The organism is Rhizobium sp. 05L419 (genome assembly GCF_056397845.1).
This window is the reverse complement of record NZ_JBFTOF010000012.1, coordinates 115344-162455: the sequence shown is the minus strand read 5'-3', so window position 1 is coordinate 162455 and position 47112 is coordinate 115344. Positions and strand designations below refer to the sequence as shown.

The following is a 47112-nucleotide window of genomic DNA, read 5'->3' as shown; positions in this document are numbered from 1 at the left end:
GCCGAGAACAATGCGGTCGGGCCGCTTGAAGTCGGTGATCGCTGCACCTTCGCGCAGGAATTCGGGATTGGAGACGACGGCGATATCCTTGTCCGGGAACTCCTCGCGGAAGATGCGTTCGATTTCGTCGCCGGTGCCAACGGGAACCGTCGACTTGGTGACGATGACGGTAAAGCCGTTTACGGCGGCAGCAATTTCGCGTGCTGCCGCATAGACATAGGTCAGATCCGCATGGCCGTCGCCACGACGCGACGGCGTGCCGACAGCGATGAAGACCACGTCGGCTGCGGCAACCGGAGCGGCGAGATCCTTGGAGAAGTCCAGTCGGCCGGCGCTTCGGTTGTGCGCGATTATCGTTTCCAGACCTGGTTCAAAAATCGGCACTTCGCCAGCTTCCAGAGCGTCGATCTTGGCGGCCGACTTGTCGACACAGGTCACGTGGTGGCCGAAATCGGCCATGCAAGCGCCGGATACGAGACCGACATATCCAGAACCAATCATCACAATGCGCATAGTACTCTCTTATCCTGAAAACGTGTTTGAACTTGCTTTCAATTCTCAATAATGCTGCACCGCAGCAAATCAATTTACTGTCAAAAGTCAAGCATACATCTCAGCTTCATTCGCGAAACAAACAACTTCCAATTCTCTGCGCTACCCGTCGTTGAACACCAATATTGAAGGCACCACTACCGTCATCCAGTTCAGGCTTTTTGCTGCGATCCATCGGTTATCTCTCGTGACGCTGGATCGCAGAGTATTCTGCGTGCCGATGACCCAAGAGAGCTGCGAGTTTCCCCAGTACTCTCGCCACAAGTCGAGCTGCTTCGAAACGCCGTGCCGGATGCCAGAAGAACAGGCCGAAGGTACCAGCGGCAAACGCCAATGTTCCCGCAATTTTCAGTACCTCGCTGCCAAAGCCGAAGCCGGGAGGACGATGTTTCAAGCTAACAAGCATATAGGTATTGCCGAACCGATAGGCGCGTTGGAGCATCCATGCAACGGAAGAGCGCGATCCAGGCATCTCCTCAAAAACCACGGCACCGGGCGCCCAGGCAAATCGTGCCCCGTGAAGTTTTAGGCCAAGGAAGAAGTCAGTATCCTCGCCCCCGAGCAGGCCAAAGGCGGGGTCGAACCATGGACTCTTTCCGCTACGAAACAGATCAGCGCTGATCAAGACATTGCATGTGCCGTCAACGATGTCGACGGGCCCGGATTTCATGCTCGCGAAATCTGCGAGATTGGCCGTCGCAAGATAGTTCGGCACTGCCTTTGCGAAGACGCGACTTACCGGACCACCAACGACGTCCGCTCCACTGCTCTGTTGAACGTCCAGGAGCGACATAAGCCAGCGGCCCTCCGGCCACTCATCATCGTCGATCATGGCGATAAACCTTATCCGCGGATCCTGTATCGCCTCTGCAACAAGGGCATTGCGCGCTTGAGATATCCCCCGTTCAGCGACCCGGACAGACGTAATCGGATAGGGATAACCCGCAGCTTCGGCCGCGCCGCAGATCGCGATCCCCGCCGCTTCGTCAGCATCGTTGTCGGCAACAATGACCCGCAAAAGCCGATCGGTATGCATGCGCGCGATGTTTTCGAGGCATCGGGAAAGTCCGGCAGGACGCCGGTACGTCGCAATGCAAACGACAGTATCTTGGTCGGGCATATCGTCTGATCCGTTTACGGTCGCTATTCCAACTCGTATCTGCTTGGCGACTGAATGTAGTCGCTTTCGCCATTAACTTTCGTTGTAGTAGGCCGAGTACCGAGACGAGTAATATTCCTCCGAACCGAAGTCCTGGTACATCTTCATCTTCTCTGTATCCACTTTACTCAAGATAACACCGGCGCACTTCTGACGCAGACGTGGCTCGTTGAAGATAGAGTCACGAACAATCTTTCTCGATGTCCCCCCCCATTCAACGACGTAAAGCACCGAGGACAAAAGGGGCATAATTGCGCGCGCATCAACCAGGGGCCGAAGCGGCGGCAGATCCAAGATGATGTAGTCGTATCGTGACCTCGCGTCGTCCAGCAGCTTTTCCATCGCCTGAGATGCCAAAAGTTCCGAAGAATGAGGAACGCGCCGCCGAAGCGCTGTTGGCAGAAACGTCAAACGCGTCTGCGGGTCGAACAGGAGCCCTTCGGCGACCGGCCGTTCGTCAAGCAGAACTTCAACCAATCCGGCCTCCGCGTGCAGGCCGATCGCACGCGTTGCCCCGCGATTGCGCAAGTCCGTGTCGATTAGAAGCGTCCTGGCGCCTTGCATCGCGAGCAGTTGCGCGAGGTTCACTGCTACGCTCGATTTACCCTCACCAGGCAAAGTCGATATCACCCCGACGATCTTCCCGGTTTTTGCGCCAGTCTGTAGATCCACCGCGATCTTGGCGCTCCGCATCGTTTCTGCGAAAGCGGAATTCGGGTGGTCGACAACATACCTTTGAAGATTGCTCATTGGCCTGATCGACCGCGGGCTGTCGTACAATCCGGCTGTGACGACGGTAGCTTCCTCGAGGATTAGCGGTATCGAGCCGAGATATTCCAGATCAAGTTTCTGACGGATTTGCTCACCAGTACGGAAATACCGATCGCGAAACTCTCGGAATGCACCAAGGCCGCTCCCGAGTGCCAGACCGAAGAACGTTGCGATCGCGACCACAAGCGGCTTCTTTGGCTTGCTTGGCTTTATCGGCGGCTTTGCCTCCGTGATGATGCGTGCTTCGACAATCGGAAACGACTGCTGCTGCGATGCTTCCTGGAAGCGCTGCATCGAGGTTTCCAGCAGTCGCCGGTAGCTTTCGCTCGTGCGTTCGAGTTCACGTAGCGGGACCTGTGTTTCGTTTGCAGCGGCCGTGACGCCGGAGGCGCGAGCAAGGCTCGCGCGCAACGAGACTTCCTTCGTCGTCGCCATCTGCAGCTCGCTCTGGTAGCTTTCGGCAATACGGCTCATTTCTTCAAGCATCAGGCGCTGATATTCGGCCATTTCCGCTTTCAGTCGAACAACCTGCGCATGATTTGGCCCAAGGCGATTGGCTAGTTCGGCGGCGGTTTTGGAAGCCGCGAGATACTTCTGGCGCAGGTCAATCGCAATTGAACTGTCGAGAATGTCGGTGACGATCGCATCTGTACGACCGCTATCGATGATCACCTTGATTCGATCATACTTGGCCTGGGCTCGTGCAGTATCCTGTTCGGCGGCAGTCAACGCCGTGCTTTGCTCCGAAAGCTGCTGGTCGCTCACAAGCACGCCGTCTTTGGCTGATATCAGATTATGCGTGGACCGGTACCTTTGAACGGCGAGGTCGGCTTCAGACGCCTTTTGCTTGAGCTCGTCGATGCGCTGCTCGAGCCAGTCGCCGGCGCGCCTTGTTGCCTCATACTTCGAATTCAGCTTGTCGACGAGATAGGCATCGGCGATTGCGTTCGCAACCTGTGACGCGAGCAGCGGATCCTGAGACGTATAGCCGATACTCAGCACGTAGGTGCGCCCGACGCGGTTTACATCCATGTTTTCGACTAATGCCGTCGTCGCAGTAGCCATCGCGTCTTCCGCAGGAGCGGAGTCCCTTGACAGAATCCCTTTGACAAGGGACCGAACCTGGCCAAGCAAGGAACCTTCGGAATTCATGAAGCTTTCATTGTTGATAAGATCAAGCTTCTTGATCACCGCCGTCGCGATCGTATCGGATGTCAGTATTTCAAGTTGACTCAGGACCGTGCCTTCATCGTCGACCGTGATGCCGGAATCCGAGAGCTGATTGACGATTCCGCTCTTGCCCTGCTCGATGAGCAAGCGGCTCTCCGCTGTAAACTTGGGCTGCACTCTAAGGGCATAGATAACGCCCAGAGCCATAAAGATCAGGCTGCAAATCGCAACCACACGCCATTGGCGCCGCGCGATTGCGATGATTCGGTCAAAATCAATGGGCTGAACAGCGCTCGTTTCCCACATATCATCGCTGGAGGAGGCCACTTTATCTGGAGACAGCATGTATGACTCTTAGTTTTAGAGGTTGGCGTGCCAAGCGGCACATCCGTCGCTCATCGTAGCGAAACTGTGCCACACCGAATACGATCGAAGTCCACCGAACGAGGAGGCCTTCACCTGTTTTACTTCATACCGCACGTCGAGCGCATAAGGCTTGCAAGATATTCAAGCCGCATGCCCCTCCTCCCTCCGCGCAGAATACCTCCCAGTCAGTAGAACCGCCTTCTCCCGCAACACGAATGGCTGGACGCCGGCGAAGGTCATTTGCCGACAGACGCTCCCTGGTTCGCAGTTGACGCTGCCAAATTGAGAACATCGAGGAACTTGGTCAGTTCCACCGAATCGGAATTGGATATGTAGACGACATCCTTGTCCTGCATCGCAAACTTCTGAGCCGTAAACAGACCCGCTGGATCACGTAGATCGGCACGGAAAACCACAGGCACTATCTCGCTTCCAAAGCGAGATACGTTGACGCCCATTCTTTCAAGCGTACGACGATCGACCTGCCGATAGACATAGACCTGCGACGGATTGGCCCGAGTATCCGAAAGCCCGCCCGCCTTGCCCAGCGCATCGCTGAGTGTCAGGTTGGCATCCGCAAAGTCGAACCGACCATTTTCCCCAGCGGCGCCGAAGATCGTATAGGTCCTGCGCTTGTGATCGGCGATAACCGTGTCACCAGCCGAGAGATAGATGTTTTCAGCAGGATTTTCCAACAGCGCACGGTAGCCGATGGTTGCCGTATGACTGCGCCTCTGCAGCGTGATGTTGGTCTCCAAGCCAGCTTCGGAAAGGCCCCCGGCCTGGGAAATTGCATCAAGAACACGCTCACCCGCAGAGCTCAGCTCAAACTTCGCCGGGCTCTTGACATCACCGAGGACCGAGAACTGGCTGGACCTGCTTGTGACGGTGGTCAACACCACCTGCGGCTCAATCGCTCTACTCTTGAGCCTGTCGACGACCGCTCGTTCGACATCCTCTTTTCTGTGACCGGCAGCAGAAATTAGGCCAGCGTAAGGAACACTTATCATCCCCGACCGATCAATGGTCTGGTTCGGAAGCGTGATGTAGTTGCCGGGCCGGCTGCCCGCATCACTTGGAATAAACAGCCCACCGGACTGCGCCTCGAAAATTGAAACCTGAACGACATCTCCATAGCCGAGGGGCACGTCGGCCGGGCCGCCTCGCCCTCCACCGAAAGTACCTTTGAAAGACCCGCTGGTGGGATTGCCGAAGTAGCCGATGGTGTCCTTGCTCAAATCGACCAAGGCGTAGTCGATGCCAACCTTTTGGTCGCGAGTCGTGACCCGAATACGGGCCTTCTGGTCGACCGCGTGTCCATCCGGGCCGGACTGAGGCAACGATGTGCAGCTCGACAGTAAAACAAGAAAGGCAATACCTAGAGCGTCTCTACCAATTTTACTCGTATTCATCGAAAGCCTATCAAAAAAGTATTTGCACAGGCATTAGCCGATGAATTTTGCAAGCGCTAGTGCACCGCAACATGTTTACAAGGATTGGCAAATTACAGGCGTCGGATGTGGCAATCAAACAACACGTAAGTGTTCACGTTAACAATATATTTTGGCACCCATTGATCTTGCTTGGAATATCAGTATTCCCCGAATAACGTCGCGCCGCTTGACTGTTCGGGGGTCGGAGCGGCGATTGTAGCTGAATCCCGGCAGGCGTTCCGGCAACCGCAAGAGCGGCGTCCCAACGAGAGAGACTTTGATAGATGTCGGGCGAGCAAGTGGCAGCCGAAATTGAGCCTGTTGACGCGCGTCCCGTCGCCGCAGTTGACCGTGGGCGCAGAATACAGCCCAGTTTGAATACCGGACCAGCTCCCGAAGGCTATCGAGCGGACATTGATGGGCTACGAGCTATCGCCGTTGCGATGGTCCTCATTTATCACACGGGCATAAGTCCGCTGCGTGGCGGCTTCATCGGCGTCGACGTTTTTTTTGTTATTTCAGGTTTTCTCATCACGCGTCTGTTGCGTTCCGATCTCGAGCGCGGATCATTCACCGTCAGCCGTTTCTACGAAAGGCGCGTGCGGCGGATATTGCCAGCTCTCACCGTTGTTTTGGCCGTCACACTTGCGATCGCACCATTCATGTTGTTTCCCTTGGAGTTAAAGCGGACGGCAATGACTGCGATCGCTACGCTGGCCTCCGCCTCCAATCTCTATCTTCTCCAATCGGCAGGTTATTTTTCCGCCGATGTGGCGTCGCAACCATTGATCCACACCTGGTCGCTTGGCGTCGAAGAGCAATTCTACCTCGGCTTTCCGCTCTTTATGCAAGCACTGTCCCGGCTGCCCGCAACGAAAACTCGTTTGGCGATTGCGGTGGTGATGATTGTCAGTCTGGGGGGTGGCGTCGTCTTGACGCAAATGAATCGAGACTTCGCATTTTACTTCCCGCTGACGCGGGCATGGGAACTTCTCCTGGGTGCACTTCTCGCCTATGTTTCCGTACCGCGGCTAAAGCCAATACTCGCTGAAACTGTCGCAGGGCTAGCGCTCGCGCTTCTGCTCACCTGTGGTTACAAACTCCATTCAGGGTTGGCGTTTCCAGGTATTTATGCCTTGGTCCCCTGTGCCGCGACCGCCATCGTTATAGCGATAGGTGCGCATAACACGTCGCTCGTCAAAAGGCTGCTTTCCAGCTCGCCATTTGTCTGGTTTGGGAAGATTTCCTACTCGGTTTACCTGTGGCATTGGCCCATTCTGATTTACTATCAACTCGGAGCTGGCCGCACACTAGACTTGCTTGAAGCGTTCGGTCTTTGCGTGGCGAGCACTCTTGCGGCGTACCTTTCGTGGCGGTACGTGGAGCAGCCTTTCCGAGATCGACGAATACTGTCTAGTCGCCGTTCGATTTGGCAGTGGGCATCGATCAGTTGCGTCGCACTTGGTGTATTTAGCTGTGGGCTATGGATATATTCCGGGTTGAATGCCCAGGCCGAGAGCAACCGACTCGCAGCCTATCTCGAATATGACGATGCGCCGGTGTATCGACGCGGCACGTGCTTCCTGTTTGGGCACCTCGATCGTCTCTCGGATTTCGATCGCGGCTCGTGCATGACGCCGTCGTCCAAGAACTCCAACCTACTTTTGGTGGGCGACAGCCATGCTGCGCACCTTTGGAGCGGTCTCCACAAGGTTCTGACGGACACCAATGTCATGCAGGCGACGTCGACGGGATGCAAGCCCGTAATCCCCTCCAAGGGTGAGCGCACCTGCACAGATTTGATAGGAATGGCGCTTGGGCCGTTTATCCAACGGAATCGGATCGATGTGCTCGTTCTATCCGCGAGATGGATTGGGTCTGATGTCCCCGACGTCGAGCGCACGATCAGGACTTTGCGTAGCAAGGTAGGAAAGATTGTCGTGTTCGGGCCTATAGTCGAGTACGATCTCGCGCTCCCAAGACTGCTTGGTCAGACCGCGTGGAGAGGAAATGGGGATCTGCTTTTGACGGGCAGAAATCCGGAGCAACTGTTGACAGATCGCCTTTTGTCTGACGCCGTGAGGTCCGGAGGCGCAGACTACGTCTCCACATATTCCTTCCTGTGCCCAGACCCGGCACTCGCCTGCGTCACCGAGGACAATGGCGTCCCAGTGCAATGGGACTACGGGCATTTGACTGCCAAGGGATCGGAGTTGATAGCGGAGCGCGCTTACGCAACAGGCGCGCTATCGAAGAAACCGTAATTGACCGAGCCATTCAGGCTGAACCTGGTCCACGCTTGGTTTCGCCACTCCAATTCTGCGCCTACAGCACTTCCAGGTGCCAGTCGCGTTTGTTGCTGCCTTTTCCGATCTTGTCTGCATGCGCTCCCTCGTCGCGCTCGCAACCACCTGCATTCCCCACTTTTTAATCGCTCCGGTCGCGTTGCTTCATACAGCCCCTAAGCACCTCGACTGCCCTCAAAGCCAAAAATTTCAAAGGCAAGGTGCTGCGAAGTTGCTATTACAGATCGCGGGCGCGCGGGCCGTCAATCGCCGCCTGCCTGGAAGGGATCGGTTCGACCTTTGGAAATGGGCGTTAGGGCAGGCAGTCTAGCTTCCGGTGCGAAGGCGCCACGTGGGGCGGCCGTTGTCTTTCACGGGCGCGCGGCAACAGAGGTACTAGCCAGCCGTCCCAAATTTGCGGTCTTATGTAGCAGACGCCACCAATTTGCTTTGGGGCAACTTTGCCCCAACACCGGAAAACGCCCGTCAATCAGTTCGCAAGCTGCAGCCCCCGCTCGTCATAGAGGTGGAGGGGCCGGCGCCTTGGTTATGCCGCGACGTCGAAGCCCAACCGATCTAAAGCAGCAACTGCCGCGTCTTGGTCCTGCTGATAACTGCCGCCGGAAATACCAATGCCACCGATCAGCTTGCCATTCTCAAGGATTGGGTAGCCACCCCCGACCGCGACCATTCGCGGGCGATAGGCGAGCGGCGCTACCTTAGGATCGCTCGTGACGTAGTCATTCCAGACGTGTGTCGCAAAGCCGAAGGACGATGCGGTCCACGCCTTGTCGATGGCAACATCCACCGTTAGGAACGGCGCGCCGTCCGTCCGCTCGAAGGCTCGCAGATTGCCAGTCGCATCGGTGACAGCAACGGCGGCTTCGAAACCGATCTCTCGCGCAGCCGCCAGTGCAGCTCCGATGAGGGCAGCGGCGGCTTCGCGGTTGATCGAGGCGGTGGCAATGGATTTTGTGGATCTGATCTCAGTGTTCACGTCAGTCTCTTTCTGAAGAAGCGATCCCATGACCGACTTTGTTGGGGTTGATTGGCTGTCCGGTTGCCGCTTCGCTCAGAAGCCTTCGAGCACGACCTTGCCAATTGCGCTCCCGCGCTCGATCAGAGCATGGGCCTTCTTAAGGTTCGCGGCGTTAATCGGAGAGAGGCGCTCAGTCAGCGTGCTGCGAATCTTTCCTTCATCGACGAGACGCGAGACTTCGTTCAGAATTCTGCCCTGCTCCCCCAGGTCGGGAGTGCCATAAATGGGACGGGTGAACATCAATTCGTGATGAATTGACGCGGCCTTCCGCTTGAAGAGCATGATATCAAACGTCTTAGGGTCATCGATCAAGGCGAATCGACCCTGTGGAGCGATCAGTTCGGCGATCTGCTCGACATGCTTCTCAGTATGGGTCGTTGAAAATACGAACGCTGGAGACCCGATCCCGAGGGCTGCCACTTCAGCAGCAAGTGGCTTGGAGTGGTCGATGACATGGTGGGCACCAAGCGATGCGACCCATTGCCTTGTCTCGGGCCGGGATGCGGTGGCGATCACTATGAGATTCGTGGTCTGACGGGCGATCTGAACCGCGATTGATCCGACGCCGCCTGCTCCCCCGATGATAAGAACTGCCGGAGCAGCGCCCGGAACGGCTTTACTTACATCGAGGCGGTCGAAGAATGCTTCCCATCCGGTGAGCGCCGTGAGTGGCAAGGCCGCGGCCTCAGCCCAGTTCAAGGATGTCGGCTTTTTTCCGACGATACGTTCGTCGACCAGATGAAATTCGGCATTCGTGCCGGAGCGCGTGATCGAGCCGGCATAGAAAACCTCGTCGCCTGGTTGAAACAGGGTTACATCGGGACCAACGGCGCTTACGATGCCGGCGGCATCCCAGCCGATCACCTTCCAGGCGTCGCCCTGAGGTGGTGTGCTGCGACGCACCTTGTAGTCGACTGGGTTGACCGACACGGCCTTCACTTCGACAAGGATGTCGTGGCCGGTCGCGGTTGGGGTCTGGAGTTCGATATCGACGAGCGAGGCCTCGTCGGTGATCGGTGATGGTATCTTGTATCCAACAGCTTTCATTCTGGTCTCTCCTGCTTGCTGGAGACACAGTTAGATCGTATCTTACAATTGTGCGATACGCACAAGCATTGCACATAGTGTCAAAAAGGATACTGTTATGGCCAAGGTCCGTCACTCGCGATTCGATTGCAATCCAGGCTGTTCGGTGGAGGCCGCCATCAGTCTGATCGACGGAAAATGGAAGTGCGTCATCCTTTTCCATCTCCTTGGCGGCACGTTGAGATTCAATGAAATTCGACGGCAAGTCGGAGGCGTTACCCAGCGCATGCTTACCAACCAGCTCCGCGAGCTGGAGGAAGACGGGTTGATCAACCGGAAGGTCTACGCCCAGGTGCCTCCCAAAGTTGAGTACAGCATCTCGGCGTTGGGACGCAGTCTCGAGCCGATTCTTGTGTCTTTGAAGAGTTGGGGCGACGAGAATATCGGACGCTTTGGAAAGGCCCTCGTTATCCCTGAGGAAGTTGCTCAAGCAGCATAGTTACGTGATCTCTGAATTGCGCGCGTAGCCGCGGAGAATTTCGCAAACTGCGACGCATATTTCTCCGGACGCGAGCCTTCATACGGACCCTCAGCTCTGTGCGTCTGCTGGTTGCTGATGACGGTCAATCGTTATCGCCTGGAAGGTCGTTGTGGGCCATGAGCTGCCGCTTGGCATAACCAGTGGCCGGTCGGTGTCCCGCCTGCGGGGGTAGAAACGACATGCTAGTGTGGGCGCTGGAGGGGAGCGGCCGCAAATTTGTGCCGGTCTGCTCGGTCAATGATGCGGCCGCAGCGTGGTTCCAACTGCAGACGCGACCTGCTGTTTTCGCGACACCACCGGGGCGCAGCCAAAGTGCCTTTTTCCATTCAGAAAATGGGTAGAGGCATCGTTGCTTTCGGCGGAGTAGAGGCATCGCACCCCAGCCTCATTCATGAACTCACGCCATTGAAGGTCTATCAGGTCATCGCAGGGTGGCGGTGGGGTGACTACTTAGAACCCCTTGCCGCCGCGCAATTCAGAAATCAACGTACCGACCAGGATCTTCACATCCAGCAATATCGAGAAGTTTTCGATGTAGTAGAGGTCGGAGGTTATACGCGCGCGCGCCTTTGCGGGTCTGTCTGTCGGACCGCGCAAACCGCGCATCTGCGCCAGCCCTGTAAGACCGGGCCGCACCGTGTGCCGCTTATGGTACTCGGGCACAAGTTCTTCATAGAGAATGCCACCTGCAAGCATTCCAACTGCGTGGCACCTTGGCCCCACGAGAGACATGTCGCCCCGCAGGACGTTCCATATCTGCGGCAACTCATCGAGATTCGTGCGACGAAGCAGTGCCCCGACTTTGGTGATACGTGGGTCGCCGCGCACGGTTTGAGCCACGCCAGTTGGATCGCCAAGTTCAGCGCGCATTGAACGAAACTTCAAAACACGAATTTTCGTACCATCGCGGCCCCAGCGGATCTGCGAGAAGAACGGCGATCCTTTGCTCTCCAATCGAATTGCGATTGCGATCACGAGGAGAACTGGCGCAAACGTTACAAGAGCTCCCGCAGACAGCACAATGTCCATCGCGCGTTTAGCCACCAAATGCCAACGCCGGACTTGAAAACCGGTTCCGATGTTTGCGGCTCCTGGTTGCACGGCTGGATGAGCGTCAAGAGACGCTGATCGCGACCGAAATCCGTCTGACCGTTCCTGATTTTGTACTGCCGTATACACTGGAAACCCCATTAAGATTCAGGTTCTAAGCCCATGTATAAATTACGAAATATTATCTTCGATGTCACCCGCAAGGTTAAAGCATAGTTAACTCTGGCGAGACCTTTTTTGGGTCAATTGCAGCCTCAGAAGTCGCTTTTATTCAACCCGTGAAAACTCCCCTGACTGCGAAAATTAACGCAACCATGCCGGTTAGCGACCTTCAATCATCTTGATGTCAGTTCGTCAGGTGGATGATTGCAATCGCCCACGTGGCTCCGCCTGTTCGGCGGTTCGCAGAATAAGGAGCACAAGCGCAATTGGCGTCGTGGAGAGATAGCGCCAGAATAGCTTTTTAGGTTGCGTCAGCATGCGGTGCAGCCACTCGGTTCCGGTCTGTTGCATCCAGCCAGGCGCACGGGCATAAGCCCCAGTGACGTAGTTGAAGCATCCACCGCAGGAAACAAGCCAGCTCGCATCAATCTTTTGGCGGTTGCGAACACAAAAAGCCTGCTCCTTCGGCTTGCCCAACCCTACCCAGACAATATCCGCGCCGGAATCGTTAATCTGCTGGCAGACATCGGCCTCTTGTGCAGGTGAGAAATAGCCATTCCTCAGTCCGGCAATTTTAAGCATGGGATAGAGCTTGCGCATCTTTTCGGCACATGCCTGCACAACCTCATCACTTCCACCGAGCAGAAAGAAACTCTTGCCCTCCCTCTGAGCTGCGGCTGCAACATCGTGGAACAAGTCAGTCGTTGCACTGCGCTCCGGGACGGGAGTACGGGTGAGAAGTCGCGAGGCTGTTACCAATGGTTGTCCATCTGCATGAACTATATCTGCGGCATTAAGGTCCGCCTGGTACTTCTTATCAAAAAGGCAAAGCGCAAGACCCTGTCCATTGATGTCAAATAGCAATTTTGCAGGAGCTTTATCGTCGTTCTTCTTCGCAAGCATGATCTCGACAAGATCGCTACGCGATACACAAGCAGTAGAGACTCCACCAACAATCACGCGCTTAAAATTCTCCGTCATCGCCGAGCCCCTAACAAAGAAAACAAAATTATGAGTGCGCCGCAGTTCGTGCATTCCTGCCGCGCATGGTTACCAATGCCTTAACCGAAGTGATTACCAATCAGCGGCTATTTCGCAAGTGCTAACAACTGGATTTTTTGCAGTGCAGCAGAAAAACAGCAATTTGGGTTAACATGTGTGTCTTTTTTCCTACGATTGGTGAACAAAATTACACCCTTGGATGAACCTGCAAGAGCAAAAAAGATGTCCGGGCAAGATAAATGATTCGTCGCCCTGGGTAATCTCTCTGGTTGTATTGTCGTTTGGAACGCCGTTGGACAGCGATAAGCTGCATTAGCAATGGCGGGACAAGTATAGCAGCCGCGGCGTTGCTGTGAGGAAACCCGATTGCTCCAAAATTGGTGCTGGGAGAGCTTGCGCTTTGAGCGTCAGTTTGGCCAGGAGCTTGTATTTTCTGCAGTCCTCGCCGTTGGCCACAATACCCCTATATCGGCCGGCGGTAGCCATCCCTCTGCTGAAAAATAGGATGCTACTTGACGCTGCATCTTCTCGTTCGGCCTAATTGTCAGAATGAAGTTGAAGCTATTTTCGTTGGACAGCTCTTTTACGAATCTCAGGTCGGAAGCAAAGCTGTTAAGATCAACTTCGCGCAATGTCCTTATTTTCGACAAGGCTGGGGAAAGATCTTCCCAGGTGGTCTCCTTCAAGGTGACTTCAAAAATATTTAATGTCGCAGAAGCAATATCGCCGCTAGGGTCAGTCTGCGGATCGACCAATTTGACCCGAACGCTGCTAAGCGTCCCGTCTCTGCGTCCCCGAACGACGATGAACAACGAGCCTTCTTGCACTTCCTGTCCAGCTTCGGCGACGCTATCGAATGTGCATTCAAAAGTTCCCTCGTCGAATGCGGATTGACGCCATTCTCCAACGTGGATGCCAGCGGAACGATATGCCGCGCACAGGTTCGGGCCTGTTACGACCCATCTGCGAACAAAGCCTGCGACCGTGGTATCGAGCGGTTGGCGGGAAACGCTAGGTGGCAACCCGACCAACACTTCCGGTTTGACGAAACCGCGACTCGGTATCAGCTCCGCCTGGCTAACCCTCGGCGTGATCAGCCCCAAACGCTCTTCAATCCGGTGCAGATGCTTCATGTCTTTGGAAAGAAGCACAATCGCTGCGATACTAGCGATCGAAAAAAAAATAGAGAACCAAAACCATTGCGGGCACGGCTTCGTTTGTTGCGATGGCTTCTTGCTTGCCGCATATACCAGGGGTTGCGGGTGGTCGCCAACGACGCGCCCTTTCCCGATTCCCTGCAGCGTTCCGCACGCGGCAAGTGAACGTACTCTCCTCACCGCGAGGGTTGCCAATTTCGGAGCAAGCTGCGCAATGTTAAAAGTTCGCGCCAACGTCGTTTAACAACCTACCCTAGCGCCTGGAACATGGCTTTGATGTGGGGCTCGACATAGGGCTTTATATCGCTTCGCTCAAGCGCAAAGGCCACGTTGGCGAGAATGAAACCATCCTTGGATCCGCAATCATAGGTGGAGCCTCGAAAATGATAAGCGGTGAACTCCTGGCGTTTAAGGAGTTGGAGCATACTGTCCGTCAGCTGTATTTCATTGCCGGCACCACGCTCTTGGGTCTCCAGGACTTTGAAAATTTCCGGCTGCAAAATGTAACGCCCGTTGATAAAGAAATTCGATGGTGCAGTGCCCACTGCCGGCTTCTCAACCATGCCTGTCATGCGATAACCGCTCTCGCCGCTTTCCTCGCCGATAGCGACTATTCCATATTTATGAACCTGGTTTGGTGCACATTCCTCAACTGAGATAACGTTGCCGCCACGCTCATCATAAAGCTCGACCATCCCCTTCATGCAACTCTTTTCACTTCGCATGATCATGTCCGGAAGCAGCAGAGCAAAAGGCTCGTCGCCTACGATTTCGCGGGCACACCAGACCGCATGCCCGAGCCCAAGAGGCTCCTGTTGACGAGTGAAGCTGACGGTACCAGCCTTTGGGAGTTGCTGGGCCAGCAGCGTCATTTCCGCTGTTTTGCTGCGCTCACGCAACGTCTGTTCGAGTTCGAAATGAACGTCGAAATAGTCTTCAATAACGTGCTTGTTGCGCCCCGTTACAAAGACGAAGTGCTCGATGCCGGCTTCAAGGGCCTCATCGACAACATACTGAATGATCGGCTTGTCAACGACAGTGAGCATCTCCTTTGGGACGGCTTTCGTCGCCGGAAGAAAACGCGTTCCGAGGCCGGCGACTGGAAAGACCGCGCGCCGAACCTTCTTATGCATGACCATGAATAACCCTCGGTAGACGAGTGGAAGCCGCACGCGACACACCAAGGTAACGGGCTCGTCACCCTCAGCATGCCCCGTATATAGTGCAAGAACTCTACTTAGAGATTTGCGGGAATGACAAGGTCTTCCGTGTAGATTCCAGCGATAAATCATCAGAATCATTCAACAATTCACGGATAACTATCACACTTGGAGTTGTGCACAGTGAACGTCGTTCGCTTGATTGGATCGATAGCAGCGAAGCGAGCTTTGGTTCCGGTTGCTGCTATCCGGCAGAAGAGCCGCACAGGGGACAGCGCGGAGGAACGCGTGTCCACTTTGGCTGGAGGCGTCTCCAACATGAACACCGGCATCAAACAATTCTGGCCGGCCATGGGAGTTTGGATTTCTGCTAGGGTCCCGCTTTTTTGGCGACCTAGTTCGTGCTGGCCGTCGTCTGAAGGTCGATGCCCGCCTGAAATTGGCTGACCATCCACTTGCCGCTGCCAATGATACCGGCCCACATCGCCATCGATACCCCGAGCGCCATCAAAAGGTGCCGTAATTTGGAACTCAACGCCGTGTCTCCTTCAGCGACTTTCCGCAGGAAGCTAGGGCCAGTTGATTACTAATGTCCTACCAATGTTCGCTGCCGCTGAAACTGGTAAACGCCGCGTTAAGGGGCGTCACATTCATCACGTAGACACAAAAAGGAAAAATCGCCCCGGCACGAAGGTGCCGGAGCGATATCGGTGGCCTCACCATGCGTTAACGTTGATCAACCGCCCGCCGTGTGGGTTGTTGTGATTGCGTGTTCGCTGTGGTCGAACAAAATCTTGATAGCCTCGCTGCCCGGCGCGTAGTTCTGCAGCGTAACAATAGCATGGGTCTCCGAACCCGTGTTGATACTGATGGTCGTTTCCGAGGTCTTGTCGTTCACAACAGCAGATAGTTTGCCAAGCGCGTCGTCTGCCGACAGGCCTGACTGGTTGATCAAGGCATTGATCAGGCCCGAGACGTCGACCTGATCGCCTTCACTCTTTGGATTAAAATCGGTGATGACGTCTGCCGGATCCAGTTTGTTGAGCGCCGCTTCGTCGATGAAGAATGTGTCCGCGCCGGTCCCGCCGGTCATCGTATTCATGCCCGCGCCACCGTACAAGAGATCAGAACCGCCACCGCCGATAAGGATGTCGTCTCCTCCGCCCCCAATCAAAATGTCTGCATAGTCGCTGCCGGTGATAAGATCGTTGAAATGCGTGCCGACAATGCCTTCGATACCGGAGTAATCAAGCCCACCGCCGGCGATGTCGAAATGCGTGAGGCTGTCACTCTGTGTCAGCACGATCTCGATACCGTGGTCGAACCGGGAAAAATCGAGGATGTCCTTCCCGTCGCCGCCGGCCACCGTGTTGAACGAGCTCTGGATCAGACGGAAAGTATCGTCGCCAGTGCCGCCTGCCATGTTGTTGACGGAGAATATACCTCCCTCAAAGACATCGTTGCCATTCCCGCCGTCCATGGTGTTCGTCGCGAAGTTTCCCCCGATCAGCGTGTCGTTGTCGCTACCCCCAAACATGTCATTGCTGGCTGAATCTGCGCCGATCAGTGTGTCGTTGCCGCTGCCGCCGTCCATGTGATTGTAGGCGTGGGTCGCGGCAATCAGAATGTCGTTTCCGCCTCCGCCATACATTAGGTTCGAAGAGTTGACACCGCCGATCAGAAGATCGCTGCCGTCATTCTTCGTCTCCGTCAGGCCGTCGCCATACAGAATGTTGTGAGCCGTGTTTGCAGATCCAATCAGAACGTCATTTCCCAGCCCTCCAGTGACGGTGAAGCCGTTGCCGCTCTGGTAGGCGATAAAGATCTCATTGGATGCCGTCCCGGTCGTATCCCAGTGATGTCCGACAGTTGCCGTTGCCGTCGAATGCAGCGTTCCATCCGTCACCGTGTAGTCGAAGCTTCCTGAGCCGGCCGAAATCTTGAAGTCGACTGCGCCATTGACAAGGGTCGCGTCCTTTCCCGACACAGCAGTAATTGCCAGAGTGTGACCATTTGGATCGAACGCCGTCCAAAGCAACGCGGCGTTCGGGATGGAGATGGTATCACCCTCGGTGGCGTTGGTTATCACCGTCCAACGCTCGATCACCGGCGGTTGTTCGGTACCGGTCACAGATACATGGAAGGTTCCGGCAACCGGAGTAGAATGATCCTCATCGCCATCTTCGACCACCACCTGGAATGAGGCGGTCTTCTCATTCGAACCATCCTGAAGGAAGCTGACCTGACCGGCAGCAAGCTGCTCGGCGGAAAACGATGTTGATGCGACGCCGTTAACATAGATAATGCCGTGAACCAGGTTTGAAACTTTGAAGGTCGCGCTTTTGTCGTCAGGATCGGTAAAATAGAGATCCGCGGTMGTAAGTGTGTAGCCCTGCCCTTTTTGAACGCTTGCCGAGAGATCACCAGTTAACGTTGGCGCATCGTTGGCGCCCTGGACGACAATGGTGAGCGTCTGCGTCGACGTCGCATTGTGTTCGTCAGTCACCGTGAACGAGAACGTTTCCTTGACCGTTTCACCGGCGGCAAGCGATTGAACGGATGCCTTCGCGTTGTCGAGCTGGTAGCTGTACGCGCCGGTAGCCGCATCCCAAGTCAAGTGACCATAGGTTCCGTCGATGCCGCCCTTTCCGTTGGTTTGTCCGGCGACGGAGGAGACCGATAGCCTTGCGCCATCGTCAACGTCAGATGCCCCTGCGAGAAAATTCCCGGCGACATCTGATTTTACCGCATCTTCTGCAACGGCTCCAGACTGCGCAACCGCTACGGGCGTATCGTTGGTTCCCTTGATTGTGATCGCAATGTCTTTGGTAACAGTGTCTCCGTCGCCGTCCCTCACTGTGTACGGGATATGGATTACGGCTGTCTCACCGATCGCGAGCGCGTCGAATGCCGTGCCGGCGATGATGGAAACCGAGTGACCGTCTTTGCCGATGACGATTTCTGGGGTTCCGAGCTTTACGCCCGGCGGTCCGTCGGAAACCCATGAACCGCCGAAGCTGATCGATCCGCGATCGGCGCCGAAAGCGTAATCAGTGCCGGCGCTCAAGACAACTGAGCCGGTCTCGTTTTCCGACATCGTGCTCGTAACGTCGTTTGCGCTCGGTACATCGTCTTGAACGTTGACGGTCAAGGCACCAGTCGCCGTATCCCCATCACCATCCGTCACAGTGTAGCCGATGCTGACGGGCAGAATGTCGCCCGTACCCGCGGCAGCATTGTGAACCAACGAGGCAGATGCGTCGAACACATAGCTTCCATCGGCTGCAACCGTCAGCGTAAAGATGACGTGGTCGCTTGTTGTTCCCAGTGCTGTCAGAATTGTGTGCCCGCTCGTATCCGTCGTCGTTGTGTAGCGCATCGTTTCCTGGACAACGACCCCAGCTTCGTTCGACGTGATTGCCTTAAGACCTTCGGGCACTGTGAAGCTGATCGATTTCACCCCGTCAGCACCTGCATGGAATAGCGATCCGGCTCCGCCACTGGCCGTCGACGAGGCAGCCTCCGAGGAACCTTCTGAAAGCTGCGCTGCATCACTGAGTGCGGTTGCAGCGTCAAGTGTCCTGGCTGTCGGTGCATCGTCGCGAATGTCGATGGAGGCCTGGCCGGTGACCGCGTCGCCATTCTTGTCGGTGACGGTGTAAGTAAATTGCAGGCGGATGACGTCGTCGGGCCCGGACTCGCCCTTGTCAGGGTGATCCAGAGGCAGGAACTGCGCATACGTAAACGCACCAGTCACCTTGTCGACAGTGAGGGTGAAGACTGGCTGCCCCCCGACGGTGCCGGTGATCGTCAAGCCACTCGTTATGATCACAACGGGCTCGCCGCCAGACGTAAGCGCCAATGTCGTGCCACCGGCGGTCGCTTCATCCACATTCAACGCGTCCTTAAACGCGATGCCGGTGATGACGCCAAGGTCCTTGCCAGCATCAAAGCCGAAAACGCCTGTCAGCGAGCCGCGCTCAAACAGCCCACCGTCTGTTCCGAGTTCGGAAAAAATACCGGTCTCGTTGGGTTGGATGAGGGGCACGCCATTGAAAGTCTGATTGGCGCCGAGCAGCGATGCGTCGGCCTGATCGGTGTTGGACAGAAGTTCGGCCAATGGACCAAGCGATGCCAGTCCTTCTGCTCCGGTGTCCTGGAACCCCCCATGCGAGCCTTGGGCAGCGCTGGTTGCCTGGTAGGACCCATCAGCACCAGCGGCAACGTTGACGCCGCTCTGCTCAAGCGCAGCGATAACAGCCTGCTGTGGCAAGGCCACTTCGCCGAGCAGGAATGTCGGGATATTCAAAGCGCCATTGACGATTGTAATCTCGGTGCCATCGGCTTGAACCAGCACGAGATTGGTGCCCTCGACGCGAATGTCATCAATGGCTGCATCTGCGGGAAGATGAGCGACATTGCTCGAATCCGGTGTGACGTCGAGATGGTGGATTGGCGTAGTCGCCGCCTGCTGTCCATTCGATTGCGCGATTTGCGACGTTTGCGGATCAGCCGCCACCTGCGCGACCTCGGTCTGCTTCTCCTCCCCAGCGGCCCCGTTCCGCTCCACATTATGGAGGCTGCTCAATGGAGCCGGGTCATTGTAAACCGTTGGAACGCGGGAAACCTCAGTCGCCATATGCTTAAAACCCCTTTAATAAACTCAAATGCTTTGAAGTACGCCGCTTCAGAAAATGCAACTCCTTCAGGCTCGCAAAGATATAGCCGGTTATGCTGCGGTGCGAAATAAATCGTACTGGAGAGTTAATTCAGCAGCTTTCCACAGGGAGTGGCTTTGGGCGACGCAAGGATCGCATCGCACGACACTAAAATCTTCGAGGCAATTAGATAACAAAATCAATTGCCAGATTAACGTGCTTCATAACTAGATAGTAAAAGAGAATATGGGAAAACATCTCTAGGAAGATTGCGCACAAAGATGCGATGCAGCATATTGGGGAAAATCGAATCGAGATTGAAACAACCTCATATTGTTTTAAACAACTTTTGCGTGAAGAATCTTCTATGGGAGGTTGGCCGAAATGTTCTCCGCGTTTTCTCTCCTCCAACAATTGAGGAAAACCGGGAGGTCAATAGATACGCGGGCCGTCCTTAACACAGTTATTGCGCACCGGCTGGAGCGTGAATGGCGGTTTTTCGATAAAGGGAGAAAGCGGCCGTTGCTAGGAACGAGTGATCTAGCGACGCTCGATCATACGCAGGTCGTAAGAAGGCTCAAGGTTGGTCGCGTCGACACTATTGTCGAGTGAAAGTGAAATACCCAAGCGGATTAACCGCGCACGGGTTCCCGATCTCACAGGTACCATTGGTCACTGCCAGGCAACGTGTGAACCAAGTTAACTTATCGCCTCAAAGACGAGGATAACACTTGAAGGATCGCGGCAAGCAATGTGATTGGCCATAAGATGTAGGCAAGGGCCATCTTGATCGGTGAAACTCGCTTTTTTTCGCCATCACTTGATTTGAACAGGAATCCCAGCAGCATCAGCACAAGGCCCGCCGCCCAGACCCAAACGACAGTAGTTAGCATGCAATCTCGCTCCTCCAATTCCAGGCCGCCCTCCCCAGGCAGCAGGTTTCTGTTCGAACAGCAGCTCGGACATTGATATAGCACCAAAGTTAATTCTCCGAGTCTTCAGGAACTTCGCCGACGGCGGCCCATTGTTTGGCCCGCAATCAGTTTGAAAAGGAGACACGTACCTTGTCCAGCGCGATACCTTTTGGGCTTTCATTCGTGTCCTTTTTGTTGGTCGCCTTTGGCGCTTTTGCTGGCTCATTCGAGCAAGTATGGCACGATGATTTTGAAGGTCAGTCGGGAAGCCAACCGGATCGCGCGAAGTGGATGTACGACATCGGCTATGGGAATGTCCTGTGGGGCAACAACGAGTGGCAGACGTACACTGACAAGACCGAGAACGTCAGGCAAGATGGAATGGGCCATCTGGTGATCAGTGCCCGAAGGGATGCAAACGGAAAATACACCTCCGGACGGCTCAAAACCAAAAGTCGCTTCGCGCAGCGATTTGGTCGCTTCGAGGCCCGAATAAAGGTCCCTCGGGGGCCGGGACTGCTACCAGCTTTTTGGATGATGGGAAACGTCGGGCAATGGCCGGCCAATGGCGAAATCGACATTATGGAGAACGTTGGCAGCTCTCCGCGAACCGTATTCAGCAATATCCATGCCCCAGGTTATGCACTCCCGTCCACCTATTCGATCGATTCTGAGCTGTCTGTTGACTTTCATGTCTACGGTATCGAATGGACGCCAGGACGCATATCTTGGTTGCTCGACGGCAAGACTTACAGGACGATGGTTGCGAACGATATCCCGACCGGTGCCCGATGGATCTTCGATGAGCAGCCGTTCTACATGCTTCTGAATGTTGCAATCGGTGGTGACTGGCCCGGCAAGCCGGTCGATGAGGTGTTGCCGCAAGACATGCTGATCGATTGGGTGCGGGTGTCTTCCTACAATCCTTGAACAACCCGTGGGGGCCACCTTGAGGCCAAGCTCCTGCATTTCGGGCGGAATAATTTGCCCGTTCGCCAGGCTATCCCACGCGTTGGTATTTGGTCCGGATGTATTCGATGTAATGATGGCCGGGTGATGCTGCGCTCACCATTGCAGCCGCGGCCTCCTGGGGTACGCCCGTGAAGAGACGCTCCTCGCCGTTCTTGAAGCGGATATAGAGGCGTCCGTCGTCCTGAGAGAAAAAGACGGACTCTATAATCCGTGATGAAACCGGAAACTCTTTCATGCCACACCTCGCATGAAGCTGGTCTACAGGCAAAACCCCAACGCCAGCTAAACTGGTATGATTAACGAAAAGTCCAGCCATACGGCGACTTATTGCTTCAATCGAATTGTCGGGGCATTTTAAACCGCTTCTTTCCTTTTCTATGCCCCTGCAACGGAATGAAAAAGATGTGCTAGTCTTGCGCGGCATAAAAGTTGCCACCCAAAATGAGGGAATCGTGTCATTGTGAGACGGTTGGTGGGAGGAACATTTAATGTATATTATTCAAACCCGTTATCGGGCGGTGAACCACAACGGAGCAGCGCCTAGCGTCGTTGCATGACGACTCGGTTGAAATATCTGCTGATTGCACTTTTTGTCGCGCTGATCATATGGGGCGGTATCATTTCCGCTGCCCGGTGGCTCACAAGCGATGGATCCCCCGTGACTGAAACCAGATAGTCTGGAAGAGGTCCATGGAACGTCGTCGGGATACATGGGTGCGCCGACCTCATCCGGCGTGGGAATTTTTCCTGCGCAGCGATATCGAACTCGTTCTGCAAATGCTCTGTTGCTTCCTCTATTTGCGCGGACCAGACAAGTGGAATACCCACTTGATCAAAGTGGCAATGGAGATCGAGCCGTTTCGAACATGGTCGTCGAAGTGTCGCCGATGGGAGCGAGCAACTTCGAGATTGGGCGGCACGGCGGGCGGCAACCGTGCTGTTAAGCTCAACTGTATCTTTTCATCCACCCGCAACACTGCGCGGCGGAAATGGAAAGGCAGAGCTGGCCGGCTATGTGTCGGTCAGGCTGCCAACATAGCAAGTGCCCGCAAGAAGTGATTGTTTTCGTCAGCGGAGCCCTCTCTAATCGGCGTGTCGAGGTCAAGCTCTCTTCGCTCGTCGCCCGCAATCGGCCCTAGCCGGGCTCTCGGAGGCGTCGGTCGCACCGTTCCACGCCCCTTATGTTTCTTTTTGCTGCCTTGCGAAGGCTCAACGCCTATTCCGGCAACGCGCAAGTGCAGCTCGCTCATTTCAAGCCCGCGCTCGATTTGGGAGGGGATGACCGCATGTCCCGGCGGTTTGACTTAAACCGATAGGATCGAAACACGGGCTCCTAAAATACCCTGCTTCGGCGGCGGTCTTCTTCGCCAATTGGCCGGACGCCAAACCGGCTCCGACATTTCTTACCTGCCCAGAGGCACGTTTTTATCGACCCATGGAAAGTCGACCATTGGGAACGCTAAGCTTTTGAAAGATTCGGGACATTTGAGAGGCGCCCATCCAACAAGCAAAGCTTAGCCTTGTTTGCAAACTTCGATGTCAGATGCGCTCACACACGGTTGCGCCAAACATGCCGCCGTCTATTGTGACTGCAAGGCGTTTCCTCCGCGGTCATCACAATGGCTCAAGGGACGCAGCGAGCACAATGTGGGGTCGTCGATTTTGAAAGCCGCTTTGCGTACGACATTAATTTCCCTGGCTGTTTTGCTGCCAACGATGGCGTCTGGCGCGTCGGACGGCTGGCGTCCCGATGGCAGGGGAACGACCACCTGGCACGTCTTGCCGTCGGAAGGCCAATGCAACATCAGTCAAGCAACAAATCGCGCCCGGCGCGCCGGGATCTACCGGACGGATGTGGTCTACCGCGATGAGAACGTGCTGACGCTAAGGGGACGAACGGGCTGGGGCGACCGCCGCGAAATAACCTTCGCCAACGTTCGAGGATGTCCCGAGGTCGGTTTCAGCGATCTTCAGCCAAGACCACGCTAAGCGGCAGGCAAGACCCCCGCTTGGCGGTCGGTCAGGCCCAGGCAAAAAGCCCCGCGGCGATGCCGCGGGGCTTCCTGAGGCGCAAGACCGGGAGAGAGTTGGTCAGGCTGCCTGAACCTTGCGGCCGGCGCGAGCCCAGGCGGGCAGCCAGTCGCCGTGAGCGGCCAGCAGTTCGTCTGTCATCGCCCAGATCTGGTCGAGATCGAGTTCGGCTGCCGTATGCGGGTCCATCATCGCGGCGTGGTAGATGTGCTCGCGGTTCTCGGTCATCAACGCCTGAACCGTCAGTTCCTGGACGTTGATGTTGGTGCGGATCAGCGCGGTGAGCTGCGGCGGCAGGTCGCCGATGAAGGTGGGCTGAATGCCCGACGCGTCGACCAGGCAGGGAACCTCGGCCGCGCAGTTGTCAGGCAGCGAGGTGATGCAGCCGTTGTTGCGAACATTGCCGTAGATGACGGAGGGCTCGCCGGTCCAGACCGAATTGATGATCGACGAGGCGTACTCCTTCGACTGCGCAACTTCGATTTTGTCGGCCGAACGGTAGGCTTCCGCCTGCCCCTTCCAGCGGGCGATCTGCTCGATGCAGCGCTTCGGATATTCGTCGAGCGGTATGCCGAACTTCTCGATCAGGTCCTCGCGGCCTTCCTTGATGAAGTAGGGCGTGTACTCGGCGAAATGCTCCGAGCTTTCGGTGACGAAGTAGCCGAGGCGGGTCAGCATCTCGTAGCGAACCTTGTTCGGGCAGCGCGGGTTCCAGCCGGGCTTCGGAGCGCGGCCTTCGTGGTAGGCACGCACCAGGTCCGGATAGAGGTTCTTGTAGGAACCGTCGGGCTGGCGATGCTCGAACTTCAGATAGAAGGCCATGTGGTTGATGCCGGCCGAACGGTAGCGGATCTCCTCGTAGGGAATGTCGAGATCGTGGGCCAGTTCCATCGCCGTGCCCTGCACCGAGTGGCAGAGGCCGACCTGCTTGATCGTGGGATACTTCTCCGAAATCGCCCAGGTGTTGATCGCCATCGGGTTGACGTATTGCAGCATGATCGCTTCCGGGCAGACTGCGAGCATGTCCTCGCAGATCTTCCACAGGTGCGGCACGGTGCGCAGGCCTCGCATGATGCCGCCGACGCCGAGCGTGTCGGCGATCGTCTGTCGCAGGCCGAACTTTTTGGGGATCTCGAAGTCGGTGACCGTGCACGGCTCGTAGCCGCCGATCTGGAAGGCGACGACGACGAAGTCCGCGCCCGCCAGCGCCTTGCGCTGGTCCGAATAGGTCTCCGCCTTGGCCTTGGCGCCGAGCGTCGAGATCAGCTTGTTGACGACGATGGCGCTTTCTTCGAGACGCTGCGGATTGATGTCCATCAGGGCGATCGTCGCACCCGACAACGCCGGGCGCTGCAGCACGTCGCCGATGATGTTCTTCATGAAAACGGTGGAGCCAGCTCCGATGAATGTGATCTTGGGATTTCTTGCCATTATAACCTCCGGCATGTGCAATCAGGCTACCTCGAAAGCGGCTTTGACGAGCCGTTCGGTGTAGGCAGTCTTGGGATGGGACAGGACTTCGTTGACGGGACCCTCTTCCATGATCTTGCCATGCTGCATGACGATCACACGGTGGCAGAGGGCACGCACGACCTTGAGATCGTGCGAAATGAAGAGGTAGCTGAGACCCCGCTCGTCCTGCAGCCTGCGCAGCAGTTCGATGATCTGCGCCTGGACAGAAAGGTCGAGAGCCGAGGTCGGTTCGTCGAGCAGGATGAATTCAGGCTCGAGCGCGATGGCGCGGGCAATGGCGATACGCTGACGCTGGCCGCCCGAGAACTCGTGCGGGAAACGCGAGAGGATATTGCCCGGCATGCCTGATGCAATCAGCGCCTCGCGGACGCGATCGAGACGTTCTGCCTTGGTCGCCCCGAGCTTGTTGACGACAAGCCCTTCCTCGATGATCTGGCCGATCGTCATGCGCGGGTTGAGCGAGGAGAACGGATCCTGGAAGACTACCTGCATGCGCGAGCGCAGCGGTCGCATTTCGGCACGAGAACGGCCGTGGATCGGCTGCCGGTCGAAATAGATCTCGCCATTGTCGGTGTCGTTGAGCCGGAGCAGAGCCTGGCCGAAGGTCGTCTTGCCTGAACCGGATTCGCCGACGAGGCCCAGCGTTTCGTGGCGGCGGAGCGTCAGATCCAGGCTGTCGACCGCAACAAGCTCCTTCATCTCCGGCTTGAAGAAAGTACCGTGGCGCAGCATGAAGGAGACGCGCACGCCCTTGGCATCGAGCAGGATGTCCGACCCCTCCGGCAGCGGATTGGCCTGACCGCGCGGCTCAGAGCCGAGCAGGTGCTTGGTATAGGCGTGCTGCGGATTGGCGAAGAGCCTCTCGGTCGTGTTGTGCTCGCGCATTTCGCCGTGCTGCATTACGTAGACGTAGTCGGAAAACTGGCGAACGACGGTGAGATCGTGCGTAATCAGGATCACCGCCATCCGCAATTCCTTCTGCAGGTTGCGGATGAGGTTGAGGATCTGCGCCTGCACAGTCACGTCGAGTGCTGTCGTCGGCTCGTCGGCAATCAGCACATCCGGGTTATTGGACAGCGCCATGGCGATCATGACGCGCTGCCGCTGGCCGCCGGACAGCTGATGCGGATACTGCTTCAGCCGCGCCTCCGGATCGGGGATCTGGACGTGCCTCAGAAGTTCCAGCGCACGGGCCTCGGCCTGCTTCCGGCTCATCTTTCGATGAACGCGGATCGCTTCGACGATCTGGCTGCCGATCGTGTAGATGGGGTTCAGCGAGCTCATCGGTTCCTGGAAGATCATAGAGATCCGATCACCGCGCAGCTTGCGGCGTTCGCGCTCTGAGAACCTGAGGATATTGGCGCCTTCGTATTCGACGGTCGATTTGGGCGCGACCACGGCGCGCTTGGACAACAGCCCCATGACGGTGCGGGCCGTCACGGATTTGCCGGAACCGGATTCGCCGACGATGGCAATCGTTTCGCCAGGATAGAGCTGAAAGGAGATATCCTTGACGGCCTCCACCATGCCATGCTCGACCTTGAAATTCACGGCGATATTGCGGGCATCGATGATTGGGTTTTCCGTACGTCCTTCGTGATCGAGACGGACGGGCGGGGCGAAGGAGTTGACGAGAGTAAGGGCCATGTTCTTCACCTCAATAGGGATCGACTGCATCGCGCAGACCGTCGCCCAGCGCATTGAAGGCAAAGACGGTGATCAGGACGAAGCCGACGGGTGCCAGGATCCAGGGATAGGTGCCGATCACGGAATAGTTCGCCGTGTCCTGCAGCATCAGACCCCAGGAGATCAGCGGTGGCTTGACCGCAAAGCCAAGGAAACCGAGGAAGGATTCGAGCAGCACCACGCTCGGAATATGCAACGTCACGGCAACGATCACGTGGCTCATCACGTTCGGAAAGATGTGCTGGAAGATGATGCGCCGATCCGTCGCGCCAACGGCCATGGCAGCGCGGACGTAATCGATGCGGGCGAGCGCCAACGTCTTGCCGCGCACTTCGCGGGACATCTGCGCCCAGCCAAGCGCCGACATGACGACAATGACGAAGCCGAGGAAGACATTGGTGGGAGCGGTCACCGGTATAAGGGATGTCAGCGCCAGATAAAGCGGCAACTGAGGAAAGGCGAGCACCACCTCGACGAAGCGCTGCACCCAGGTGTCGAATGTGCCGCCGAAATAACCGGACACCATGCCAACGGTGGTGCCGATCACCGTGACAATGAAAACGACGGTGAGCGCGATCGTCAGCGAAATCCGCGAACCGATGATGGCACGCGAAAGGACGTCACGACCGAACTTGTCGGTTCCGAGAAAATGGACGGGCTGGCCGTCGACAGAACCGAAGAAATGCCGGCTGGCCGGAATGAGACCAAAGAGCCTGTATTCGGCGCCCTTCACGAAGAAGCCGAGATTGCGCGGATTGTCGTAGTCAGGACCGACGATCGGCTGGAAGGTCACGGGGTCGAGTTCCTCGGATTCGCCGAGCGCATAGACGCGCGGCGGATAAGTGAGGTTGCCGTCCTTGTCGCGGAAGCTGATCATCTGCGGCGGCGCGAAGCCGACATCGGTTGCCTTCGGATCCATGGGAGCGACGAAGTCGGCAAAGATCGCCATCAGCAGCAACAGGCCGACGAGGATAAGGCCCATCATGCCGGTCCAAGAGCGTCTCAGCCGCCGCCAGACGAGCGCCAGGTAGCTTTCATTGCCGTGCGGCGCGTTCTTGACGGCTTGTTCGTGCGGCGGTGGGGGAGCGGAATCGAAGGCGAGCATATCAGGCTCCTCCGTACTGGCGGACGCGCGGGTCCAGCATGGCAAGCAGTATGTCGGCGATGATGTTGCCGACGATCAGCGTGGCGGAGAGCACCATCATGAAGGTAGCGGTCACGTAGACATCGCCGATCGCCATCGAGCCGACGATCGCCGGTCCGACGGTTGGAAGCGAGAAGATGATCGCAGTCTCGATCTCGCCGGTCAGCATGTATGGAAGCACGACACCCTGGTACATCACGAGGGGGTGCAAGGCGTTCGGCACCGCATGACGCATGACCACGGCCGCGCCTGTCAGCCCCTTGGCCTTTGCTGTCTCGACATATTGGGCGTTCAGCGTATCGAGCAGATTGCCGCGCATGACGCGCATGTTGTAGGCGAGCCCACCGAAGGTGGCGATGGCAACGACCGGCCAGACATGGCGGACGAGATCGACGAATTTTGCCCAGGACCACGGTGCTCCGCCATACTGCGGCGAGAAGAAGCTGCCGATCTCGGAAACGTTGAACTGGAAGACGAGGAGATAGACGATGATCAGTGCCATCAGGAAGCGCGGCACCGTCATGCCAAGGAAGGCGACGCCCGACAGAAGGCTGTCGATCCAGGAATATTGCCGCGTTGCCGCCCAGATCCCGAAACCGATGCCGAGCACGGATGCCAGGATGTGGCAAACCAGGGCAAGCGCCAGAGTGCGCGGCAGGCGCTCGGCCACCACGTCGGCCACCGGCTTGTTGTAGAACATGCTGTAACCGAAATCGCCCTGTGTGACGATGCCCTTAATCCAGTGGAAGTACTGGATGACCATTGGCTGATCGAGACCATGGGCGACGCGGTAGGCCTGGGCCTGTTCATCCGCCTGGGCGAAGGAGGCGCCGCTCTGGTTGATCAGCTGCGAACGGATGTAGTCGGCGTAGTCACCGGGCGGTGCCTGGATGATCGCGAAGGTCACGACGCTCAAGATGATGAGGACGGGAATCGCGGAGGCTATGCGCACGAGCAGGAATCGTAACATCGGACGGTTCGCTTCCCCTTGCCGCCAGTCGCGCCTGTCGGTGCGGCCAGCTTGTTGATGTTGCCCGGCCGCGCTTCACGCGCGACCGGAGTTCTTGGTTGGGAGGGAGCTCTTAGTTGATCGGGCCCTTGTCGCCGGGCTTGCCGGGCAGATTCTCGGGGAACAGCTCGTATTTGCCCTGCTTGTCGGCAGCCACCCACAGGCGTTCGCGGATGACGGAGTCTTCTGCCCAGTTGAACATGAAGATCGGAGTCCCCGCAGGCACGTTGGAGAAGCGCTTGTTGATGATCAGCGCACCCGGATATTCCGTGAGGCCGACCGTATCGACGTTCTCCGTTGCAACTTTCTGGTACTGCTTCATCAGGTCGACGCGCTCGTTGTTGTCCTGGCTGGCCTGGAACTTGGTGACGATATCCACCAGCGTCTGTTCGTAGGGCATCAGGTCAACTTTTCCGTCCTTGCCTGCGCGGTGCTGCCAGCTCGTACGCGGACCGACGGGCGCAAGCTGCTCGGTGTTCTGGACGACCGATGCGAGCTCCGGCGAGCTTCGCTGGATCAGCCAGTCGAAACGGCCACCGTAGTGGGCATCGTCACGCTTGGGACCATCCAACGCGTTGAGGATGACCTTCAGGCCAAGCTTCTCCATCTGTCCGATGACGCCTTCCGCAAGGCTCTTGTCGGTGGCGTAGGCGTTGCTGACCAGAAGCACGATCTCGACGTTCTTGCCGCCTTCCGTTCCCGCGGCGAAGTTTACGAAGCCGTCGCCGTCGGTATCCTTGAGGCCGGCCTTGGCAAGCAGCGCCTTGGCGCCCTTCAGATCGAAGGGGTAATAAACGACGGAATTGCGATCGTAGAAGCTGGTGCCCGAGGACAGACCACCGGGATAAATCGCGGTGAACGGACCCTTGACCAGGGAGTCACCGATCGCCTTGCGATCGAGACCCATGGTGACCGCCTTGCGGAAGTCTTCATTGCGGTTCAGCTCGCGGACGGCCTGGCCACGCGCATCGGGATCGCCCCAGCCGTTGGCGGAGAGGTTCATGCGCATGTTGTAGCCGATCAGGCGCGGGCCGAAGGCAAGGCGTGCCGGCGCGGTTTTCTCGGCAGCGCGCTTCAGCGACGCCACGAAGTTTTCCGGCTGTTCGAGGTTCGAAATGTCGCCGGACCCGGCCACGGCCTGCACGTCACGATCGGCCCAGGTCGAGAGCTTGTAGTGCAGCTCGTTGAGGTAAGGCAGCTGATTGCCCTTCTCGTCGACCTTCCAGTAGTAGGGGTTGCGGCGCATAACGATGATATCGTCAGGACGGTATTCGACAGGCACCCAGGCGCCCATGACCGGAATGTTCATATATTCCGGCGGAAAAGCATTCTTGAACTGGTCGTAGGTGTTCTTCGAATACTTCGGATGCTGAGGCTTGAGGATATGCGACGGACCCGGGCAGAAGCTCGGATAGGCCATCGTATAGAGATACTGCTTCGGGAAGGCATCCTTGAAGGTCCATTCGACGGTGTAATCGTCGATCTTTTTCAGTGTCGTTCCCTGACCGAAAGCTTCCGGAGATGCGCCGCCGCCGAGCGGCGAGACGTTGGGATCGATGACCTCATCGTCCCAATAGAACATGATGTCATCAGCGTTGAAGGCGACGCCATCCGACCACTTAGCGCCTTCGATCAGGTGCATGGTCAGCTTATGGCCATCCTCGGACCAGTCCCAGCTCTTGGCGAGATTGGGGAGCGGTTCGGTGTCCTTGGCCTGTACCTGGAAGAGCGGTGCGGTGCGCGTCAGGCACTCGGAAAGGCCGATGTCGATGCCGCCCCAGCCCTGGGTCTGGCCGGCGCCGTAGTTCCAGCCTTCGGGCCGACCGCCGATGACGTGCCGCAGGGTGTCACCGTAGACGCCGGGGCCGTCCACCATGTTATCCGTCTTGAAGACAAGCGGCTCCTTGGGCAGGCGATCCTTGACGGGTGGCAGCTTGCCGCTGTCGACGAAATTCTTCGTCACCCAGTCCGGTTCATGATATTCAGGCAGGGCCTTGAACTCTTCGATGGAATCTCTGGATACGTATTTGATCTTGCCCTCCGCCGGGAATTGCGGCGGAACAGGCGGAGCTGTGGGCTCGGAGGCATAGGCGCTCAAAGCCGAGACCGAGACGCTCAGCGCCAGTCCGGCAAGAATGCCAAGGTTGCGGAAATTTGTCATCGTTTCTCCCTCTTGTTGCGGAGCGCTTTTTGGGCTCCGGTTCTCCTCAAACGATCCAGGGGGACGGCTCTGTGGCGATGGCTCTCCCTCCCGGAATCCCATCGCCGCGCGTCCTCCAGGAAACTCAGACAGCCTGCTTGAGCGCCGCCTTTTCAGCGCGCAGCTCATCGATCGAGCGCACGTTGCGGCGGGCCGCACCGGCCCAGTCGCGCGTCTTCACGGTCGATTTCGCCAGCCGCTCCTTGGCTTCAGGCACGGCATGGGCGTATTGCGGCAGCCAACGGGCCTGGGCGACGACCATTTCATCGACCATCTGCCAGACCTCTTCGGGCGTCGAGACGGCGCCGACCAGGGGGTCGTGCAGGACGGCCAGCTTCAGCAGGTCGATATCGCCGCTGACGGCGGCATGGACCGACATGCGCTGAACGTTGATCGAGGCGATGCAGGTCGCCGCGCAGGCTTCCGGGATCGTGATGCCGGAGACCATGTTGATGCCGAAGCGGTCGACGAAACCGGGCGACTCGATAATAGCATCAACCGGCAGGTTTGTGATCACGCCATTGTTCTTCACGTTGAAGTGGCCGCGATAGACGCGGTTGGTTTCCAGCGCTTCGAGAATATGGCTCGCATGCTCGTTCGAGCGCTTGGAAGGATCGATCGGCTTTTCGGCCGATGCGAGGAACTGCGGGAATTCCGTTTCGAACCAGTTGCGCGTTTCCGTCGAGTGCCTGAGGTAACCGCCGGTCTCGCCGTGGATCCAGTCGGACATGTCGATCCACTTGGTAATCTCCTCCGGCCGCTTGCGGTACCAGGGCAGGTATTCCGACAGGTGGCCGTTGCTTTCCGTCGAATACACGCCGAAACGCTTCAGCACGTCAATGCGCAGCTTTTCCTGCTGCGAGAAAACCGGGTGCGCCTCGAAGGCGGCTACGAGTTCGTCCTTGCCGATCCTGCGGCCGTTGAGGCGCAGATCGATGAACCAGGTCTGATGGTTGATGCCAGAGCAGATATAGTCGAGTTCCGAGCGCGACTTTGCGCCGAGAACGTCGGCGATCTGTTCGGCGCCGTGCTGGACGCCATGGCAGAGGCCAACGGTATCGACCTTCCCGTATTCGATCGCCGCCCAGGTGTTCATCGCCATCGGGTTCGCGTAGTTCAGGAACTTCGCACCGGGTTCGGCGACGTCGCGGATGTCCTTGCAGAAATCGAGGATGACAGGGATATTGCGCTGGCCATAGAGAATGCCGCCGGCGCAGATCGTATCCCCGACGCACTGGTCGATACCGTATTTCAGCGGGATGCGGATATCGTCGGCATAGGCTTCCAGGCCACCGACGCGAACGCAGCTGATGATGTAGCGCGCGCCCGTCAGCGCCTCGCGGCGGTTGGTGGTCGCCGTCACCTTGGTCGGCAGCTTGTTGGATTCAACGATCTTGTCGAGGATCGCCTTGATCATCTGGAGGTTATGCTCGCTCACGTCGGTGAGCGCAAACTCGATATCCCTGAATTCCGGAACGCACAGGATGTCGGTGAACAGCTTTTTCGTGAAGCCGACGCTGCCTGCGCCGATGATAGCGATTTTGAAACTCATGATCCTAACCTCGATGCGATCAAAATGCCGGCGTTGGAGGATGAGAAGAAGAATAGCGCCCGGGCTTGCGTGCTGCGCCAAAAAAGGCCAGAAATCCGGCTAATTCTCCTCCCCGCCATTCCTCGGTGCTGGCGGTGTTCTCTCTCTTGGGGGCGGATTATGCGCAATTTCGGCGGGGCCGCCAGAGAAGGATTATGCTTTCATGGGTAATTCTGTGCTTCAGGAATTGATCGACCGAGGTCCCGCCATGCGGACCGTTTCGCTACCGCGGGGCCGACAGACGTTGCATACGATGCCGACCAGCACGGGCTACGAGATCCGCACCGACGCAACTTATGACTGGGACGGACGCAAGCGCGGCCAGACGCCGTTCACCGTGCTCCAGCACACGATTGGAGGGGCGGGCAACCTCAGATACGACAACCGCGAACTGCGCGTGAAGGAAGGCGAAACCCTGCTGGTCCTCGTTCCGCACAACCATCGCTATTGGTTGGAGGATGGCGGCCGATGGGAGTTCTTCTGGATCTCGATGAATGGCGACGAAGCGCTTCGCGTCCACCGCTCCATTCTCGCGGTAACAGGCCCGATCCTCAAGCTGCAGCCGCACACCATCGAACATCTGGCCGATTGCAGCCTGCGCCTCATCGATGGTGCGGAGACCCCGGGCCACGCATCGGCGATAGCCTACGAAGCGGCCATGGCGCTCTATGACGACGTCTTCGGTTCGCATCCCGTCTTCAGCGAGGAATACCGGACGATGCAGCATGTCATCGGCCACATCATGAGCAATCTCGAGCGTCCGCTGCCGGTCGAGGACCTTGCCAAGGTGGCAGGCCTCAGCCGTGCGCATTTCTCGCGCATCTTCGCCGCCAGCGAAGGCGTTCCGCCGGCCGAATTCGTCCTGCAGAAACGCCTGCAGCGCGCCGTCAAGCTTTTGACCAAGACCGACAACATGCCGGTGAAGGAGGTGGCGATCCGCTCGGGTTTCGAGGATGCCAACTACTTCTCCAAGGTCTTCCGACGTGTCTACGGCACCAACCCCACCGAATTCCGCACGACCGGCATGTATGCGAGCGTCGGCAGGGGGCGCTGACGATGCACTGCGACGGGCGCCGCCAGCCTATCTTTGCGCCTCGTAGGAAAGCTTCGGATACCAGCTGGCCGGACGCCCGTCGGGCGTCGTGTCGAGCACGGTCCACAACGGCATGAAATCCGGCGCGCCGCGCGGATCCTGGCCGGGATCGGCGGTCTCCGGTCCCATTTCCGCGCTCCAGAAGTGGCGGATCTTGCCGTCCCTGCGGGTGAAGACGTTGTAGGCCGCGTCGTCGCTGTCATCCTTGCCAAGCGCGCGGTAGTCGCGGCTGTACTCGTCGCTCAGGTCCGAATAGAGCGGCAGGTGATGCCAGCCGCGCTCCTGCTTGAAGGCGAGCAGCCGTTCGATCGGCGAACGGGCGACGACTGCGAAGGCGGTCTGTTGGCGGATGTCGGGAATTTCGCCATCAAGCGCCGACAACATGGACGTGCACATCGGGCATGGACGTTGCCGCTGCGGCCCGAACATGTAGCTGTAGATCACCAAAGTCTGCTTGTCCCCGAACAGCTCTTCGAGACTGACCGGTCCGTCCGGCCCCTCAAAGCGGTACTCCTTCGTCACCTCGCCGCCCGCCGGCAACGCTCGCCGCTGCTCGGCAACGCGCTCGATATGGCGACGCAGTTCGATCTCCTCGGCAAGCAGCGCCTGGCGCGCACGCCGATATTCGGCGCTTTCGTTCGGCTGGCGGGCGGCGTTGCCTCTTGCCAGTTCCGTTGCGGAAACAAGACTATGGGCATCCATCGCAAGGGCCTCCTTCTCGGCTCGTTTACTCGACACATCCTGCCGCGAGCGCGGATGCGCAACGGCGTGTCCTTCAAGAACGTTCGGAGAGAGGAAAAATCGACATGCCCGCACGAAAAATCTTCGCATTCGGCAGCGGAGGCCTTGGGCATCTGCTGTCATCTGGGGTCCGCAGAAAATGGTCTCCCTTCGGAGACGGCGGCGTGCTTCGCCGAGTTGAGCTCCGGACGTGCCTGTGCGGCACACAAGGTCCCCAGGGGAAGCGCAAGCTTCTCCCCAGGGGAAGCGCAAGCTTCTCCCCAGGGGAAGTTGAGAGGGGAATGCAGAGGGACCGGAGTTGCGGACAAAACCGCCGAACAGGGCGCTGGGAAGCGATATTTTATTTTTACTCCCACGCGGCAATTTTCAACGCCCCGTCCGAGTAAGCGGGCATGGTCAAACCACGGGCCGCATCGGGTCGCGTGAACGAAAAATGTGCAGCATGACAAGTTTAGGCGGAAGCCGGCGTGAACCGTGCCACGAGTGCGTGCTTGTCGCCGGGATAGGTGAAGCGGACGTGGGTGACCGGGCCGACATTGCTCCAGGTCCGGCGTTCGACGACAAGACAGGCCGTGTGGCGGGGAATGTCGAGGGCAGCCGTTTCCTCGGCCGCAGCCGAGACTGCGTGGATACGATGCTCCGCGCTGCTCCACGGAATTTGGTTGAGCAACCACGCACCCGGCGCAATATCGGAAAAGTCGGCGCCGCCTGCTTCCGGGACGGTTTCCAGGCTGATTAATCGTTCTTCAAGGCAAAAAGGCCTGCCGCCGGCGCGATGGATGCAGACCACCTCCACGACAGAGGAACCGGGCGGAACGTCGAGCCGGCGGATATCCTCCGCCTTTGCCTTGCGCACGATCCGCGCCGAAACCGCATAGGAATAGGCGAGGTTCAGCGACTGGACCTCGGCCTTGATATCGTGGATTTCAAGAACGGCCGATTGTGCCTGCGGCTGCGTAACGAAGCTGCCGGACTTCTTCCGACGCTCGATCAGGCCCGCCTTGGCGAGCTGCGTCAGCGCCTTGTTCACGGTCATCCGCGAGCAGTCGTATTCCTTGGTGAGGTCGATCTCGAACGGGATGCGATGACCCGGCGGCCACTCGCCCGAGACGATACGGCCTTCGATGTCGCTGAGGATACGCTGGTGCAAGGTTGTGTCCTTGCTCTGGTTCATCGTCACGCTCCGGTTGGCCCTCCCGCTCTAATGTGAATACGCATTCGTGGAAAGCCCCGTTAGGCCGCGAGCAGTTCTCCCATCACCTTCAGGAACCGACGATTGATCGCGTCGCGGCCGACATGGCGCCCGCCATCGACTTGCTTGCGGCCGAGCGCCCAGACGCTATCGACGCCGACGCCACCGGCAAAGACCCAGTGATCAAGCAATTGATCGCCCGAGAGATAGGGAACGGCGCTGGTATCGAGCGACACGATGTCCGCATGGTTGCCGACGGACAGGCCGGCGGGCGCCTTCAGCGCCGCGCCGCCACCTGCGATGGCGTGATCGAAGAGGCTTCGCGCCGTCGAGCCGCCGGGTGTTGCGATGACGTTGCGGGCCTTCAACGCCAGGCGCTCGGAATATTCGAGCTGCCGCAGCTCGCCGGCCAACGAGATCAGCACGTTGGAATCCGAACCGACGCCGTAGCGACCGCCCTCTTCCAGGAAGAGCGGCGCCTCAAAGGTGCCGTCGCCGAGATTGGCCTCGGTGATCGGGCAAAGGCCGGCGATCGCGCCGCGCTGCGCCATCGCCCGCGTTTCCTCATCGGTCATGTGGGTGGCGTGGATCAGGCACCAGCGGTGATCGACCGGGGCATTGGCAAGCAGCCATTCCACGGGACGCGCGCCGGACCAGGCGATGCAATCCTCGACCTCTTTCACCTGCTCGGCGACGTGGATATGGACCGGTCCCTCGCCCACCATCGGCACGACTTTCGCCAGCTCTTCGGGCGTCGCGGCGCGCAGGCTGTGCGGTGCAAGGCCGAGTTCGGCGCCCTCGATCCCGCCGGTAACCTTGCGGCAGCCATCCATCAGCCTCGCAAAGCTGTCGAGCGAGTTGATGAAACGCCGCTGACCCTCGATCGGCGCGGCACCCCCGAAGCCGGAATGCGCGTAGAACACCGGAAGTAGTGTCAGGCCGATACCGGTCGCGCTGCTTGCGGCGCCGATGCGCTCGGCAAGCTCGGCAATATTGGCATACTGCCGCCCGTCCTTGTCATGATGCAGGTAGTGGAACTCGCCGACGCGGGAAAAGCCGGCTTCCAGCATTTCCATATAGAGCTGCGCTGCAACCGCCTCGACATGCTCCGGCGTCATCGACAGGGCAAACTTGTACATGACCGTACGCCAGCTCCAGAAGCTGTCGTTGGCCGGACCCCTTACCTCGGCAAGGCCAGCCATGGCGCGCTGAAAAGCGTGACTGTGAAGGTTCCCCATCGCCGGAACGAGCGTATGATGTCGTTCGTCGGCCTGGTCGGCGGCGACGGCCGTTTCTATCTGCGAGATGCGGCCGTCCGTCAGTGTCAGGCGCACGTCCTTCTGCCACCCCTGCGGCAGGAGGGCCGCGCTCGCATGAAGTGTGGTCGCAACCGTTTGTGCCATGACCGCTTTTTCTCCTCTTTGGCGTCGCGCATCTTTCTTTTCCATGGAGACGCACAAATTTCCACTTGTCACCTGTTTATTATGTATATACATGTTTCCGCATAAGGAAAGGCGCAAAGCTGATGAATGGGAACAATTTTTCAGGCGATGAAGCATCCGGCGAGGTTCGTCCGCACCTCTGGCGCAACGCGCGCCTGGCAACCCTCGACCCGCAAAAGCAGGGTCTCGGCATCATCGAGAAAGGCGCCGTCGTCGTCGAAGGCGGCCGCATAAGCTACATCGGCCCGGAAAGCGAAGTGCCGGTTCGGGCGATCGAGCGCGCCGGGATCACCGACCTCGAAGGCCGCTGGGTCACGCCCGGCCTCGTCGACTGCCACACCCACATCGTCTACGGCGGTAATCGCGCCCGCGAATTCGAAATGCGTCTCGAAGGCGCCACCTACGAGGAGGTCGCCCGCGCCGGCGGCGGCATCGTATCCTCGGTAAAGGCCACGAACGCCCTGTCCGTCGATGGGCTCGTTCAGGCGGCCCTGCCCCGCCTCGACACGCTGCTCTTGGAAGGCATCACCACGATCGAGATCAAATCCGGTTACGGCCTCAATATCGAGGCCGAACTAAAGATGCTGCGCGCAGCCCGACAGCTGGAGCGGGTACGCCCCGTTCGCGTCGTCACATCCTATCTCGGCGCCCATGCGACGCCGGTCGAATACAAGGGCCGTAACACCGACTACATCACGGACATCGTTCTGCCCGGCCTCGAACAGGCCCATGCGGAAGGCCTCGTCGATGCGGTGGACGGCTTTTGCGAAGGCATCGCCTTCTCGGTCGCGCAGATCTCGCGGGTCTTCGACAAGGCCGAAGCACTCGGCCTGCCGGTGAAGCTGCACGCAGAACAACTCTCCAATCTGGGCGGTGCGAAGCTCGCGGCTTCCTACAAGGCACTGTCGGCCGATCACCTCGAATATCTCGATGCCGAAGGAGCCGCCGCCATGGCTGCGGCCGGAACAGTCGCCGTGCTCTTGCCTGGAGCCTTCTACGCCATCAACGAAAAGCAGAAGCCGCCGGTCGATGCGCTGCGCGAGGCCGGCGCGCACATTGCGATCGCGACCGACTGCAATCCCGGGACCTCGCCGCTGACCTCGCTGCTGCTGACGATGAACATGTCGGCGACGCTCTTCGGCCTGACCGTGGAGGAATGCATCGCCGGCACCACCCGCGAAGGCGCTCGGGCGCTCGGTCTGCTTGGCGAAACCGGCACGCTCGAGACCGCCAAGTCCGCCGACTTCGCGATCTGGGACGTCGAGAGCCTGGCCGAACTCGTCTACCGCATCGGCTTCAACCCGCTTCATGCACATGTCTTCAAGGGCGAAAGGATCGACCGTTGACCATCACTCTTCACCCTGGCTCCGTCACTCTGAACGATCTGGAAACGATTTACTGGACCGGCGCCTCGGCCAGGCTCGACCCATCTTTCGACGCCGGCATCGCCAAGGCAGCGGCCCGCATCGCGGAAATCGCTGCCGGCAACGCCCCGGTCTACGGCATCAATACCGGATTCGGAAAGCTTGCCTCGATCAAGATCGACAGCGCCGATGTGGCCACGCTTCAGCGCAATCTCATCCTGTCGCATTGCTGCGGCGTCGGCGCGCCGCTGCCCGATAATATCGTGCGTCTGATCATGGCGCTGAAGCTCGTATCACTCGGGCGCGGCGCCTCTGGCGTACGCCTGCAGTTGGTGCGCCTGATTGAAGGCATGCTGGAAAAGGGCGTCATTCCGGTCATTCCTGAGAAGGGCTCGGTCGGCGCTTCCGGCGACCTCGCCCCGCTTGCACACATGGCAGCTGTCATGATGGGCGAAGCAGAGGCCTTCTTCGCAGGCGAACGCCTCTCCGGCGCAGCCGCCCTTCGCAAGGCCGGCCTGACGCCGGTCGTCCTTGCCGCCAAGGAGGGGCTCGCGCTGATCAACGGCACGCAGACATCCACAGCACTGGCGCTTGCCGGCCTCTTCCGCGCTCATCGCGCAGCGCAGGCCGCTCTTGTCACCGGCGCCATGTCGACGGACGCCGCGATGGGCTCGTCGGCGCCGTTCCACCCCGATATCCATACCCTGCGCGGCCACAAGGGCCAGATCGATACGGCCGCCGCGCTGCGCGCCCTTCTGGACAATTCTATTATCCGCCAGAGCCATGTCGAAGGCGACGAACGCGTGCAGGATCCCTATTGCATCCGCTGCCAGCCGCAGGTCGACGGCGCTTGCCTCGATCTTCTGCGTTCGGTCGCGCGGACGCTCGAGATCGAAGCGAATGCCGTCACCGACAACCCGCTTGTGCTGTCTGACAATTCCGTCGTGTCCGGCGGCAATTTCCACGCCGAGCCGGTCGCCTTCGCCGCCGACCAGATTGCGATTGCGGTCTGCGAGATCGGCGCGATCGCCCAGCGCCGCATCGCGCTCCTGGTTGACCCCGCACTCTCCTACGGCCTGCCGGCGTTCCTTGCCAAGAAGCCCGGCCTGAACTCCGGCCTGATGATCGCGGAAGTCACGTCCGCGGCGCTGATGTCGGAAAACAAGCAGATGTCACATCCGGCATCGGTCGACTCGACGCCGACCTCCGCCAACCAGGAAGACCACGTCTCCATGGCCTGCCACGGCGCCCGCCGCCTGCTTCAAATGACCGACAATCTCTTCGCCATCATCGGTATCGAGGCGCTGACGGCGGCGCAGGGCGTCGAATTCCGCGCGCCGCTCGCCACCAGCCCGGAACTGCAAAAAGCCATTGCCGCGATCCGAACCGTCGTACCGACGCTGGAGGTCGACCGCTACATGGCAAACGATCTCAAGGCGGCAAGCGATCTCGTCGCATCCGGTGCGCTGAACGCATCGGTTTCAGGCGGCATCCTGCCGGTTCTGGAGGCTTGATGTGAAAACGATCGGAGGGATCGCCATGACCACGCCCTACGAAATCCGCCAGGGAACCTCGCCCGTGATTCTCGGCTTCCCGCATACCGGCACGGAGGTGCCGCCTGCGATATGGGAGCGTCTGAACGACAACGGCCGAATTCTCGCCGATACCGACTGGCACATCCACCAGCTCTACAACGGCCTGCTGGATGGTGCTACGAGCGTGCGCGCTACCTTCCATCGCTATGTCATCGACGCCAACCGCGATCCGGAGGGCGTCAGCCTCTATCCCGGCCAGAACACCACGGGCCTCGTTCCCGACACCGACTTTGACGGCAAGTCGATCTGGAATGATGGCGACGCGCCGAGGGATGATGACATTGCGGAGCGGCTGCGGGACTTCCATGCGCCCTATCACGCCGCCCTTGCTGCCGAGATCGAGCGCGTCAAGGCGATCCATGGCGTGGCCATTCTTTACGATTGCCATTCCATCCGTTCCCACATCCCGTTCCTTTTCGAAGGCAAGCTGCCCGACTTCAACATCGGCACCGACATGGGCAAGACCTGCGACGGCGCGATCGAGCAGGCGGCCGTCGCGGTAACTGCCGCCGCCGGTGGTTATGACAGCATCCTCAATGGCCGCTTCAAGGGCGGCTGGACGACGCGGCACTACGGCAAGCCGGAGACCGGCGTCCATGCCATCCAGATGGAGCTTGCCCAATCGACCCATCTCGCAACCGAGACGCCACCCTTTGCCTACGATCCCGCAAAGGCCGAGCGCCTGCGCGTTCACCTGAAAGACATCCTCGTGCGCATCTCTCAGACCGCGCCCGACCTGAAACGCTAAGCACCCAATACCGAACAAGGGGGAACCCGCATGACTAGCAACCCACGCCATAATATCCGTGAAATTCGCAGCCCCCGCGGCAACGAGCTCAGTGCAAAGAGCTGGATGACCGAAGCGCCGCTGCGCATGCTGATGAACAACCTCGATCCCGACGTCGCGGAGAACCCGAACGAACTCGTCGTCTACGGCGGCATCGGCCGCGCGGCCCGCACCTGGGAGGATTTCGACCGCATCGTCGCGACGCTGAAGACGCTGACCGAGGAAGAGACGCTGCTGGTGCAATCCGGCAAGCCGGTCGGTGTTTTCCGCACCCACAAGGATGCGCCGCGCGTCCTCATCGCCAACTCCAACCTGGTGCCGCACTGGGCAACCTGGGATCACTTCAACGAGCTCGATAAGAAGGGCCTTGCGATGTACGGCCAGATGACGGCCGGCTCGTGGATCTATATCGGTACGCAGGGCATCGTGCAGGGCACCTACGAGACCTTTGTCGAGGCGGGTCGCCAGCATTACGGCGGCAGCCTCAAGGGCAAATGGATCCTGACCGGCGGCCTCGGCGGCATGGGTGGCGCGCAGCCGCTCGCCGCTGTCATGGCCGGCGCCTGCTGCCTTGCCGTCGAGTGCAACCCGGACTCGATCGATTTCCGGCTGCGCACCCGCTACGTCGACGAAAAGGCGGAGACGCTGGACGAGGCGATGGAGATGATCGCCCGCTGGACGAAGAACGGCGAGGCTAAATCCGTCGGCCTGCTCGGCAACACGGCGGAGATCCTGCCGGAAATGGTTCGCCGCGGCATGCGCCCCGATATGGTGACCGACCAGACGTCGGCGCACGATCCGGTTAACGGCTACCTGCCGAAGGGCTGGACTATGGCTCAATGGAAGGAAAAGCGCGAAAGCGACCCGAAGGCAGTGGAAAAGGCCGCCCGCGCCTCGATGCGTGAACACGTCGAAGCAATGATCGCCTTCCAGGACATGGGGATCCCGACCTTCGACTACGGCAACAACATCCGCCAGGTCGCCAAGGACGAGGGCCTTGAAAACGCCTTCGCCTTCCCGGGCTTCGTCCCGGCCTATATTCGTCCGCTCTTCTGCCGCGGTATCGGCCCGTTCCGCTGGGCGGCACTCTCCGGCAATCCGGAGGATATCTACAAGACCGACGCCAAGGTAAAGGAACTCACCCCCGGCAACACCCATCTCCACAACTGGCTCGATATGGCGCGCGAGCGCATCTCCTTCCAGGGCCTGCCGGCGCGCATCTGCTGGGTCGGGCTCGGCGATCGTCACCGCCTCGGCCTCGCCTTCAACGAGATGGTCCGGACCGGCGAACTGAGTGCTCCGATCGTCATCGGCCGCGACCACCTGGATTCGGGCTCGGTCGCCTCGCCGAACCGCGAGACGGAAGCGATGAAGGACGGCTCGGATGCCGTGTCGGACTGGCCGCTGCTGAACGCCCTCCTCAACACGGCATCTGGCGCCACCTGGGTGTCGCTCCATCACGGCGGCGGCGTCGGCATGGGCTTCTCGCAGCACTCCGGCATGGTGATCTGCTGCGACGGCACCGACGATGCCGCCCGCCGCATCGAGCGCGTTCTCTGGAACGACCCCGCGACAGGCGTCATGCGCCACGCCGATGCGGGCTACGAGATCGCGATCGATTGCGCCAAGGAGCAGGGTCTGCGCCTTCCGGCGATCCTTGGGAACTGAGGGGGATTAGTCGGATAAGGCCGCCGTCTCGTGCGACGGTCTTATCCACTGTGAACCAGTCGCTTGGAGAAGGCCTGTGCGACCGCAGGCGGTCGAAAGGATCTCCGCCCTCTTTTGCAACGATGGAGATAGAATGCCCCGCCCTACCGTCCTCAAAGCCAGCACCTACCGCCGCATGCCATGGAAGAACGGTGGGGGCGAGACCGTGGAAATTGCGGTATCGCCCGAAGGAGCCGGGCTTTCGGAGTTCGACTGGCGCATCAGCATGGCGACAGTGGCGACCGATGGACCGTTTTCGATCTTTCCCGGCATTGACCGCACGCTCTCGATCCTGGATGGCAACGGCATGTCGCTTGCGATCGATGGCAGCGCGCCGGTGCTGCTCACGGCGACCAGCGAACCGCTTGCCTTTGCCGCCGATGTGCTGGTCTCGGCGTCTCTAGCAGAGGGGACGATCACCGACCTGAACGTCATGACACGCCGCGGCCGCATGAAACATCAAGTTGACCGCGTCGAGGTCGACGGAAGCGCCGGCGTTCGCGTCGATGCCCACACCTGGCTCGCGCTGTGCCACCGGGGAAGTGTCGTTCTGGAGTGGGAACGTGGGAAGGTCGAGTTGGGTCAAGGCGATTCCGTGCTGCTGGAAGGCGCCGTGAGCACCGCCGTTGCTCTGAGTGGTCAGGCACTCGTCTATCTTATTTCCATTGGCAACGCCTGAGTGTCGCAACGGCATATGATGTGTTCAGGTAGGATAGCAAAACAATATTGTCTCTAATGTCTATAAAATAGATAGTTTTATCTGTGTGCGAGCGGGTGTCCGCCGTAGTGTTTCCTTGTCGAAATAGTTCACGCGCTGATGCAGAAGCTCAGCCGCAAGGGGGCGAAACATGAATATCAAGACTCTATTTGCTGCGCTCACGCTCGGGTCCACCGTCCTGGCCGCGCCCTTCATGTCGCAGGCGGCCGACAAGAAGATAGTCGTTGCCTATCAAACCGATGCGTTGCCGTCCTCAGTGGCGATCGCCAACGGCGAATTTGCAAAGGCGACGGGCTACGACATCGATTTCCGGAAGTTCAATTCCGGTGCGGAAATCTTTGCGGCAATCGCGTCGGGGGATGTGCAGGTCGGCTATGTCGGCTCGAGCCCGTTTGCCGCAGCGACATCGCGCGGCCTTGAAGTCAAGGCGTTCTACCTCTCGTCCATTTCAGGCATCGACGAAGCGCTGGTCGTCCGCAACGGCTCAGGTATCCAGTCGCTTTCGGATTTGAAGGGCAAGAAGCTGGCTGCAGCACCCGTTTCCACCGATCACTATCAGCTTCTCGCCCTGATCAAGTCGCTCGGCCTGACCGAGAAGGACGTTCAGGTCTTCGCTATCCCGCAGCCGGAAATCGTCGCAAGTTACAATCGCGGCGATATTGACGGCGGCTTCGTCTGGGATCCGGCCCTCACAGAGCTCAAGAAGAACGGCAAGGTCCTCGTCACGTCCAAGGACGTTGCCGACAAGGGTGCGCCGACCTTCTCGGCCTGGGTCGCCGCCTCGAAGTTCGCTGACGAAAACCCGGCATTCCTCAAGAGCTTTTCCGGTGTGATCAACAAATACTACGCTTCCTTCGCAGCCGACAAGAAGGCCTGGCAGCCCGACAGCGACAACGCCAAGCTTCTGGCCAAGGCGTTGGGCGGTACCGCAGACCAGCAGGCGGCAGCATTGAAGAACCTCACCTTGCTCACGCCTGAAGTTCAGGCATCGGAGGCCTGGTTGGGCGGTGGAGAAAAGTCCGGCGCAGCCAAGATCCTCAAGGACACCGCGGCCTTCCTGAAGGAACAGGGCAAGGTGACGGAAGTGTTGCCAAGCTACGCAGCCTTCGTCACGGCAGACGCCCTCACCAACGCAAGCAACTAATCGGATCCTCCCCGGGGCACGCTGGCGCGACATCGCGCCGGCGTCCTCTTTTGAAGAGACAGCACATGCTCAAAGTCGATCACGCGAGCGTCTATTTCAGGACGCGAGATGGCCAGACGGTTCACGCCCTTGATCGTGTTTCGCTCGATATTCCGGACAACAGCTTCGTGGTAGCACTCGGCGCATCGGGTTGCGGCAAGTCCACCCTGTTGAACGCGATTGCAGGCTTCCTGCCGCTCTCCGAGGGGGCAATAACACTCGACGGGCGACAGATCGCTGGTCCCGGCGCCGATCGCGGCGTGGTCTTCCAGAAGGACACGCTGCTCACTTGGAAATCCGTCATCGACAATGTCGCGCTTGGGCTGAAATTTGCAGGACTACCAAGAGCTGCCCGGCGGACCCGCGCCGATGAACTCCTTCATCTGGTTGGCCTCAAGGACTTTGCAAACGCCTTTCCTTACGAATTGTCGGGCGGCATGCGCCAGCGTGTCGGCATTGCCCGGGCGCTCGCAACAGAGCCAGACGTGCTATTGATGGACGAGCCGTTCGGTGCCTTGGACAGCCTGACGCGCGAACAGATGCAAGAGCTTCTGGTGTCGATCTGGAAAACAACCCGCAAACGCATTTTCTTTATCACCCACTCGATCGACGAAGCCTTGTTCCTCGGCACGCAGGTGGTGGTGATGTCGCCGCGCCCTGGACGGATCGTCGCGCGCTTCGATCTCGATTTCGTTCGCCAACTCGCCGAGACCGGAGATTCGCGGTCGATAAAGACGTCGCCGGAGTTCGGCAGCCTGCGCGAAGAAATCCGCGGCATACTGCATGGTTCGAACGAATTGAGGAGTGCGGCGGAATGAGCGAATTGACACAGACCGGACACGTCCTCGTTGGCCAGACCGCCGATCAGCCTACCCCCGTGAAGATGAAGGGTTTTGGCGTCGGAGAAAGGCCAACCGTCGTCATCAGCCTTGGTACGGCCTTCGCACTTCTGGCCGCCTGGTGGCTCGTCGCGAAGCTGGCGCTGGTGCCGCATCTGTTCCTGCCGACGCCTCAAGAGGTCTGGACCCAGCTTGGTGCCGTCTATCGAGACGGCTATGCTGGTGCCTCCCTTTCCGAACACATATCCGCCAGCCTCTTCAGGATCGTCACGGCCGCGGCGATCGCGACCGTGGTCGGCATTCCCGTCGGTCTTCTTATGGGGCTCAATCGTTGGGTAAAAGGCATCCTCGACACGCCAATCGAGTTCTACTGGCCGCTGCCCCCGCTTGCTTACCTGCCGCTGATGATCATCTGGCTGGGGATCGGGGAAACATCCAAGGTGACGCTTCTGGTGCTCGCAATGTTCGCTCCCATTTGCCTGTCGGCGCAGGCCGGCGTGCGTTCGCTGCCGATCGAACGCGTGAATGCCGCAAGATCCCTCGGCGCGAAACCCTGGCAGCTTCTCGTCAGCATCGTACTGCCCTCGGCCCTGCCGGAGATCCTGACCGGCTTGAGGATCGCGCTTGGCGTCGGTTGGAGCACCCTTGTCGCCGCCGAGCTTATCGCCTCCAATCGCGGCATCGGCTACATGATCATGTCCGCGTCGCAGTTTCTGGCGACGGACGTGGTGTTCGTCGGCATAGGGATCATCGCTGCCTGCGCATTTGCCTTCAGTGCTGCCGTTCGGATACTGGAAGCCCTGCTCGTTCCGTGGAAAGGCAAGAGTTAGCAGGGGACAAATCGCCGGTATGGTTCTACAAACCTGGCGTTGGGGAGGCTCCCCGGCATTGGGGAGCATTCGATGAAGCAGATGCAGATCTACGCCTTCGACATGAACTGCGTCGGCCATATCAATCATGGAATGTGGACGCATCCGCGCGACGCGTCCCTGCACTATACCGATCTCGACTACTGGACGGAGTTTGCGCGCACGGCAGAGCGCGGCAAGCTCGACGGCATCTTCCTTGCCGACATCGTCGGCGTCTATGACGTCTACAAGGGAAGTCCAGGCCCAGTCATCGAGACCGGTGCACAGATCCCGGTCAACGATCCGCTGATGCCGATCTCGGCGATGGCCTATGTGACGAAACACCTCGGCTTCGGGGTCACCGTCAACACGACCTATGAGCCGCCCTTCCTGCTCGCACGGCGCATGTCGACGCTCGACCACCTGACCAAGGGGCGGATCGGCTGGAACGTCGTCACCGGCTATCTCGACAGCGCTGCCCGCAGCATGGGCTTCGCCACATTGCCCGAGCATGACGCCCGCTATGACGCTGCCGAGGAATATCTCGAAATCCTCTACAAACTCTGGGAGGGAAGCTGGGACGACGATGCCGTAGTGCGCGACAAAGCGCGCGGTATCTTTGCCGATGCGTCGAAGGTGCGCGCCGTCAGCCACCAGGGCAAGTACTACAAGATGGAGGGCATTCACCTTGCCGAGCCGTCGCCGCAGCGCACCCCCTTGCTCTTCCAGGCCGGTGCTTCCGCGCGTGGCCAGGATTTTGCGGCCCGCCACGCCGAATGCGTGTTCCTCGCGACACCCACGCCGCAAGCGGCGAGACCCACGGTGGATGCTTTGCGTCGCAAGGCTTCACAGATGGGGCGCGAGGCGGATGCCTTGCGTGTCCTGAGCCTGATGACCGTCGTCGTCGGACGCACGCAGAAAGAGGCGGAAGACAAGCTCGAGGATTATCGTCGGCACGCAAGCGTGGAGGCGTCGCTCGCCCACTACTCTGCATCGATCGGTATCGACCTCTCGAAGTATGGTCTGGACGATCCGATCGGGCAGGCATCCAC

At 58.8% G+C, this 47112-nt stretch carries 35 protein-coding genes and 1 pseudogene (1 of these 36 cut by a window edge); 14 read left to right on the top strand and 22 right to left on the bottom strand.

Annotation, left to right across the window (positions count from 1 at the left end; all coding sequences use genetic code 11):
• The 4 genes and pseudogenes from AC1DMK_RS17125 to AC1DMK_RS17110 all read right to left on the bottom strand — a co-directional run.
• Positions 1–513, bottom strand: a pseudogene (locus tag AC1DMK_RS17125) (UDP-glucose 6-dehydrogenase); the annotation flags it as partial.
• Positions 514–730: 217 nt separating this feature from the next.
• Complete coding sequence (locus tag AC1DMK_RS17120) at positions 731–1672, bottom strand: glycosyltransferase family 2 protein (RefSeq protein ID WP_477860587.1); 942 nt, start codon at positions 1670–1672, stop codon at positions 731–733.
• A 72-nt stretch (positions 1673–1744) separates the two neighbouring features.
• Positions 1745–3997 (bottom strand): AAA family ATPase, encoded by a 2253-nt coding sequence (locus AC1DMK_RS17115; protein ID WP_477860585.1) that lies wholly within the window; start codon positions 3995–3997, stop codon positions 1745–1747.
• Between the two features lie 257 nt (positions 3998–4254).
• Positions 4255–5430: a polysaccharide biosynthesis/export family protein gene (locus AC1DMK_RS17110; RefSeq protein ID WP_477860583.1), complete on the bottom strand. Its 1176-nt coding sequence runs from the start codon at positions 5428–5430 to the stop codon at positions 4255–4257.
• A 305-nt stretch (positions 5431–5735) separates the two neighbouring features.
• Here AC1DMK_RS17110 and AC1DMK_RS17105 point away from each other — a divergent pair, with 305 nt between their 5' ends.
• On the top strand, positions 5736–7715 hold the full coding sequence (locus AC1DMK_RS17105) for an acyltransferase family protein (protein ID WP_477860581.1): 1980 nt from the start codon (positions 5736–5738) through the stop codon (positions 7713–7715).
• Between the two features lie 568 nt (positions 7716–8283).
• On the opposite strand, the gene AC1DMK_RS17100 is transcribed toward AC1DMK_RS17105, so the two are convergent.
• Both AC1DMK_RS17100 and AC1DMK_RS17095 read right to left on the bottom strand, forming a co-directional pair.
• Positions 8284–8733 (bottom strand): GlcG/HbpS family heme-binding protein, encoded by a 450-nt coding sequence (locus tag AC1DMK_RS17100; protein ID WP_477860580.1) that lies wholly within the window; start codon positions 8731–8733, stop codon positions 8284–8286.
• 75 nt (positions 8734–8808) lie between these two features.
• Positions 8809–9822, bottom strand: coding sequence for a zinc-binding alcohol dehydrogenase family protein (locus AC1DMK_RS17095; protein ID WP_477860578.1), 1014 nt, complete (start codon positions 9820–9822; stop codon positions 8809–8811).
• A gap of 97 nt (positions 9823–9919) precedes the next feature.
• On the opposite strand from AC1DMK_RS17095, the gene AC1DMK_RS17090 reads away from it, so the two are divergent.
• A complete protein-coding gene (locus AC1DMK_RS17090; protein ID WP_477860576.1) occupies positions 9920–10300 on the top strand; it encodes a winged helix-turn-helix transcriptional regulator in 381 nt (126 codons plus the stop codon).
• A 492-nt stretch (positions 10301–10792) separates the two neighbouring features.
• On the opposite strand, the gene AC1DMK_RS17085 is transcribed toward AC1DMK_RS17090, so the two are convergent.
• From AC1DMK_RS17085 to AC1DMK_RS17060, 6 genes are all read right to left on the bottom strand, one after another.
• Complete coding sequence (locus AC1DMK_RS17085) at positions 10793–11533, bottom strand: sugar transferase (RefSeq protein WP_477860574.1); 741 nt, start codon at positions 11531–11533, stop codon at positions 10793–10795.
• A 213-nt stretch (positions 11534–11746) separates the two neighbouring features.
• Positions 11747–12535 (bottom strand): WecB/TagA/CpsF family glycosyltransferase, encoded by a 789-nt coding sequence (locus AC1DMK_RS17080; protein ID WP_477860572.1) that lies wholly within the window; start codon positions 12533–12535, stop codon positions 11747–11749.
• 428 nt (positions 12536–12963) lie between these two features.
• Complete coding sequence (locus AC1DMK_RS17075) at positions 12964–13947, bottom strand: DUF6030 family protein (RefSeq protein ID WP_477860570.1); 984 nt, start codon at positions 13945–13947, stop codon at positions 12964–12966.
• A gap of 14 nt (positions 13948–13961) precedes the next feature.
• Positions 13962–14852 (bottom strand): UTP--glucose-1-phosphate uridylyltransferase GalU, encoded by an 891-nt coding sequence (gene galU / locus AC1DMK_RS17070; protein WP_477860568.1) that lies wholly within the window; start codon positions 14850–14852, stop codon positions 13962–13964.
• Positions 14853–15267: 415 nt separating this feature from the next.
• Entirely contained in the window at positions 15268–15408 is a 141-nt protein-coding gene (locus tag AC1DMK_RS17065; protein WP_477860566.1) for a hypothetical protein, read from the bottom strand.
• Positions 15409–15609: 201 nt separating this feature from the next.
• Positions 15610–19461, bottom strand: coding sequence for a VCBS domain-containing protein (locus tag AC1DMK_RS17060; RefSeq protein ID WP_477860564.1), 3852 nt, complete (start codon positions 19459–19461; stop codon positions 15610–15612).
• 1134 nt (positions 19462–20595) lie between these two features.
• Here AC1DMK_RS17060 and AC1DMK_RS17055 point away from each other — a divergent pair.
• Complete coding sequence (locus AC1DMK_RS17055) at positions 20596–21375, top strand: glycoside hydrolase family 16 protein (protein ID WP_477860562.1); 780 nt, start codon at positions 20596–20598, stop codon at positions 21373–21375.
• A gap of 70 nt (positions 21376–21445) precedes the next feature.
• On the opposite strand, the gene AC1DMK_RS17050 is transcribed toward AC1DMK_RS17055, so the two are convergent.
• Positions 21446–21652 carry a KTSC domain-containing protein gene (locus AC1DMK_RS17050; RefSeq protein WP_477860560.1) on the bottom strand — a complete coding sequence of 69 codons (207 nt, stop codon included), beginning with the start codon at positions 21650–21652 and terminating at the stop codon, positions 21446–21448.
• A 1301-nt stretch (positions 21653–22953) separates the two neighbouring features.
• On the opposite strand from AC1DMK_RS17050, the gene AC1DMK_RS17045 reads away from it, so the two are divergent.
• The gene (locus AC1DMK_RS17045; RefSeq protein ID WP_477860558.1) at positions 22954–23406 is read left to right on the top strand and encodes a hypothetical protein; all 453 of its coding nucleotides are present in this window, start codon (positions 22954–22956) and stop codon (positions 23404–23406) included.
• Between the two features lie 102 nt (positions 23407–23508).
• On the opposite strand, the gene melA (AC1DMK_RS17040) is transcribed toward AC1DMK_RS17045, so the two are convergent.
• The 6 genes from melA (AC1DMK_RS17040) to melA (AC1DMK_RS17015) form a co-directional block, all read right to left on the bottom strand.
• Positions 23509–24879 (bottom strand): alpha-galactosidase, encoded by a 1371-nt coding sequence (gene melA / locus AC1DMK_RS17040; RefSeq protein WP_477860556.1) that lies wholly within the window; start codon positions 24877–24879, stop codon positions 23509–23511.
• Between the two features lie 21 nt (positions 24880–24900).
• Positions 24901–26568: an ABC transporter ATP-binding protein gene (locus AC1DMK_RS17035; protein ID WP_477860554.1), complete on the bottom strand. Its 1668-nt coding sequence runs from the start codon at positions 26566–26568 to the stop codon at positions 24901–24903.
• Between the two features lie 10 nt (positions 26569–26578).
• On the bottom strand, positions 26579–27712 hold the full coding sequence (locus tag AC1DMK_RS17030; RefSeq protein ID WP_477860552.1) for an ABC transporter permease: 1134 nt from the start codon (positions 27710–27712) through the stop codon (positions 26579–26581).
• Position 27713: 1 nt separating this feature from the next.
• A complete protein-coding gene (locus AC1DMK_RS17025; protein WP_477860550.1) occupies positions 27714–28721 on the bottom strand; it encodes an ABC transporter permease in 1008 nt (335 codons plus the stop codon).
• A gap of 112 nt (positions 28722–28833) precedes the next feature.
• Positions 28834–30921, bottom strand: coding sequence for an ABC transporter substrate-binding protein (locus AC1DMK_RS17020; protein ID WP_477860548.1), 2088 nt, complete (start codon positions 30919–30921; stop codon positions 28834–28836).
• A gap of 124 nt (positions 30922–31045) precedes the next feature.
• Positions 31046–32512, bottom strand: a complete 1467-nt coding sequence (gene melA, locus AC1DMK_RS17015) for an alpha-galactosidase (RefSeq protein ID WP_477860546.1) — start codon at positions 32510–32512, stop codon at positions 31046–31048.
• A gap of 202 nt (positions 32513–32714) precedes the next feature.
• Here melA (AC1DMK_RS17015) and AC1DMK_RS17010 point away from each other — a divergent pair, with 202 nt between their 5' ends.
• Positions 32715–33605 (top strand): AraC family transcriptional regulator, encoded by an 891-nt coding sequence (locus tag AC1DMK_RS17010; protein WP_037058256.1) that lies wholly within the window; start codon positions 32715–32717, stop codon positions 33603–33605.
• A 27-nt stretch (positions 33606–33632) separates the two neighbouring features.
• Here the strand turns inward: AC1DMK_RS17010 and AC1DMK_RS17005 are convergent, their stop codons facing one another.
• From AC1DMK_RS17005 to AC1DMK_RS16995, 3 genes are all read right to left on the bottom strand, one after another.
• Positions 33633–34346: a DUF899 family protein gene (locus AC1DMK_RS17005; protein ID WP_037058255.1), complete on the bottom strand. Its 714-nt coding sequence runs from the start codon at positions 34344–34346 to the stop codon at positions 33633–33635.
• A 490-nt stretch (positions 34347–34836) separates the two neighbouring features.
• Complete coding sequence (gene hutC, locus AC1DMK_RS17000) at positions 34837–35559, bottom strand: histidine utilization repressor (RefSeq protein ID WP_477860544.1); 723 nt, start codon at positions 35557–35559, stop codon at positions 34837–34839.
• A 59-nt stretch (positions 35560–35618) separates the two neighbouring features.
• Positions 35619–36980, bottom strand: a complete 1362-nt coding sequence (locus tag AC1DMK_RS16995; protein ID WP_477860542.1) for a formimidoylglutamate deiminase — start codon at positions 36978–36980, stop codon at positions 35619–35621.
• 122 nt (positions 36981–37102) lie between these two features.
• Between AC1DMK_RS16995 and hutI the strand changes: the two genes are divergently transcribed.
• The 9 genes from hutI to AC1DMK_RS16950 all read left to right on the top strand — a co-directional run.
• On the top strand, positions 37103–38365 hold the full coding sequence (hutI, locus tag AC1DMK_RS16990; RefSeq protein WP_477860540.1) for an imidazolonepropionase: 1263 nt from the start codon (positions 37103–37105) through the stop codon (positions 38363–38365).
• Entirely contained in the window at positions 38362–39897 is a 1536-nt protein-coding gene (hutH, locus tag AC1DMK_RS16985) for a histidine ammonia-lyase (protein WP_477860538.1), read from the top strand. The genes hutI and hutH overlap by 4 nt, the downstream gene beginning before the upstream one ends.
• 25 nt (positions 39898–39922) lie before the next feature.
• Positions 39923–40726 (top strand): N-formylglutamate deformylase, encoded by an 804-nt coding sequence (hutG, locus tag AC1DMK_RS16980; protein WP_477860594.1) that lies wholly within the window; start codon positions 39923–39925, stop codon positions 40724–40726.
• A gap of 30 nt (positions 40727–40756) precedes the next feature.
• On the top strand, positions 40757–42433 hold the full coding sequence (gene hutU / locus AC1DMK_RS16975; RefSeq protein WP_037058249.1) for a urocanate hydratase: 1677 nt from the start codon (positions 40757–40759) through the stop codon (positions 42431–42433).
• Positions 42434–42566: 133 nt separating this feature from the next.
• Positions 42567–43151: a HutD/Ves family protein gene (locus tag AC1DMK_RS16970; protein ID WP_477860536.1), complete on the top strand. Its 585-nt coding sequence runs from the start codon at positions 42567–42569 to the stop codon at positions 43149–43151.
• 169 nt (positions 43152–43320) lie between these two features.
• Positions 43321–44334 carry a taurine ABC transporter substrate-binding protein gene (gene tauA, locus AC1DMK_RS16965; protein ID WP_477860534.1) on the top strand — a complete coding sequence of 338 codons (1014 nt, stop codon included), beginning with the start codon at positions 43321–43323 and terminating at the stop codon, positions 44332–44334.
• Positions 44335–44399: 65 nt separating this feature from the next.
• The gene (locus AC1DMK_RS16960) at positions 44400–45191 is read left to right on the top strand and encodes a taurine ABC transporter ATP-binding protein (RefSeq protein WP_477860532.1); all 792 of its coding nucleotides are present in this window, start codon (positions 44400–44402) and stop codon (positions 45189–45191) included.
• Positions 45188–46042 (top strand): ABC transporter permease subunit, encoded by an 855-nt coding sequence (locus AC1DMK_RS16955; protein WP_477860530.1) that lies wholly within the window; start codon positions 45188–45190, stop codon positions 46040–46042. Before AC1DMK_RS16960 ends, AC1DMK_RS16955 begins: the two co-directional genes overlap by 4 nt.
• A gap of 72 nt (positions 46043–46114) precedes the next feature.
• Positions 46115–47112 carry the 5' portion of an LLM class flavin-dependent oxidoreductase gene (locus AC1DMK_RS16950; protein ID WP_477860528.1) on the top strand. Its footprint extends 358 nt past the window's final position, so the window shows 998 of its 1356 coding nt (coding positions 1–998); it begins with the start codon at positions 46115–46117; the stop codon falls past the right edge of the window.

What these genes read in the sequence shown, in the direction of transcription:
- AC1DMK_RS17120 (WP_477860587.1), bottom strand. Translation starts at nt 1,672, where the DNA reads ATGCCCGACCAAGATACTGTCGTTTGCATTGCGACGTACCGGCGTCCT.
- AC1DMK_RS17115 (WP_477860585.1), bottom strand. Translation starts at nt 3,997, where the DNA reads ATGCTGTCTCCAGATAAAGTGGCCTCCTCCAGCGATGATATGTGGGAA.
- AC1DMK_RS17110 (WP_477860583.1), bottom strand. Translation starts at nt 5,430, where the DNA reads ATGAATACGAGTAAAATTGGTAGAGACGCTCTAGGTATTGCCTTTCTT.
- AC1DMK_RS17105 (WP_477860581.1), top strand. Translation starts at nt 5,736, where the DNA reads ATGTCGGGCGAGCAAGTGGCAGCCGAAATTGAGCCTGTTGACGCGCGT.
- AC1DMK_RS17095 (WP_477860578.1), bottom strand. Translation starts at nt 9,822, where the DNA reads ATGAAAGCTGTTGGATACAAGATACCATCACCGATCACCGACGAGGCC.
- AC1DMK_RS17090 (WP_477860576.1), top strand. Translation starts at nt 9,920, where the DNA reads ATGGCCAAGGTCCGTCACTCGCGATTCGATTGCAATCCAGGCTGTTCG.
- AC1DMK_RS17085 (WP_477860574.1), bottom strand. Translation starts at nt 11,533, where the DNA reads ATGGGGTTTCCAGTGTATACGGCAGTACAAAATCAGGAACGGTCAGAC.
- AC1DMK_RS17080 (WP_477860572.1), bottom strand. Translation starts at nt 12,535, where the DNA reads ATGACGGAGAATTTTAAGCGCGTGATTGTTGGTGGAGTCTCTACTGCT.
- galU (WP_477860568.1), bottom strand. Translation starts at nt 14,852, where the DNA reads ATGGTCATGCATAAGAAGGTTCGGCGCGCGGTCTTTCCAGTCGCCGGC.
- AC1DMK_RS17050 (WP_477860560.1), bottom strand. Translation starts at nt 21,652, where the DNA reads ATGAAAGAGTTTCCGGTTTCATCACGGATTATAGAGTCCGTCTTTTTC.
- AC1DMK_RS17045 (WP_477860558.1), top strand. Translation starts at nt 22,954, where the DNA reads ATGTCAGATGCGCTCACACACGGTTGCGCCAAACATGCCGCCGTCTAT.
- melA (WP_477860556.1), bottom strand. Translation starts at nt 24,879, where the DNA reads ATGGCAAGAAATCCCAAGATCACATTCATCGGAGCTGGCTCCACCGTT.
- AC1DMK_RS17035 (WP_477860554.1), bottom strand. Translation starts at nt 26,568, where the DNA reads ATGGCCCTTACTCTCGTCAACTCCTTCGCCCCGCCCGTCCGTCTCGAT.
- AC1DMK_RS17030 (WP_477860552.1), bottom strand. Translation starts at nt 27,712, where the DNA reads ATGCTCGCCTTCGATTCCGCTCCCCCACCGCCGCACGAACAAGCCGTC.
- AC1DMK_RS17025 (WP_477860550.1), bottom strand. Translation starts at nt 28,721, where the DNA reads ATGTTACGATTCCTGCTCGTGCGCATAGCCTCCGCGATTCCCGTCCTC.
- AC1DMK_RS17020 (WP_477860548.1), bottom strand. Translation starts at nt 30,921, where the DNA reads ATGACAAATTTCCGCAACCTTGGCATTCTTGCCGGACTGGCGCTGAGC.
- melA (WP_477860546.1), bottom strand. Translation starts at nt 32,512, where the DNA reads ATGAGTTTCAAAATCGCTATCATCGGCGCAGGCAGCGTCGGCTTCACG.
- AC1DMK_RS17010 (WP_037058256.1), top strand. Translation starts at nt 32,715, where the DNA reads ATGGGTAATTCTGTGCTTCAGGAATTGATCGACCGAGGTCCCGCCATG.
- AC1DMK_RS17005 (WP_037058255.1), bottom strand. Translation starts at nt 34,346, where the DNA reads ATGGATGCCCATAGTCTTGTTTCCGCAACGGAACTGGCAAGAGGCAAC.
- hutC (WP_477860544.1), bottom strand. Translation starts at nt 35,559, where the DNA reads ATGAACCAGAGCAAGGACACAACCTTGCACCAGCGTATCCTCAGCGAC.
- AC1DMK_RS16995 (WP_477860542.1), bottom strand. Translation starts at nt 36,980, where the DNA reads ATGGCACAAACGGTTGCGACCACACTTCATGCGAGCGCGGCCCTCCTG.
- hutI (WP_477860540.1), top strand. Translation starts at nt 37,103, where the DNA reads ATGAATGGGAACAATTTTTCAGGCGATGAAGCATCCGGCGAGGTTCGT.
- hutG (WP_477860594.1), top strand. Translation starts at nt 39,923, where the DNA reads ATGACCACGCCCTACGAAATCCGCCAGGGAACCTCGCCCGTGATTCTC.
- hutU (WP_037058249.1), top strand. Translation starts at nt 40,757, where the DNA reads ATGACTAGCAACCCACGCCATAATATCCGTGAAATTCGCAGCCCCCGC.
- AC1DMK_RS16970 (WP_477860536.1), top strand. Translation starts at nt 42,567, where the DNA reads ATGCCCCGCCCTACCGTCCTCAAAGCCAGCACCTACCGCCGCATGCCA.
- tauA (WP_477860534.1), top strand. Translation starts at nt 43,321, where the DNA reads ATGAATATCAAGACTCTATTTGCTGCGCTCACGCTCGGGTCCACCGTC.
- AC1DMK_RS16960 (WP_477860532.1), top strand. Translation starts at nt 44,400, where the DNA reads ATGCTCAAAGTCGATCACGCGAGCGTCTATTTCAGGACGCGAGATGGC.
- AC1DMK_RS16955 (WP_477860530.1), top strand. Translation starts at nt 45,188, where the DNA reads ATGAGCGAATTGACACAGACCGGACACGTCCTCGTTGGCCAGACCGCC.